59 protein-coding genes (2 of these 59 running past the window's edge) are annotated in these 55,973 nt (G+C 61.5%); 25 read left to right on the forward strand and 34 right to left on the reverse strand.

Translation table 11 applies throughout. The annotated features are described in order from the left end of the window. A protein-coding gene (locus ACR1XV_RS12935) for a zinc-ribbon domain-containing protein (protein ID WP_480531911.1) crosses the window boundary here: on the reverse strand, positions 1-675 show its 5' portion. 21 nt of this gene lie to the left of the window's left edge; only the first 675 of its 696 coding nucleotides appear in the window; its start codon is at positions 673-675; its stop codon lies off the left edge, out of view. Between the two features lie 182 nt (positions 676-857). On the opposite strand from ACR1XV_RS12935, the gene ACR1XV_RS12940 reads away from it, so the two are divergent. From ACR1XV_RS12940 to ACR1XV_RS12955, 4 genes are read left to right on the forward strand one after another with little or no spacing between them, the layout of a single operon-like run. Beyond that, positions 858-1,535, forward strand: a complete 678-nt coding sequence (locus ACR1XV_RS12940; protein WP_480532073.1) for a cell division ATP-binding protein FtsE — start codon at positions 858-860, stop codon at positions 1,533-1,535. Next, entirely contained in the window at positions 1,532-2,431 is a 900-nt protein-coding gene (locus ACR1XV_RS12945; RefSeq protein WP_480531913.1) for a cell division protein FtsX, read from the forward strand. The genes ACR1XV_RS12940 and ACR1XV_RS12945 overlap by 4 nt, the downstream gene beginning before the upstream one ends. Further along, a complete protein-coding gene (locus ACR1XV_RS12950; RefSeq protein ID WP_480531915.1) occupies positions 2,431-3,171 on the forward strand; it encodes a lysophospholipid acyltransferase family protein in 741 nt (246 codons plus the stop codon). The genes ACR1XV_RS12945 and ACR1XV_RS12950 overlap by 1 nt, the downstream gene beginning before the upstream one ends. Continuing rightward, entirely contained in the window at positions 3,158-3,763 is a 606-nt protein-coding gene (locus ACR1XV_RS12955) for a pyridoxamine 5'-phosphate oxidase family protein (RefSeq protein ID WP_480531917.1), read from the forward strand. Before ACR1XV_RS12950 ends, ACR1XV_RS12955 begins: the two co-directional genes overlap by 14 nt. Positions 3,764-3,774: 11 nt before the next feature. On the opposite strand, the gene ACR1XV_RS12960 is transcribed toward ACR1XV_RS12955, so the two are convergent. The 12 genes from ACR1XV_RS12960 to mdh all read right to left on the reverse strand — a co-directional run bounded on the left by ACR1XV_RS12960 (position 3,775) and on the right by mdh (position 17,178). Beyond that, complete coding sequence (locus ACR1XV_RS12960; protein WP_480531919.1) at positions 3,775-4,623, reverse strand: tellurite resistance TerB family protein; 849 nt, start codon at positions 4,621-4,623, stop codon at positions 3,775-3,777. Positions 4,624-4,787: 164 nt separating this feature from the next. Continuing rightward, positions 4,788-6,176 carry a dihydrolipoyl dehydrogenase gene (gene lpdA, locus ACR1XV_RS12965; protein ID WP_480531921.1) on the reverse strand — a complete coding sequence of 463 codons (1,389 nt, stop codon included), beginning with the start codon at positions 6,174-6,176 and terminating at the stop codon, positions 4,788-4,790. Between the two features lie 58 nt (positions 6,177-6,234). Further along, on the reverse strand, positions 6,235-6,627 hold the full coding sequence (locus ACR1XV_RS12970; RefSeq protein WP_480531923.1) for an MAPEG family protein: 393 nt from the start codon (positions 6,625-6,627) through the stop codon (positions 6,235-6,237). A 134-nt stretch (positions 6,628-6,761) separates the two neighbouring features. After that, entirely contained in the window at positions 6,762-7,031 is a 270-nt protein-coding gene (locus tag ACR1XV_RS12975) for a hypothetical protein (protein ID WP_480531925.1), read from the reverse strand. 2 nt (positions 7,032-7,033) lie between these two features. Beyond that, positions 7,034-8,560 carry a 2-oxoglutarate dehydrogenase complex dihydrolipoyllysine-residue succinyltransferase gene (odhB, locus tag ACR1XV_RS12980; protein ID WP_480531927.1) on the reverse strand — a complete coding sequence of 509 codons (1,527 nt, stop codon included), beginning with the start codon at positions 8,558-8,560 and terminating at the stop codon, positions 7,034-7,036. A 3-nt stretch (positions 8,561-8,563) separates the two neighbouring features. Next, positions 8,564-11,521: a 2-oxoglutarate dehydrogenase E1 component gene (locus tag ACR1XV_RS12985; RefSeq protein ID WP_480531929.1), complete on the reverse strand. Its 2,958-nt coding sequence runs from the start codon at positions 11,519-11,521 to the stop codon at positions 8,564-8,566. After that, positions 11,518-12,057 (reverse strand): DUF805 domain-containing protein, encoded by a 540-nt coding sequence (locus ACR1XV_RS12990; RefSeq protein ID WP_480531931.1) that lies wholly within the window; start codon positions 12,055-12,057, stop codon positions 11,518-11,520. The genes ACR1XV_RS12985 and ACR1XV_RS12990 overlap by 4 nt, the downstream gene beginning before the upstream one ends. After that, positions 12,054-12,905 carry a hypothetical protein gene (locus tag ACR1XV_RS12995; protein ID WP_480531933.1) on the reverse strand — a complete coding sequence of 284 codons (852 nt, stop codon included), beginning with the start codon at positions 12,903-12,905 and terminating at the stop codon, positions 12,054-12,056. The genes ACR1XV_RS12990 and ACR1XV_RS12995 overlap by 4 nt, the downstream gene beginning before the upstream one ends. 23 nt (positions 12,906-12,928) lie before the next feature. Next, complete coding sequence (gene sucD / locus ACR1XV_RS13000; RefSeq protein WP_480531935.1) at positions 12,929-13,810, reverse strand: succinate--CoA ligase subunit alpha; 882 nt, start codon at positions 13,808-13,810, stop codon at positions 12,929-12,931. A 73-nt stretch (positions 13,811-13,883) separates the two neighbouring features. Beyond that, positions 13,884-14,312 carry a hypothetical protein gene (locus ACR1XV_RS13005; RefSeq protein WP_480531937.1) on the reverse strand — a complete coding sequence of 143 codons (429 nt, stop codon included), beginning with the start codon at positions 14,310-14,312 and terminating at the stop codon, positions 13,884-13,886. Positions 14,313-14,346: 34 nt separating this feature from the next. Then, the gene (gene sucC, locus ACR1XV_RS13010) at positions 14,347-15,540 is read right to left on the reverse strand and encodes an ADP-forming succinate--CoA ligase subunit beta (RefSeq protein ID WP_480531939.1); all 1,194 of its coding nucleotides are present in this window, start codon (positions 15,538-15,540) and stop codon (positions 14,347-14,349) included. 675 nt (positions 15,541-16,215) lie between these two features. Further along, the gene (mdh, locus tag ACR1XV_RS13015) at positions 16,216-17,178 is read right to left on the reverse strand and encodes a malate dehydrogenase (protein WP_480531941.1); all 963 of its coding nucleotides are present in this window, start codon (positions 17,176-17,178) and stop codon (positions 16,216-16,218) included. Between the two features lie 161 nt (positions 17,179-17,339). On the opposite strand from mdh, the gene ACR1XV_RS13020 reads away from it, so the two are divergent. Continuing rightward, positions 17,340-18,095 carry a sulfite exporter TauE/SafE family protein gene (locus tag ACR1XV_RS13020; protein ID WP_480531943.1) on the forward strand — a complete coding sequence of 252 codons (756 nt, stop codon included), beginning with the start codon at positions 17,340-17,342 and terminating at the stop codon, positions 18,093-18,095. Here the strand turns inward: ACR1XV_RS13020 and ACR1XV_RS13025 are convergent. Further along, positions 18,092-18,388: a hypothetical protein gene (locus tag ACR1XV_RS13025; RefSeq protein WP_480531945.1), complete on the reverse strand. Its 297-nt coding sequence runs from the start codon at positions 18,386-18,388 to the stop codon at positions 18,092-18,094. The two genes, ACR1XV_RS13020 and ACR1XV_RS13025, sit on opposite strands and share 4 nt — an antisense overlap. Positions 18,389-18,558: 170 nt before the next feature. Between ACR1XV_RS13025 and ACR1XV_RS13030 the strand changes: the two genes are divergently transcribed. The 11 genes from ACR1XV_RS13030 (at position 18,559) to ACR1XV_RS13080 (ending at position 27,107) form a co-directional block, all read left to right on the forward strand. Beyond that, on the forward strand, positions 18,559-19,416 hold the full coding sequence (locus ACR1XV_RS13030; RefSeq protein ID WP_480531947.1) for an HpcH/HpaI aldolase/citrate lyase family protein: 858 nt from the start codon (positions 18,559-18,561) through the stop codon (positions 19,414-19,416). Between the two features lie 7 nt (positions 19,417-19,423). Beyond that, positions 19,424-19,978, forward strand: coding sequence for an NnrU family protein (locus ACR1XV_RS13035; protein ID WP_480531949.1), 555 nt, complete (start codon positions 19,424-19,426; stop codon positions 19,976-19,978). Between the two features lie 12 nt (positions 19,979-19,990). Then, positions 19,991-20,197, forward strand: a complete 207-nt coding sequence (locus ACR1XV_RS13040) for a DUF1737 domain-containing protein (RefSeq protein WP_480531951.1) — start codon at positions 19,991-19,993, stop codon at positions 20,195-20,197. Continuing rightward, positions 20,194-21,222 (forward strand): MaoC family dehydratase, encoded by a 1,029-nt coding sequence (locus ACR1XV_RS13045; protein ID WP_480532075.1) that lies wholly within the window; start codon positions 20,194-20,196, stop codon positions 21,220-21,222. The genes ACR1XV_RS13040 and ACR1XV_RS13045 overlap by 4 nt, the downstream gene beginning before the upstream one ends. Positions 21,223-21,287: 65 nt before the next feature. After that, on the forward strand, positions 21,288-21,962 hold the full coding sequence (locus ACR1XV_RS13050) for a DUF1194 domain-containing protein (protein WP_480531953.1): 675 nt from the start codon (positions 21,288-21,290) through the stop codon (positions 21,960-21,962). Between the two features lie 204 nt (positions 21,963-22,166). Continuing rightward, positions 22,167-22,553 (forward strand): succinate dehydrogenase, cytochrome b556 subunit, encoded by a 387-nt coding sequence (gene sdhC / locus ACR1XV_RS13055; protein ID WP_480531955.1) that lies wholly within the window; start codon positions 22,167-22,169, stop codon positions 22,551-22,553. A gap of 12 nt (positions 22,554-22,565) precedes the next feature. After that, a complete protein-coding gene (gene sdhD / locus ACR1XV_RS13060) occupies positions 22,566-22,937 on the forward strand; it encodes a succinate dehydrogenase, hydrophobic membrane anchor protein (RefSeq protein WP_480531957.1) in 372 nt (123 codons plus the stop codon). Between the two features lie 19 nt (positions 22,938-22,956). Further along, positions 22,957-24,762: a succinate dehydrogenase flavoprotein subunit gene (gene sdhA, locus ACR1XV_RS13065; protein WP_480531959.1), complete on the forward strand. Its 1,806-nt coding sequence runs from the start codon at positions 22,957-22,959 to the stop codon at positions 24,760-24,762. A gap of 12 nt (positions 24,763-24,774) precedes the next feature. After that, positions 24,775-25,554: a succinate dehydrogenase iron-sulfur subunit gene (locus tag ACR1XV_RS13070; RefSeq protein WP_480518305.1), complete on the forward strand. Its 780-nt coding sequence runs from the start codon at positions 24,775-24,777 to the stop codon at positions 25,552-25,554. A gap of 88 nt (positions 25,555-25,642) precedes the next feature. Further along, on the forward strand, positions 25,643-25,891 hold the full coding sequence (locus tag ACR1XV_RS13075; protein WP_480531961.1) for a hypothetical protein: 249 nt from the start codon (positions 25,643-25,645) through the stop codon (positions 25,889-25,891). Between the two features lie 352 nt (positions 25,892-26,243). Continuing rightward, on the forward strand, positions 26,244-27,107 hold the full coding sequence (locus ACR1XV_RS13080) for an urea carboxylase-associated family protein (RefSeq protein WP_480531963.1): 864 nt from the start codon (positions 26,244-26,246) through the stop codon (positions 27,105-27,107). Here the strand turns inward: ACR1XV_RS13080 and deoD are convergent, their stop codons facing one another. From deoD to ACR1XV_RS13095, 3 genes are all read right to left on the reverse strand, one after another. After that, complete coding sequence (gene deoD, locus ACR1XV_RS13085) at positions 27,108-27,818, reverse strand: purine-nucleoside phosphorylase (protein WP_480531965.1); 711 nt, start codon at positions 27,816-27,818, stop codon at positions 27,108-27,110. Positions 27,819-27,836: 18 nt separating this feature from the next. Further along, a complete protein-coding gene (locus tag ACR1XV_RS13090) occupies positions 27,837-28,145 on the reverse strand; it encodes an H-NS histone family protein (protein ID WP_480531967.1) in 309 nt (102 codons plus the stop codon). A 116-nt stretch (positions 28,146-28,261) separates the two neighbouring features. After that, entirely contained in the window at positions 28,262-30,229 is a 1,968-nt protein-coding gene (locus ACR1XV_RS13095) for a protein meaA (protein WP_480531969.1), read from the reverse strand. Between the two features lie 147 nt (positions 30,230-30,376). Here ACR1XV_RS13095 and ACR1XV_RS13100 point away from each other — a divergent pair, with 147 nt between their 5' ends. The 7 genes from ACR1XV_RS13100 (at position 30,377) to ACR1XV_RS13130 (ending at position 37,244) form a co-directional block, all read left to right on the forward strand. Continuing rightward, positions 30,377-31,708 carry a 1-acyl-sn-glycerol-3-phosphate acyltransferase gene (locus ACR1XV_RS13100; RefSeq protein ID WP_480531971.1) on the forward strand — a complete coding sequence of 444 codons (1,332 nt, stop codon included), beginning with the start codon at positions 30,377-30,379 and terminating at the stop codon, positions 31,706-31,708. 163 nt (positions 31,709-31,871) lie between these two features. Then, positions 31,872-33,158: a crotonyl-CoA carboxylase/reductase gene (gene ccrA, locus ACR1XV_RS13105; RefSeq protein ID WP_480531973.1), complete on the forward strand. Its 1,287-nt coding sequence runs from the start codon at positions 31,872-31,874 to the stop codon at positions 33,156-33,158. Between the two features lie 181 nt (positions 33,159-33,339). Further along, positions 33,340-33,558: a hypothetical protein gene (locus ACR1XV_RS13110; RefSeq protein ID WP_480532077.1), complete on the forward strand. Its 219-nt coding sequence runs from the start codon at positions 33,340-33,342 to the stop codon at positions 33,556-33,558. Beyond that, on the forward strand, positions 33,497-34,216 hold the full coding sequence (locus tag ACR1XV_RS13115; protein ID WP_480531975.1) for a helix-turn-helix transcriptional regulator: 720 nt from the start codon (positions 33,497-33,499) through the stop codon (positions 34,214-34,216). Before ACR1XV_RS13110 ends, ACR1XV_RS13115 begins: the two co-directional genes overlap by 62 nt. An 81-nt stretch (positions 34,217-34,297) precedes the next feature. Then, on the forward strand, positions 34,298-34,936 hold the full coding sequence (locus ACR1XV_RS13120; protein ID WP_480531977.1) for an acyl-homoserine-lactone synthase: 639 nt from the start codon (positions 34,298-34,300) through the stop codon (positions 34,934-34,936). A 50-nt stretch (positions 34,937-34,986) separates the two neighbouring features. Then, on the forward strand, positions 34,987-36,519 hold the full coding sequence (locus tag ACR1XV_RS13125) for an ATP-dependent DNA helicase (RefSeq protein ID WP_480531979.1): 1,533 nt from the start codon (positions 34,987-34,989) through the stop codon (positions 36,517-36,519). Further along, positions 36,516-37,244, forward strand: a complete 729-nt coding sequence (locus ACR1XV_RS13130; protein WP_480531981.1) for an SDR family oxidoreductase — start codon at positions 36,516-36,518, stop codon at positions 37,242-37,244. The genes ACR1XV_RS13125 and ACR1XV_RS13130 overlap by 4 nt, the downstream gene beginning before the upstream one ends. 3 nt (positions 37,245-37,247) lie before the next feature. Here ACR1XV_RS13130 and ACR1XV_RS13135 read toward each other — a convergent pair whose 3' ends face one another. The 13 genes from ACR1XV_RS13135 to ACR1XV_RS13195 form a co-directional block, all read right to left on the reverse strand. Then, complete coding sequence (locus tag ACR1XV_RS13135) at positions 37,248-38,012, reverse strand: TIGR02186 family protein (protein ID WP_480531983.1); 765 nt, start codon at positions 38,010-38,012, stop codon at positions 37,248-37,250. A gap of 1 nt (position 38,013) precedes the next feature. Further along, positions 38,014-38,934 (reverse strand): sulfite exporter TauE/SafE family protein, encoded by a 921-nt coding sequence (locus ACR1XV_RS13140; protein ID WP_480531985.1) that lies wholly within the window; start codon positions 38,932-38,934, stop codon positions 38,014-38,016. A 227-nt stretch (positions 38,935-39,161) separates the two neighbouring features. Further along, positions 39,162-40,172, reverse strand: a complete 1,011-nt coding sequence (locus ACR1XV_RS13145; RefSeq protein WP_480531987.1) for an ABC transporter permease — start codon at positions 40,170-40,172, stop codon at positions 39,162-39,164. Then, entirely contained in the window at positions 40,172-41,266 is a 1,095-nt protein-coding gene (locus tag ACR1XV_RS13150) for an ABC transporter permease (protein ID WP_480531989.1), read from the reverse strand. The genes ACR1XV_RS13145 and ACR1XV_RS13150 overlap by 1 nt, the downstream gene beginning before the upstream one ends. A gap of 1 nt (position 41,267) precedes the next feature. Next, positions 41,268-42,797: an ABC transporter ATP-binding protein gene (locus ACR1XV_RS13155; RefSeq protein WP_480531991.1), complete on the reverse strand. Its 1,530-nt coding sequence runs from the start codon at positions 42,795-42,797 to the stop codon at positions 41,268-41,270. Positions 42,798-42,878: 81 nt separating this feature from the next. Next, a complete protein-coding gene (locus ACR1XV_RS13160; protein ID WP_480531993.1) occupies positions 42,879-43,877 on the reverse strand; it encodes a BMP family lipoprotein in 999 nt (332 codons plus the stop codon). Between the two features lie 148 nt (positions 43,878-44,025). Beyond that, a complete protein-coding gene (locus ACR1XV_RS13165; RefSeq protein ID WP_480531995.1) occupies positions 44,026-44,445 on the reverse strand; it encodes a GNAT family N-acetyltransferase in 420 nt (139 codons plus the stop codon). Then, complete coding sequence (gene tsaB, locus ACR1XV_RS13170; RefSeq protein WP_480531997.1) at positions 44,442-45,029, reverse strand: tRNA (adenosine(37)-N6)-threonylcarbamoyltransferase complex dimerization subunit type 1 TsaB; 588 nt, start codon at positions 45,027-45,029, stop codon at positions 44,442-44,444. Before tsaB ends, ACR1XV_RS13165 begins: the two co-directional genes overlap by 4 nt. Next, positions 45,019-45,582 carry a NifU family protein gene (locus ACR1XV_RS13175; protein ID WP_480531999.1) on the reverse strand — a complete coding sequence of 188 codons (564 nt, stop codon included), beginning with the start codon at positions 45,580-45,582 and terminating at the stop codon, positions 45,019-45,021. The genes tsaB and ACR1XV_RS13175 overlap by 11 nt, the downstream gene beginning before the upstream one ends. Before the next feature lie 69 nt (positions 45,583-45,651). Then, positions 45,652-46,245 (reverse strand): DsbA family protein, encoded by a 594-nt coding sequence (locus ACR1XV_RS13180; protein ID WP_480532001.1) that lies wholly within the window; start codon positions 46,243-46,245, stop codon positions 45,652-45,654. Positions 46,246-46,254: 9 nt separating this feature from the next. Further along, the gene (locus ACR1XV_RS13185; RefSeq protein ID WP_480532003.1) at positions 46,255-46,710 is read right to left on the reverse strand and encodes a universal stress protein; all 456 of its coding nucleotides are present in this window, start codon (positions 46,708-46,710) and stop codon (positions 46,255-46,257) included. A gap of 53 nt (positions 46,711-46,763) precedes the next feature. Then, positions 46,764-47,621: a branched-chain amino acid aminotransferase gene (locus ACR1XV_RS13190; protein WP_480532005.1), complete on the reverse strand. Its 858-nt coding sequence runs from the start codon at positions 47,619-47,621 to the stop codon at positions 46,764-46,766. A gap of 58 nt (positions 47,622-47,679) precedes the next feature. Next, positions 47,680-48,141 carry an Lrp/AsnC family transcriptional regulator gene (locus ACR1XV_RS13195; RefSeq protein WP_480532007.1) on the reverse strand — a complete coding sequence of 154 codons (462 nt, stop codon included), beginning with the start codon at positions 48,139-48,141 and terminating at the stop codon, positions 47,680-47,682. A 129-nt stretch (positions 48,142-48,270) separates the two neighbouring features. On the opposite strand from ACR1XV_RS13195, the gene ACR1XV_RS13200 reads away from it, so the two are divergent. Further along, positions 48,271-49,320: a Glu/Leu/Phe/Val family dehydrogenase gene (locus ACR1XV_RS13200; protein ID WP_480532009.1), complete on the forward strand. Its 1,050-nt coding sequence runs from the start codon at positions 48,271-48,273 to the stop codon at positions 49,318-49,320. Between the two features lie 51 nt (positions 49,321-49,371). On the opposite strand, the gene trpS is transcribed toward ACR1XV_RS13200, so the two are convergent. Further along, positions 49,372-50,400 (reverse strand): tryptophan--tRNA ligase, encoded by a 1,029-nt coding sequence (trpS, locus tag ACR1XV_RS13205; RefSeq protein WP_480532011.1) that lies wholly within the window; start codon positions 50,398-50,400, stop codon positions 49,372-49,374. Positions 50,401-50,486: 86 nt separating this feature from the next. Between trpS and ACR1XV_RS13210 the strand changes: the two genes are divergently transcribed. After that, positions 50,487-51,173: a rhomboid family intramembrane serine protease gene (locus ACR1XV_RS13210; protein ID WP_480532013.1), complete on the forward strand. Its 687-nt coding sequence runs from the start codon at positions 50,487-50,489 to the stop codon at positions 51,171-51,173. Positions 51,174-51,177: 4 nt separating this feature from the next. On the opposite strand, the gene murJ is transcribed toward ACR1XV_RS13210, so the two are convergent. The 3 genes in view from murJ to ACR1XV_RS13225 are tightly spaced (at most 19 nt apart) and all read right to left on the reverse strand, a layout consistent with a single transcriptional unit that may run on beyond the window. Next, a complete protein-coding gene (murJ, locus tag ACR1XV_RS13215; RefSeq protein WP_480532015.1) occupies positions 51,178-52,719 on the reverse strand; it encodes a murein biosynthesis integral membrane protein MurJ in 1,542 nt (513 codons plus the stop codon). Next, positions 52,716-55,475: a [protein-PII] uridylyltransferase gene (locus tag ACR1XV_RS13220; RefSeq protein WP_480532017.1), complete on the reverse strand. Its 2,760-nt coding sequence runs from the start codon at positions 55,473-55,475 to the stop codon at positions 52,716-52,718. The genes murJ and ACR1XV_RS13220 overlap by 4 nt, the downstream gene beginning before the upstream one ends. 19 nt (positions 55,476-55,494) lie before the next feature. Beyond that, a protein-coding gene (locus ACR1XV_RS13225; RefSeq protein ID WP_480532019.1) for a penicillin-binding protein activator crosses the window boundary here: on the reverse strand, positions 55,495-55,973 show its 3' end. Its footprint extends 694 nt past the window's final position; the window shows 479 of its 1,173 coding nt (coding positions 695-1,173); its start codon lies beyond the right edge, outside the window; it ends in the stop codon at positions 55,495-55,497.

Genomic DNA, 55,973 nt, shown 5'->3' on the forward strand with positions numbered 1-55,973 from the left:
CTGCGCCTCAAGCCAGACCCGCGCCTGATCGATCAGCGAGACATAAGATTGCAGCACCGGATCGGCCTGCGGCACCGCCTCACTGATCTGCGGCGCGTTGCCATAGATCATCAGCAGAATGATCCCGATCACCACAATGATCGTAAAGCCACGCAAAAACCCGCCGGATTTGCGCGTCGGGGCGGCCTCAGCATCGTCCGACGTCAAATCGCTGCGCAGGCCGGAATTGATCGCCTCGACATCCGGCAGCGCATCCTTCTGACCGGCATCCGCTGCGGTCTCGGTCGCGGCGGGGCGCTTTGGTTTGACCTTGGGTTCGTCGGGGGTTTCCAGCGCCAGATCGGGCTGGCTTTCCAGATTGCTGCCTTCCTGCTCGCGCAGCTCGGCCTCGCGCGCGGCCTCCTGCTTGAGGATATTGGCCACCGCCGGGTCGACATTGCCGGTCTCGTCGGCAGCTTCAGGCTCTGCCTCGGCGGCTTCCGCAGGCTCTGTTACGTCATCGACGGCCTCTTCGACTTCGGGCTCTGGGGGCGCCGGAGGGGCTGCGACCTTCTGGGCCTTGGCCTGAAACCACGTCTGCTCGCAGTTGGAACACTGAACGTCGCGCCCGCCATCGGGGATCACCTCGTCCGGAACCTCATACTGGGCGCTGCAATTCGGACACGTTAAACGCATTCTGCCTCCTGACCCGCCAAGCGGGCCTGATTGTCGTTTTTTCAGGGATGATATTCCGTTAAGACCCAACAGCAAAGCGCGTTTTCGTTATCGCGGACCAAGTGTCGCCAATTGGACCCGCCCAAGGCATTGAAACCGCGGCTGCGCTCGGGCAAGAGGTGAGCAGAACAAAGGGGACAGGCGTGATCGAGCTGGAAAATATCAGCTACAGCTATGGCGGCGGCGAATTGCTGAGCGATGTGTCGCTAAAGCTGCAGCCGGGATCGTTCCACTTTCTGACCGGGCCATCGGGCTCGGGCAAGACCACGCTGCTGAAACTGTGCTACGGCGCTTTGCTGCCGACCTCGGGGCGGCTCAGCGCCTTTGGCGAGGATATTGCGCGGCTGGACCGTGACCAGATGGCCCTGCTGCGCCGTCGCATCGGCGTCGTGCATCAGGATTGCCGGTTTCTGGATCACATGACCGTAGCTGAAAACGTAGCCCTGCCGTTGATGGTGTCGGGCCGGGCAGAGGCAGGCGAACAGAACGACCTGACCGAACTGCTGGGCTGGGTCGGGCTGGGCAGCCGCCTCGAGGCGCTGCCGCCGGAACTGTCTGGGGGTGAACGTCAACGCGCCGCACTGGCCCGCGCGGTCATCCTGTCACCGGACGTGGTGCTGGCGGATGAACCCACCGGCAATGTCGATTGGGAGATGTCGCAACGCCTGCTGCGTCTGCTGGTTGAGTTGAACCGGATGGGCAAGACCGTGCTGATCGCCACCCATGACCTGTCCCTGATCCGCGCAGCCAAAAGTCAGGTGCAGGCGCGGGTGCTGCGGATTTCCCAACGCCGCCTGCAGCTTGCGGGGGCCGACTTATGAGCAAAGGTGACATCCGCAACCTGCTGCGCCGCGACAGCCGCGCCGACCGGGTGGTGCCGCCCACCGGGTTTACCGCGCAACTGACCCTGTTCGTATCCGGCGCGATGGCGTTTCTGGCCGTCTTTGCGCTGGCCCTGTCGCTGGCCTCGGGGCGGCTGGCGGATCGCTGGGCCTCGGAACTGGCGGGGGCCGCCACGCTGCGGATCAACGCCCCCGCCGACCAACGCGCCGCCCAGACCGAGGCTGCGCTGACCGTGCTGAGCCAAACCCCCGGCGTCGCCTCGGCCCGCGCGCTGACCAGCGAAGAACAGGCCGCTCTGCTGTCGCCCTGGTTCGGCCCCGACCTGCCGCTGGAGACGCTGCCCATCCCGCAACTGATCGAGATCATCGAAGGCCCGCCCGGTCTGGACGCGGCCGGTCTGCGCCTGCGTCTGGGGGCCGAAGTGCCCGGGGCGGTGCTGGATGATCACACCCGCTGGCGCGAACCGCTGGTTGATGCGGCGATGTCGCTGCGGCGGCTGGGCTGGATCTCGATCCTGCTGATTGGTGGGGCCACGGCTGCGATGATCACGCTGGCCGCCAATGCCTCGCTGGCCGCCAACGCCCAGATCATCGAGGTGCTGCGTCTGGTCGGTGCCCGCGACCGGTTCATTGCCGGAGCCTTCGTGCGGCGGTTTACCTTCCGCGCGCTGTTCGGGGCCGCGGTCGGCACCCTGCTGGGCATGTCCGGCGTTCTGCTGCTGCCCGAAGCCTCGGACGCGGGTGGATTTCTAACCGGGCTCGGGTTTCAGGGGGCAGGCTGGCTGCTGCCCGTGCTGATCCCGCTTTTGGGCGCGGCGGTTGCGTTTCTGGCCACATGGTCGGCGGCGCGGCGCAAGTTAAAGGAGCTTTCGTGATGTTCATGGCCCTTCAATGGATACGGTCGCTGATCTTCATGTTCACGATCTATGCGTGGATGCTGATCCTTGGGATTGTCTTTGCGCCCTACGCGCTGTTTGCCAAACGCGGCGCTGCGCGAGCCTGCATGACCTATGCCCGCACGACCATGTGGCTGGCCCGCTGGATGGTCGGCATCCGCAGCGAAATCCGCGGAAACCCTCCGACCGGAGAGGTGGTGATCGCGGCCAAGCACCAGTCTTTCCTCGATATCATCATGATCTTCAGCGCCATCCCCCATGGCAAGTTCATCATGAAGAAAGAGCTTCTGTGGACCCCGGTCATCGGCATGTATGCCCGCCGGCTGGGCTGTGTCCCAGTCGATCGCGGCAAAAGGGGCGTGGCGGTGGCCAAGATGGTCAAGGATGTGGCCAAAGAGTTCAGCGAACCCGGCCAGCTGGTGATCTACCCGCAAGGCACCCGCGTCGCGCCCGGTGTTCCGAAACCCTACAAGGTGGGGACAGCGGTACTGTATCAGGGGCTGGGTTATCCCTGCGTACCGGTTGCCACAAACGCGGGCGTGTTCTGGCCCAGAACCGGCATCCTGCGCAAACCCGGCACGGCAATCGTCGATTTCCTCGACCCGATCGAGCCCGGCGTTGGCCGGGACGCCTTTCTGGAGCGGCTTGAGGACGTCATCGAAACAGGTTCAAACGCATTGATGCGCGAAGTGGGATTTGACCCGGATGCAGTTCATTGAAGACATGACGACGCTCGAGGGGCTTTACGGTACCCCCGGCGCACCCTCGCTGCGCAAGGTGGCCCGGCAACTGACGCCGCTCTACCGCAAATGGATCATGACCGCGCGGCTCTGCGTGCTGAGCACCGTGGGCCCTGAAGGCGTCGACGGCAGCCCGCGCGGCGATGACGGGCCTGTTGTGCTGGAACTGGACCCGGGTACGCTGGCGCTGCCGGACTGGCGTGGGAACAACCGCCTGGACAGTCTGCGCAACATCGTGCGGGACCCGCGCGTGGCGCTGATGTTCATGGTGCCCGGTTCAAACACCGTGGTGCGGGTCAACGGCTCGGCGCGCCTGACAGCGGACGAAACGCTGCGCGCCGGCTTTGAAAAACAAGGCAAACAACCCTCCACCGTCATCATCATCGAAATCGCCGAGATTTACACCCAATGCGCCCGCGCGCTGATGCGGGCGCAGACATGGGCTGGCGGCGATGACGCCGAGGGCCTGCCAACCGCCGGAGAAATCCTCGCCGAAATGACCGCCGGAGAAGAAGGCGGCGCGCGCTATGACCAGGAATGGGGAGCGCGCGCCGCCAAGACGATGTGGTAAGGGCCTGTTGATCAGGCCGGTTGTGCGTGGATGGACTGGAACAGCGCCCGGACCTCGTCCGCGTTGATTTTCAGCCCCTGCGCCAGCTTCTGAACAAAGGCCGTTTCACGCTTGTCCAGATCGCCATCCGCGCCCACGACCATCAGAACGGCCTGCATGACCAGCCGCTTCTGATCCGGGCTCAGGCCGCTGCCGAACCCAGCGAATTGATGATCGGTGGGCTTTGCCTCGGCCAGATCATACATGCGGCGGATGCGTTGTTCGTCAAACGCTTCACCGGTCATTTGCTGTGCGATATCGGCCATCAGGGCAATCTCGCTATCGTCCAGCCTGCCATCGGCCTTGGCTGCATGGCACATGGCATCCATTGCCTTGATCGCCGCAGGGGCCGCGCCTTTCATCTCGGCCTTGCGCTTGCTGGTGCGCGCGCTGCGTCCGGCCCATTTGACCCCGGCAAAGCCCAGCAGCACGACGATAACGCCCAGACCCCAGAAGCCCGAGATCATGTCACTGAACGACATCTTCGGCTGCTCCGGCAGGTCCTGGGGCAACTCGCCCAGCAGTTTGCCAAGGGCCAGCTTTTCGGCATCGACCGGGTAATACTGATCGGCGTCGCATTTGTTCGTCGCCATCGCATAGCCCAGCGAGCTGCGCCAGATCGGCAGGAACATGACATGCCGCTTTTCGGTCAGGTGACACAGCGACAATTGCTGGTCCTTGTCATTGGTAAGCTGCGTCTCGACGATAAGGCTCAGCTCTTCGGATGTGCCCGAAGTGCCGCCGCTGCGCCGGGCCTCGGCCGGGTCTCCGAAGAAAGTTGAAAACATCAGCGCTGTTGCGCACAAGATCAGAAATCGCATTGTTGCCTCAAGTGTTTATGCGTAAACCAGACGATCTGCGATACAACCACGAAGTCGTCATGAAGCTGAAAATGCAACCGAGAGACGAGCAAAACTAAGGCTCGTTCACGGCAAGAAAAAGGCGGACCTTCCGGCCCGCCTGATGTGTTGCCAATGGTGGCGACTTAGCTGTGGATCGGGCCATCTCCGCAGGCCAGCGCCGCCTCGCGCACGGCTTCCGAATAGGTCGGATGCGCGTGGCAGGTCAGGGCCAGATCTTCGGCGGAGGCACCGAATTCCATCGCAACGCAGACCTCGTGGATCAGATCGCCTGCTGCTGGGCCGATGATATGTGCGCCCAGAATGCGGTCGGTGTCCTTGTCGGCGAGGATTTTGACAAACCCGTCGGCGGCGAAATTCGCCTTGGCGCGGCCGTTGCCCATGAACATGAACTTGCCGACCTTGTAGGCACGGCCCTGTTCTTTCAGCGTCGCCTCGGTTTCGCCGACATTGGCGACCTCGGGCCAGGTGTAGATCACGCCTGGAATGACGCCATAGTTCACATGGCCATGCTTTCCTGCGACCTGTTCGGCGGCGGCCATGCCCTCGTCTTCGGCCTTATGGGCCAGCATCGGGCCTTCGGTGACGTCTCCGATGGCGTAGATGCCCTGCACGTTGGTCTGCCAATCCGCACCCACCTTGATTTGACCGCGCGGCGTCATCTCAACGCCCAGAGCCTCCAGCCCCAGACCATCCGAATAGGGTTTGCGCCCCGTGGCAACCAGAACGGTGTCGGCGTCAATCACATGCTCGCTGTCATCTTTCAGCAGCTTATAGGTCACTTTGGCCTTGGTCTTGGTCGCTTCGGTTTTTTGCACCGCCGCACCCATGACGAATTTCAGACCTTGTTTCTTGAGGATACGCTGGAAGGTCTTCTGAACCTCAGGGTCCATGCCCGGCGTGATTTCCTTGAGGAATTCGATCACCGTCACCTCGGCCCCCAGACGGCTGTAGACCGAGCCCAGCTCCAGCCCGATCACACCGGCCCCGATCACCACCATCTTCTTCGGGATCTTACCCAGCGACAGCGCACCGGTCGAGGTCACGACGACCTTTTCATCCACCTCGACACCCGGCAGCGCCGACGGCTCGGACCCCGAGGCGATGATGATGTTCTTGGCCTCGTGCACCTCATCACCCACCTTGACCTGACCGGCGGCGGGGATCGAGCCCCAGCCTTTCAGCCAGTCGATCTTGTTCTTCTTGAATAGGAATTCGATGCCCTTGGTGTTGCCCTCGATGACCTCGTCCTTATAGGCCTGCATCTGCTTCCAATCGACTGAAGGCGATTTGCCCTTCAGGCCCATCTTGGCAAAGTTATGCTCGGCCTCATGCAGCTGGTGCGAGGCATGCAGCAGCGCCTTGGACGGAATGCACCCCACGTTCAGGCAAGTGCCTCCCAGAGTTTCCCGCCCTTCGACCACGGCGGTTTTCAGCCCCAGTTGGGCGCAGCGGATGGCGCAGACATAGCCGCCGGGGCCGGCTCCGATTACGATGACGTCATAGCTGGACATTGGGGCACTCCTTGATGTGTCTTGACCGCGCCCGGATCAGGGGCGCGGCAGTCAGGCCTTACAGGGCCATAAGGTATAGATAAACGGTTGCAAGAAATCCTGCCAGCCAGACAAGCGTGCGCAGGAACGGGACCGGGATGGCAAAGGCGTAAACCGGGACGAAAGCGATGCGTGCGATCAGGAAAACCTGCGCCGCCAGCAAGGTGCCAGCGGTAAAGCCGTCGCGCGCGGCCAGGATCAGCACCGCAGGCGCAAACAGCGCCATCGCCACGACCGAGTTCGACAGCGTGCGTTCAACCCGCGCGGCCACGCCCGTCAGCGGCGGCATGTCATCGCGCGCGCCGCCCAGCGTCATCAGCCCGACCTGAGACATCGCGGTCAGGATGTTCAGCAGGATGATCCCCACGACCAGCAGGCCATAAAGCGCAAGAATGGAAAGTTCCGAAGACATGATCACATATCCTTTTTTGATGAGTGTCCGGGTTCGGGACTAACATCTCGAAGGCTGATGGGCAGGCGGGTCTCACGCGTAAGTGCGGTGGCGTGTGCAGGAAAATCCCCTGCACACGCGGATTGTCAGGCTGGTTAGACCGGCTCCAGCAGCTTGATCTGGATATGGGCGACGCCGCCGCGTTCATGATGCATGGCCAGTTCCTCCGAGTCGAAGAACTTGCGCGCCCGGTCCAGGTCTGCGACCTCGAACATGGCAATCGCATGGTCGCGCTGGTCGGGGTCTTTCCAGACATGCAGGTCGCGGATACCCGAGGCCTCGCGCACCTTGCGGTCTTCGCGGAACACTTTCAGCCAGGCGCTGAAATCGGCCACATCGGCCTGCCAGAGTACGTGTGTCGCCATGATTACAGATCCATCAGCAGGCGGCGCGGATCTTCCAGCGCCTCTTTCACGCGGACAAGGAAGGTCACCGCGCCCTTGCCGTCCACGATCCGGTGGTCATAGGACAGGGCCAGATACATCATCGGGCGGATCTTGATCTCACCATTGATGACCATCGGGCGGTCCTGGATCTTGTGCATGCCCAGAATGCCCGATTGCGGCGGGTTCAGAATGGGCGAAGACATCAGCGAGCCGTAGACACCGCCGTTCGAGATCGTGAAGGTGCCGCCCTGCATCTCGGCCATCGACAGCTTGCCGTCGCGGGCGCGCTTGCCCTTTTCGGCGATGGCTTTCTCGATCGCAGCGAAAGACATAGAATCCGCGTCGCGAATGACCGGAACCACCAGACCCTGAGGCGTACCGGCAGCCACGCCCATATGGACGAAGTTCTTGTAGACGATGTCGGTGCCATCAATCTCGGCATTGACCTCGGGCACTTCTTTCAGCGCGTGGCAGCAGGCCTTGGTGAAGAAGGACATGAACCCAAGGCGCACACCATGCTTCTTCTCGAACTGGTCCTTGTACTGGTTGCGCAGGGCCATCACCTCGGTCATGTCCACCTCGTTATAGGTGGTCAGGATCGCGGCGGTGTTCTGCGCGTCCTTCAGGCGCTTGGCGATGGTCTGGCGCAGACGGGTCATGCGCACACGTTCTTCGCGCGCAGCATCATCGGCAGCGACAGGCGCGCGCGGGGCTTGGGCAGCGGGGGCGGGCACAGTCGCCGCAGGCCCAGAAGAAACAGGTGCGGCCGACGCCGTTGCAATCGCTTTTGCCACGTCCTCTTTCATGATGCGGCCATCGCGGCCTGTGCCAGTGACCTGATCGGCGGACAAGCCGGCCTCGGCCATGGCTTTCTCGGCCGAGGGCGCGTTGGCCACGTCCTTGCCGCCAACCGAGTCGCTCCCACTCGCCGGTGCAGCCGCCGCCGGAGCCGCAGCAGCACCCGCTGCCGCGCCCGAGATCACCGCCAGCTTGGCGCTTGCATCCACGGTCGCGCCCTCGGGAGCTACGATTTCGGCCAGAACACCTGCAGCTGGGGCCGGAACCTCGACCGAGACCTTGTCGGTCTCCAGCTCACACAGCATCTCATCCTGTGCCACGGCGTCGCCGACCTGCTTGAACCATGTCGAAACTGTCGCCTCGGTCACGGATTCACCCAGCGTGGGCACCATCACGTCGACGCTGCCACTCGACGCTGCGGGGGCTGCTGCAGCCGGGGCCGGGGTCGCCGCCGGGGCAGGCGCTGCGCCTTCACCCGCCGCAATCGTGGCCAGCAGGGCATCAACGCCCACTGTCTCACCTTCGGCGGCAACGATCTCACCCAACACACCCGCGGCGGGCGAGGGGACTTCGACCGTGACCTTGTCGGTCTCAAGCTCACACAGCATTTCATCCACGGCCACGGCGTCACCGGGTTTCTTGAACCACGTTGCAACCGTGGCTTCGGTGACAGATTCGCCAAGCGTGGGAACACGAACTTCAATCGTCATCGTTTACTTTCCTTTGAGGCTCAGCGCTTCGTTCACCAGCGCTTCTTGTTGGAATTTGTGTTGGCTGGCCAGACCCGTCGCGGGCGAGGCCGAGGTGGCGCGGCCAGCATAAACCGGACGCTTGTGCTTTGCGCCGATGCGGGTCAGGACCCATTCGATATTGGGCTCGATAAAGCTCCAGGCCCCCTGGTTCTTGGGTTCTTCCTGACACCAGACCATCTCGGCCCCCTTGAACCGCTCAAGCTCGTTGATCAGCGAATGGGCGGGGAAGGGGTAATACTGCTCGATCCGCAGCAGATAGATGTCGTCGATGCCGCGCGCGTCGCGTTCTTCCAGCAGGTCGAAATAGACCTTGCCCGAACACATGACGACCCGCTTGATCTTGTCATCCGCCACCAGCTTGGTGTCCGAATTGCCATGCTGCGCGTCGTCCCACAGAACCCGGTGAAAGCTGGACCCGGTGGTGAACTGGTCGGCGGTGCTGACCGCAAGCTTGTGGCGCAGCAGCGATTTCGGCGTCACCAGGATCAGCGGCTTGCGGAAGGTCCGGTGCAGCTGACGGCGCAGGATGTGGAAATAGTTCGCAGGCGTCGTGCAGTTGGCTACGATCCAGTTGTCCTGACCGCACATCTGCAGGAACCGCTCCAGCCGCGCCGAGCTGTGTTCGGGGCCCTGCCCTTCAAACCCGTGCGGCAGCAGGCAGACCAGACCGGACATGCGCAGCCATTTGCTTTCACCCGAGCTGATGAACTGGTCGAACATGATCTGCGCGCCGTTGGCGAAATCGCCGAACTGCGCCTCCCACAACACCAGCGAGTTCGGCTCGGCCAGCGAATAGCCGTATTCAAAACCCAGCACCGCATATTCGGACAGCATCGAGTCGATCACCTCGTACTGCGACTGCCCCTTGCGGACGTTATTGAGCGGATAGTACCGCTCTTCGGTTTCCTGATGAACAAAGCCGGAATGGCGCTGGCTGAACGTGCCGCGCGTGGCGTCCTGTCCGGACAGGCGCACCGGATAGCCTTCGGTTAGCAGTGATCCAAAAGCCAGCGCCTCGCCCGTGGCCCAGTCAAAGCCGGTGCCGGTCTCGAACATCTGCTTCTTGTGATCCAGCAGGCGCGCCACCGTCTTGTGCACCGCGATGTCGTCGGGCGCATGGGTCAGCGCCTGACCGACCTCGGCCAGTGTCTCGGGGGTGATGGCGGTGTCGCCCCGCACATATTCTTCCTTGTTCTTGTCCAGATGCGACCAGCGCCCGTCCAGCCAGTCGGCCTTGTTGGGCTTGAAATCCTTGCCCGCGTCGAACTCGGTGTTCAGATGCGCCTGGAACGCGGCCTTCATATCCTCGATCTCGCCCTCGGGGATCAGGCCGTCCTTGACCAGCCGTTCGGTATAAAGACTCAGCGTGGTCTTATGCGTCTTGATCTTCTTATACATGATCGGGTTGGTGAACATGGGCTCGTCGCCCTCGTTATGGCCAAACCGGCGATAGCAGAAGATGTCGATCACCACGTCCTTGTGGAACTTCTGGCGGAACTCGGTCGCCACCTTGGCGGCGTGAACCACCGCCTCGGGGTCATCGCCGTTGACGTGGAAGATCGGCGCCTCGACCATCAGCGCGATATCGGTGGGATACGGGCTGGACCGGCTGAAATGCGGCGCGGTGGTGAACCCGATCTGGTTGTTCACCACGATATGCATGGTGCCGCCGGTCTTGTGCCCGCGCAGACCGCTCAGGCCAAAGCCCTCGGCCACTACACCCTGACCGGCAAAAGCCGCATCCCCGTGCAGCAGTATGCCCATGACGGCGGTGCGGTCCTTGTCCTTCCGCTGATCCTGCTTGGCACGGACCTTGCCCAGAACCACCGGATTCACCGCTTCAAGGTGAGAGGGGTTCGCCGTCAGCGACAGGTGCACCGAATTGCCGTCAAACTCACGGTCACTGGACGCCCCCAGATGGTACTTCACATCGCCCGAGCCATCCACATCCTCGGGCTTGAAGCTGCCGCCCTGGAATTCGTTGAAGATGGCGCGATAGGGCTTGCGCATCACGTTGGCCAGAATGTTCAGACGACCCCGGTGCGGCATCCCGATCACGATGTCGCTGATCCCCAGCGCGCCGCCGCGCTTGATGATCTGCTCCATCGCCGGGATCAGCGCCTCACCGCCGTCCAGACCGAACCGCTTGGTGCCCATGTATTTGACATGCAGGAACTTCTCAAAGCCTTCGGCCTCGACCATCTTGTTCAGGATCGCCTTGCGGCCTTCCTTGGTGAAGGCGATTTCCTTGCCGTACCCCTCGATCCGTTCCTTCAGCCACGCGGCCTCTTCCGGGTTCGAGATATGCATGTATTGCAGCGCAAACGTGCCACAATAGGTCCGCTTCACGATCTCGACGATCTGGCGCATGGAGGCCATCTGCAGGCCCAGCACGTTGTCGATAAAGATCGGGCGATCCATGTCGGCATCGGCGAAGCCATAGGTCTTGGGGTCCAGCTCAGGGTGCGTGCTGGCCGCGCGCATCCCCAGCGGGTCCAGATCGGCGGCCAGATGGCCCCGGATCCGATAGGCCCGGATCAGCATCAGCGCCCGCAGGCTGTCCAGCACCGCGCGCTTGATCTGGTCATCGCTGACCGCAACCCCCTTGGCTTCGGCCTTGTCCTTGATCTTCTTACCGGCGGCCTTGGCATCAATCTCGGCCCATTCGCCCGTCAGCGCCCCGGTCAGATCATCCGTAGGCATCGGAGGCCAGTCGGTCCGCGCCCACGACGGCCCCTCGGCCTCGCGCTGCACATCCGGCTTGGCATCGCCCATGGCGTTGAAGAACTCGACCCAGGCGGCATCCACCGCACCGGGGTCCCGGGCATACTGGGCGTAGAGCTGCTCCAGATACTCGGCATTATGCCCCTGCATGAAGCTTGAGGCATGAAACTGGTCGTTGGGCGAGTGTTCGGTCATGGGATTACCTCTGTTGGGTTGGGACCGTATTGGTTGGTGCCTGGCTGGCCGGGGCGGGCAAGCCACCACAGCACCAGGAGGGGGGACACAAACAGAACGATGAGTGTCGGAATGACGATAAGCAACGTGGCCTCGGTCAGCAGGATGTCCAGCGTGCCGCCATGGAACTGGCTGGCAAGGCCGATGCCAAAGATAAGAACAGCCAAAGCGCCAAGGATCAGCAAGATCGGCAGCAAAGCATAAAGCCCGCTGCGCCCGGTATCATGCATCCGCCGGAACGCCACAGCCAGATGCGGGAAGAACACGATCAGGGTCACGATGGACTGCACCGGCCCCGAGGACGTGGCGGAGACGGATTTCGAGGTCTCGGTCTCAGATACCGCGACCTGAGTGAAGAACTTCAGGTCGATGATCCCGGCGATGATGCTCCAGATCACGATGAAGAGGAAAAAGAACCAGTATTCGGGCCGCGAGGCGCGCCCTGAGAAGGTGAAGAACTTGGCGAAACAGGTGCGAATGGCGTCAGAGAAGGTCATGCGCTTCTATCCTCCGAGACTATTATGGTCCATTCATCGACCTCGCCACCGGGCAGAAAACCCTGTTTGAACTGAAATACTTCGATTTTCGCGTTTGGAAGACTGTGCATTTTTCCGAGACCCGTTAGCATTCTAGCCAAGGTACGCGACATCGGAGCTATTGCATGTTTTGATGCCGAGTACCGTATCACTGGACCACGTGTTTCGACTTCGAAATTCCAATCGCTATCCCGGACAAGCTCTAGGGCCAAGTCTGCAGGTACACCGTATAACTCGCATACAAGGCCGTTCAAAAGGAGGCTCGCTCCGCCTTCCCAGACTACAGCGATGTCTTCCGCGAACCACCAAGCGCTGCCACCAACAATGCCATAATTATTCCATTCTCCAGACCCAGAAGAGGGGCTTTTCCACAAAGAATGGGCGCCGATCTGCCTCAATACTCTTTCGTGATGACGCGAAAGTGCCTGATCGTCTTCCAAAAGTCGTGGGACCGCCTTTAGTGTTTTTTGATGGAGCTCATCTGATGAATTTGGTTGAAAAAGCTCATAAACAAAAAACTTGGCTGCCCTTAGTTTACTGGCTTCTTCGAACTTGTTTGCATCTCCAACGCGAACCTCAGAAAATCTGGAGTTATCTATTTGGATAGGTAACGCTGCGCGGTTTTCTAAGTTCAGGTCAGTTTGCCGAATGCAGGTTTCGACAAGATGTTCGAGGTCTGAAAAAGAAAACGCCTTGTCAGCCAGCGTCAGCGAAGGGATAGCGCTGAATATGCAAATGAGTGCTAAGATTCGATAGTTACGCAAGCTGTTAAAGGCGGGTAGAACTCCCGCCTTTACAACTTTATGCACTTGCGAAACTGCTCGCACCGTTTTTACCCAATCGCTTCCAGCACAGCCTCACCCAGCGTCGCCGGGCTTTCGGCCACGACGATACCGGCGCTGCGCATGGCTTCGATCTTGTCCTCGGCACCGCCCTTGCCACCGGCGACAATCGCGCCCGCGTGGCCCATGCGGCGGCCCGGAGGGGCTGTGCGGCCTGCGATGAAACCAGCGGTGGGTTTCGAGCGGCCCTTCTTGGCCTCATCCGCCAGAAACTGCGCGGCTTCTTCCTCGGCCGAGCCACCGATCTCACCGATCATGATGATCGAGTGGGTCTCGTCATCCGCCAGGAACCACTCCAGCACGTCGATATGCTCGGTCCCTTTGATCGGGTCGCCGCCAATGCCCACACAGGTGGACTGGCCCAGACCCACATCGGTGGTCTGCTTGACAGCCTCATAAGTCAGCGTACCCGAGCGCGACACAACACCGACCGAGCCGCGCTTGTGGATGTGGCCGGGCATGATGCCGATCTTGCAGGCGTCTGGCGTGATGACACCGGGGCAGTTCGGTCCGATCAGGCGCGATTTGGAGCCTTCCAGCGCGCGCTTCACCTTCATCATGTCCAGAACCGGAATGCCTTCGGTGATGCAAACGATCACCTCCATCTCGGCATCAATCGCCTCGAGGATCGAGTCCGCCGCAAAGGGCGGCGGCACATAGATAACCGAGGCGTTGGCTTCGGTCACATGCTTGGCTTCGTGGACCGAGTTGAACACGGGCAGGTCAAGATGTGTCATCCCACCTTTGCCGGGGGTCACGCCGCCGACCATCTTGGTGCCGTAGGCGATGGCCTGTTCGCTGTGGAATGTGCCCTGCGAGCCGGTAAAGCCCTGACAGATCACTTTGGTATTTTCGTCGATGAGGACTGCCATTTGGCGCTCTCCTGTTTGTACCTTTGACGGGTCAACGGACCCTCAAATCTAAAATTGTGGACCGATGCCCCGCTCACACGTCGATTGCCGCACTGTAATAGTGTTCGCCGCCAACAACTCCGGCATCACGAACGCTCGACGGCTTCAAACTCCCTTTCAACGCGTTGAAAGATTTGCTGATGTCCGAAAACCCGTCTTCTGAGACAAATACGATGGAACAGCGGGTGTCAGTCAGTTTGACCGACAGGTCCTTTTGCTGATGATAGTAGGTAGTTGTCGTTGCATTCTGTGCAAAACCATTTGCGGCTGCCGCAGCTTCTAATGCCGAACGTCCAGATGAGGCTTGGCCGCACAGGGTGTGGAAGTACGCCGTCGCTTGATCCGCCGAAACCGGAGAACTTCCGGGTCCAATATTTGCTGAACGTGTGAGCGCCGGCGCGCCCGTGGCCTGAGCGGATTCAGTGGTCGTCTGGCAGGCGGTTAAGCCCGCCAGGACGCTCACGAACAGTAGTGGCCTGACAGTTGAACGCACGAACTTACCCCTTAACCGCCTTCACGATCTTCTCGGCACCGTCTTTCAGGTTGTCCGCCGCGATCACGTCCAGGCCCGAGGTGTTGATGATCTCCTTGCCCTTCTCGACATTTGTACCTTCCAGACGCACGACCAGCGGAACTTGCAAGCCGACCTCTTTCACCGCGGCAACAACGCCCTCGGCAATCACATCACAACGCATGATGCCGCCGAAGATGTTGACCAGAATGCCTTTGACCTGCGGGTCCGAGGTGATGATCTTGAACGCCTCGGTCACTTTCTCTTTGGTCGCACCGCCGCCCACGTCGAGGAAGTTCGCAGGCTCGGCCCCATACAGCTTGATGATATCCATCGTCGCCATCGCCAGACCGGCACCGTTGACCATGCACCCGATCTCACCATCCAGCGCGATGTAGTTCAGGTCGTATTTCGAGGCTTCCAGTTCCTTGGGGTCTTCCTCGGTCGTGTCGCGTAGCTCGGCAATATCGGGGTGGCGGTAGACCGCGTTGCCGTCAAAGCCGACCTTGGCGTCCAGCACCTTGAGGTCGCCCTTGTCCGAAACGATCAGCGGGTTGATCTCCAGCATCTCCATGTCCTTCTCGACGAAGGCGTTATAGAGCTGGTTCATCAGCTTGACGCATTGCTTGACCTGCGCGCCTTCCAGACCCAGCGAGAAAGCGATGCGACGGCCGTGATAGGGCTGATAACCAGTGGCAGGGTCCACCGAGAACGAAAGGATCTTTTCAGGCGTAGCCGCCGCCACTTCCTCGATATCCATGCCGCCTTCGGTCGAGCAGACAAACGAAATCCGGCTGGTCTGGCGGTCCACCAGCAGCGCCAGATAAAGCTCGCGCTCGATGCCCGAACCGGCTTCGATATAGATGCGGTTGACCTGCTTGCCCGCGGGGCCGGTCTGATGCGTGACCAGCGTCCGGCCCAGCATCTTCTTGGCTTCCTCGGCGGCTTCCTCCACCGATTTGGTCAGACGCACGCCGCCCTTTTCACCGGCATCGGCCTCTTTGAACGAGCCCTTGCCGCGCCCGCCCGCATGGATCTGCGCCTTGACGACCCACAAAGGCCCATCCAGTTCACCGGCTGCGGTTTTGGCTTCCTCGGCGCGCAACACGGCGCGACCGTCGGAGACCGGAGCGCCATAGCTCCGCAAAAGAGCCTTGGCCTGATATTCGTGAATGTTCATCGAAATTGTCCCGTCTGACTGCGATTACGCCGTTATAGGCGTGTCTAAGGGGCAGGTATAAAGGTTTTTTTGACCTCTCACGGGAAATTGCCAAAGATTTTCATCATTTGTGATCACAGGTTTTTGGGGTGTGATCACAAACGCGGCGCCGCCGTCGTGCCAGATTCCCCCGTGGGCATTACATCCCGTTTTTCGTATGAATCAGTGTGCGCCTGCGATAAGGCCTGTTCTGACAGGCTAAAGCCCCCGGACGCGCAACCGGGGCGGGTAGTATCGCCCGGCTTCCGGCTGCCCGTGGACGCGGGACAGATCAGGGGATGTATCGCTTCTGTAACAGCAGCAACGCTGCCAAGCTTGCCACAAAGAAGGGGCCCGTTCTTGCAAGTGCCATTATCAGTAGCTCCAGCCATGGTACGTTGTCTTGCAAAGCAGTTAAGATGGCAAGCATAACAACGGGCGTTCCGAGAACTCCTGCAACGAGACAGATGACGCAATAAATGAACAATACTGTATGCGCCGATTTCGCGGCGTTCGCGGATTGTGTGGTTCGGATGAAGGCCGCGCAAGCCACCGGCGCGACCAGTAAGAGCAGCGTAAACTTCACAAAAATAAACATAAACAAAGAATGCGCGCCCGAAGACGCGCATTCAAGTTGTCAGTAAGGAAATCCGGACCTTACGCCAGCGTGCTGTCGATACCCTTGCAGGCCTCGATCAGGCCCTTCACGGCATTGACCGAGTTGTCGAAACCGGCCTGCTCTTCTTCGTTCAGCTTGATGTTGACGATGCGCTCGATGCCGCCAGCGCCGATGACGGTGGGCACGCCCACATACATGCCTTCAACACCCAGCTCACCGTCGCAATATGCGGCACAGGGCAGAACGCGTTTCTGGTCTTTCAGATAGGCTTCGGCCATTTCGATCGCCGATGTGGCAGGCGCATAGAAGGCCGAGCCGGTTTTCAGCAGGCCGACGATCTCGGCACCGCCATCACGGGTGCGCTGCACGATGGCGTCCAGCTTGTCCTGCGTGGTCCAGCCCATCTCAACCAGATCGGGCAGCGGGATACCGGCGACGGTCGAATAACGCACCGACGGCACCATGGTGTCGCCGTGGCCGCCCAGAACAAAGGCGGTGACGTCGCGCATCGAGACGTTGAACTCTTCCGACAGGAAATGTGCGAAACGGCCCGAATCCAGAACGCCCGCCATACCGCAGACCTTGTTATGCGGCAGGCCCGAGAATTCACGCAGGGCCCAGACCATCGCGTCCAGCGGGTTGGTGATGCAGATGACGAACGCGTCGGGAGCATTGGCGGCGATGCCTTCGCCGACCGACTTCATGACCTTCAGGTTGATGCCCAGCAGGTCGTCGCGGCTCATGCCCGGTTTGCGGGGGACGCCGGCGGTCACGATGCAGACGTCCGCGCCTGCGATGTCCGCGTAAGACTGGGTACCCTTCAGTTTGGCGTCAAAGCCTTCCGAGGGGCCGGATTCCGCGATGTCCAGGGCCTTGCCTTCGGGGGTGCCTTCGGCGATGTCGAACAGGACGACGTCGCCCAGTTCTTTCATTGCTGCGAGGTGGGCGAGCGTGCCGCCGATCTGACCTGCGCCGATCAGCGCGATCTTGGGTCTGGCCATTTGGAATATCTCCGATGGGTTTTGAAATCGCGGATGTGCTAGTCGCAAAACCGGCGCTGCGCAAGCCTTGCGCGGCGTGGCATACAACCGCATACCGTTTGCGCTGCCCCTGCCGGTTGCGCTAAACCGCCTGCAACACATGCCTATTCGCGGGACGCCCGATGTTCGAGATGAACCTGATGTTTTTTGCCGTGGCAATCCCGGCGGTGATCTTCGCCGGGATATCCAAAGGCGGGTTCGGCTCGGGCGTGGCCTTTGCATCGTCGTCGATTCTGGCGCTGATCCTGACGCCCGGGCAGGCGCTGGCGCTGATGCTGCCGATCCTGATGGTGATCGATGTGGCCACCCTGAAACCCTATTGGAAGCGCTGGAGCTGGCCGGATTCCCGCCTGCTGATCCTGGGCGCGGTGCCCGGCGTGGCGCTGGGCGCGTGGCTCTATCGCGCGACCGATGACGACCTGCTGCGCCTGCTGATCGGAGGCATTTCAGTGGGCTTCGTGATCTGGCACGTGGCCCAGTCGAAGGGCTGGATCAGGGGTTTTGCCAACCGCCTGCCGCCCCCGGCTGGCCTGTTCGCGGGGCTGGTTGCAGGGTTCACCAGCTTTGTCAGCCACGCAGGCGGGCCGCCCGCCGCCGTCTATCTGCTGTCGCAACGCCTGACCAAGACCGAGTTTCAGGCCTCGACCGTGTTGGTCTTCTGGGTGATCAACGCGGTGAAATTCGTGCCTTTCGCCTATCTGGGTCTGTTCACATGGCATACCGCGCTGGCCGATCTGCTGCTGACCCCGTTTGCCATCCTTGGCGCATGGCTGGGCGTCCGGGCGCATTTCATGCTGTCCGAACGCCTGTTTTTCGGCATCGCTTACGTGCTGCTGACCCTGACCGGCACCAAACTGATCTGGGACGCGCTGACCTAAGCGTTGGGCGGCAGCGCCTCGGCCAGCGCCTCGAAGGACTGGCCGGTGGCGATCAGGCAGGTCACCCCATCCGGCAAGGTCACGGTAATGGTCCAGCTTCCCGTCCGGTCCGAGGCAAACACCTCCATCATCGCGCCCTGCCGCGCGATGCCGATGGCGCGGCGCGTCTCGCCATAGGTCTCGGTCAGCCGCCCGATTACATCCGCCCGCGGCGCGCAACTCTGCGCCCGGACCTGTTGCGCGGCCAGCACCATGATCCCCAGCCCCATCGTCATCTTGATCAGCGTTTTCATCCGCAACCCCTTTCGATTCCCTTTCGCAATCAGGGTGCGGGTCCCAGACCGAAATCCGGTTAACCCAACGTGCGTTGCACCGCGTATGCTGCAATGCGGCGATTTTCCTCTTGAACTTTCCGCAAAAAAATGCCCCATTCCGCGCAACATTATTTCAAAGGGAGAGGCCCGTGGACCCCCGTCACCGCCCCTATCGTTCCGTTCTCTATATCCCCGGCTCGCGCGACCGGGCGCTGGACAAGGCGCGCAACCTGCCGGTGGACGCGATCATCTTCGATCTGGAAGATGCGGTTGCCGCCGATGAAAAGGAAAACGCCCGCGCCACGCTGGCAGCCGCGCTGGCCGCCGGAGGGTACGGCGCCCGCGTCAAGATCGTGCGGATCAACGGGCTGGATACCGAATGGGGCCGCGCCGATGCCGAGGCCGTGCGCGACATGGGCGCGGATGTGGTCCTGTTGCCCAAGGTGGAAACGCCCGCTCATGTGGATGCGCTGGCGGCGATCACCGGCGATCTGCCGATCTGGGCGATGATGGAGACCCCGCGCGGGATGCTGAACGCTGCCCAGATCGCGGCCCATCCGCTGATGGCGGGGTTTGTCATGGGCACCAATGATCTGGCCAAGGACCTGCGGACCCGGTTTCGCCCCGACCGCCTGCCGATGATGACCTCGCTGGGCCTGTGCCTGCTGGCCGCCAAGGCCGAGGGGCTGGTCATCGTCGATGGCGTCTATAACGCCTTCAAGGATACCGACGGGCTGGCTGCCGAATGCGAACAGGGCCGCGATATGGGCTTTGACGGCAAGACGCTGATCCACCCGGCGCAGGTCGATATTGCCAACGCGGCCTTTGCGCCCTCGGACGCCGAGGTCGATCTGGCCCGCCGCCAGATTGCTGCCTTTGACGCGGCGCAGGCGCAGGGGCAGGGGGTCGCCGTGGTCGATGGCAAGATCGTTGAAAATCTGCACATTGTAACTGCCCGTGAAACTCTGGCAAAAGCAGAGGCGATAACAGCTTTGCAAGCGGGGTAGGCCAGCAATGGGCTTTGTTCTTCTGATCCTTGGTGTGGCGCTTTGGTGGGCCGCGCATCTGTTCAAACGCGTGATGCCGGACCGGCGCGCGGCGATGGGCGACGCGGGCAAGGGCGCGGTGGCGCTGGCGCTGGTCGCGGCGGTGCTGCTGATGATCTTCGGCTATCGCATGACCGACACCGTCTTTGTCTGGGCCCCGCCGACCTTCCTGATCCACGTCAACAACCTGCTGGTTCTGTTCGCCTTTTTCCTGATGAGCCCGGCGGGTCAGAAGGGGCGCGTACTGAACAAGCTGCGCCACCCGATGCTGGGTGGGTTCAAGTTGTGGGCCTTTGCGCATCTGCTGGTCAATGGCGATCTGGCCTCGATTGTGCTGTTCGGCGGATTGCTCGCCTGGGCCGTGGTCGAGGTGATCGTGATCAACAAATCCGAACCCGGCTGGACCCCGGGCGAGCCCGGTACCTATGGCAAGGACGCCATGTTCTTTGTGGCCTCAATCGTGCTGCTGGGCGTCGTGGGTTATATTCACGGGCTGGTCGGCCCGTCTCCGTTTGGTGGATAAGGGGCTGACATCATGGCGAAACTTTACCGTTTGCTGACCGAGGAAGACACATCGGCCTTCTGCCACAAGGTCTCGGACGCGCTGGCGAAAGGATGGGAGCTCTATGGCGATCCCTCTTATGCTTTTGACACGGCCAACAATGTGATGCGCTGCGCGCAGGCGGTGACGAAAGAGGTTGCCGCCGACTACACCCCCGACATGAAACTGGGACAGCAATAATGAAAACGAATCCGGGCCGTTTTTTCGAGGATTACACCGTCGGGCAGGTGCTGCATCACGCAGTCCCCCGCACGGTGACGGATGGCGAGCGCGCGCTCTACCATGCGCTCTATCCTGCGCGCCATGCGCTCTATTCCTCGGATGAATTCGCCCGGACCTGCGGTCTGCCGCAAAGCCCGCTGGATGATCTGGCGGCGTTTCACGTGGTCTTTGGCAAGACGGTCCCCGATATCTCGCTGAACGCGGTCGCCAATCTGGGCTATGCCGAGGGGCGCTGGCTGCGACCGGTCTATCCCGGCGATACCCTGCGTGCCGAATCTCAGGTGATCGGGTTGAAACAGAACTCGAACGGCAAGACCGGCGTGGTCTGGGTCCGCACCCGCGGCCTGAACCAGCGCGACGAGGTGGTGATCGAATATGTCCGCTGGGTGATGGTGCGCAAATCGAACCTCGATGCGCCTGCCCCCGAGACGGTTGTGCCCGATTTGAAACCGGCGCTTGCGGTGGATGATCTGGTGGTGCCGCAGGGTCTCGATTTTTCGAAATATGATTTTGTACAATCCGGACAATTCGACCGTTGGGGCGCGTACAAAACGGAAGAAATGATCGATCACGTCGACGGCGTGACGATCGAAGAGGCCGAGCACATGCTGGCCACTCGCCTCTGGCAAAACACCGCCAAAGTCCATTTCGACCTCACCTTCCGCCCCGAGGGTCGGCTGATCTATGGCGGCCACGTGATCTCGCTGGCGCGGGCTTTGTCGTTCAACGGTCTGGCCAATGCGCAGATGATCGTGGGTCTGAACGGCGGCGCTCATGCCAATCCTTGTTTCGCGGGCGACACGATCAAGGCGTGGTCGCAGGTTCTGGACAAGGCCGAAACCGCCGTACCCGGCGTCGGCGCGATCCGGCTGCGACTGGTGGCCACCAAGGGCGGCGCGCCGTTCCAGCTGCGCGACGAGGCCGGGAAATACTTGCCCGACGTGCTTTTGGACCTTGATTACTGGGCGCTGATGCCGATCTGAGCCCGCCGCGATTTTGCTGACACGGAAGTGATCGCCGGCGGCGAATTCCGTGTTAGGTTTGGCCCATGATGGTGCTGCGCTCTCTTCTAACCTGTCTCTGCCTTGCGCCGCAGGCCCATGCCTGCGACCTTGCGCTGGCCCTAGCGGTCGACGTGTCCGGGTCAGTCGATTCCGAAGAATACCGCATTCAGATGGACGGCCTTGCAGCAGGCCTGCGCGACCCGATCGTGTCCGAGGCGCTGGTACGCGGACAGGCCCGTCTGATGCTGGTGCAATGGACCGGCAGTACCCGCCAGCGGGTTACGATCCCCTGGACGCAGATCGACAGCTTTGCCACCCTCGACCGTTTCGCGGGCCAGGTGGCCGAGGACCCGCGGGTCTGGCGCAACTTCTCGACCGCAATCGGCGAGGCGCTTGAGATGACCATCGCCCATTTCGACAGCGTGACCGACTGTACGCGCCATCTGATCGATCTGTCGGGCGACGGGATCTCGAACGAGGGGGTCGAGCCGGGCACTCTGCACGGCAAGTTGCGCGATCGCGGCGTCACCGTGAACGCCATCGCCATCGAGGAAAGCGAACCGGACCTGACGGCCTATTTCTTTGAGAATGTGATCGTGGGCGAGGGGGCCTTTGTCGTCTCGGCTGCGGGGTTTGCCGACTATCCCGAACGTATCCGCAAGAAGCTGCTGCGCGAGGTGACACAGCAAACTGCGGGGCTTGAACAGCCCATACCATAGATTCGTGATCACATTGGTTTTCCATTGAAAACGCTAACATTGGTGGCCGTGAATGCAATTTGTGATCACGAGATTATTTTGTGTGATCACGAATTGGCTTTATCGGATGATTTGCGCCGGATTTAACGTTTTTTGCACCTGCAGCGCGTGACAGTGTCGCAAAAAACAGTAAAAGGTTCGGTAGCCAACCGAAAAGGAGCCGCCATGGCCGATGTAAATCGGGGCAATCGCCCGCTTTCGCCGCATTTGTCGATTTATCGACCTCAGCTGACGTCGGTCACATCTATCCTGACCCGGATCACCGGCAATGCCCTGGTCGTGGCAGGGTTGTTGATCGTCTGGTGGTTTCTGGCCGCTGCAACCTCGCCCGAAGCGTTCGAGCGGGCAAACTGGTGGCTGACCTCGGTGCTGGGCGATCTGGTGATGGCGCTGTCGCTTTGGGGGCTTTGGTATCACACGCTGGCGGGTGTCCGGCACCTGATCTGGGACAACGCGGTTGGTCTGGACCTGCCCACAGCGATGAAGCTGGGCTGGGCGGTTGTCATCGGCTCGGTCGTGCTGACCCTGCTGACCCTGCTGATCGTCGCGTAAAGGAGGCCAGATATGCGTTACCTGACAGATCGCAAACGCGCGACGGGCCTTGGATCGGCCAAGGCGGGCACAGCTCATTTCTGGCGGATGAAGGTCAGCTCGGTGGCTTTGCTGATCCTCGTGCCGCTGTTCATCTTCACATTCGGCCCCGTACTGGGCCAGCCCTATGATGTGGTGCTGGACTATTACTCGCGCCCCTTCCCGGCCATCGTGGCGGCCCTGACGCTGGTGGTTGGCTTCAAACACTTTGCCGAAGGCGCGCAGGTGATGCTTGAGGATTATGTGCATGGCGTTGCCGAGAAGGTGCTGATCATCCTGACCACCTGCCTGTCCTATGGTGCGGCGGCCGCTGGCCTTTTTGCCATCGCGCGCATCGCCCTTTGATTCTCCGGAGCTGAAAGAAATGGCTGCATACGAATACGAAACGCATGAATATGACGTGGTTGTGGTCGGCGCCGGCGGTGCCGGGCTGCGCGCTACGCTGGGCATGGCCGAACAGGGCCTGCGCACCGCTTGTGTGACCAAGGTGTTCCCGACCCGCTCTCATACCGTGGCGGCGCAGGGCGGCATCGCCGCCTCGCTGTCGAATATGGGGCCGGACCATTGGCAATGGCATATGTACGACACCGTCAAGGGTTCGGACTGGCTGGGTGACACGGACGCGATGGAATATCTGGCGCGCGAAGCCCCCAAGGCGGTTTATGAGCTGGAACATTATGGCGTGCCGTTCAGCCGAACCGAAGAGGGCAAGATTTATCAGCGTCCTTTCGGCGGTCACACGACCGAATTCGGTGAGGGCCCTGCTGTGCAACGGACCTGCGCTGCGGCAGACCGGACCGGACACGCAATCCTGCACACGCTTTATGGCCAGTCGCTGAAAAACAACGCCGAATTCTACATCGAATACTTTGCCATCGATCTGATCATGTCCGACGATGGCCAGTGTCAGGGCGTCGTCTGCTGGAAGCTGGACGATGGCACGATGCATGTGTTCAACGCCAAGATGGTGGTGCTGGCAACCGGCGGCTATGGCCGGGCCTATTTCAGCGCGACCTCGGCCCATACCTGCACCGGTGACGGCGGCGGCATGGTGGCCCGCGCGGGTCTGGCTCTGCAGGACATGGAGTTCGTGCAGTTCCACCCCACCGGCATCTACGGCTCGGGCTGTCTGATCACCGAAGGGGCCCGGGGCGAGGGCGGATACCTGACGAACTCGGAAGGTGAGCGGTTCATGGAGCGTTACGCGCCCCAGTATAAGGACCTTGCCCCGCGCGATTATGTCAGCCGTTCGATGACGATGGAAATCCGCGAGGGCCGCGGCCACGGGGATGACGGGGATCACATTCACCTGAACCTAAGCCACCTGCCCGCCGAAGCGCTGGCCGAACGTCTGCCGGGCATTTCGGAATCCGCGCGCGTGTTTGCCGGCGTCGACGTGACCCGGGAACCGATCCCGGTTCTGCCCACCGTGCATTATAACATGGGCGGCATCCCGACGAACTATTGGGGCGAGGTTCTGAACCCGACCGCCGACAACCCGACCGCCGTGGTCCCCGGCCTGATGGCCGTGGGTGAGGCCGGATGTGCCTCGGTCCATGGGGCGAACCGGTTGGGGTCGAACTCGCTGATCGACCTTGTTGTCTTTGGCCGCGCGGCGGCGATCCGGGCGGGCAAGGTTGTGGATGCGGACGCGTCCAACCCGGTGCTGAACCAGGCCTCGGTCGACAAGGCGTTCGACCGGTTCGACGCCGTGCGCAACGCCAGCGGTGCAATCCCCACCGCCGATCTGCGCCTTGAGATGCAAAAGACCATGCAGTCGGATGCGGCGGTGTTCCGGACGTCCAAAACCATGGCCGAAGGGGTCGAGAAGATGACCGCCATTGCAGCCAAGATGGATGACCTGAAAGTCTCGGACCGCTCGCTGGTATGGAACAGTGACCTGATGGAATCGCTGGAACTGACCAATCTGATGCCAAGTGCGCTGGCCACCATCGTCGGGGCCGAGGCGCGCAAGGAATCCCGCGGCGCCCACGCGCATGAGGATTTCACCGAGCGTGATGATGAAAACTGGCGTGTCCACACCGTAAGCCGGGTCGAGGGCAACAAGGTCGAGCTTAGCTATCGCCCGGTCATCGTCGATCCGCTGACCACCGAGGACGAAGGCGGCATCAGCCTGAAGAAAATCGCGCCCAAGGCGCGGACGTTCTAAGGAGAGGAACTTATGGTACAACTGACCCTCCCCAAGAATTCGCGCATCACGACGGGCAAGACATGGCCCAAGCCGGACGGCGCGACCAATGTGCGCAAGTTCCAGATCTATCGCTGGAACCCTGATGACGGCCAGAACCCGCGTGTCGATACCTATTTCGTTGATATGGACACTTGCGGCCCGATGGTTCTGGACGCGCTGATCAAGATCAAGAATGAGATCGACCCGACCCTGACCTTCCGCCGCTCGTGCCGCGAAGGCATCTGTGGGTCCTGCGCGATGAACATCGATGGGATCAACACGCTGGCGTGCATCTATGGCATGGATGAGATCAAGGGCGACGTGAAGATCTACCCGCTGCCGCATATGCCGGTGGTCAAGGACCTGATCCCGGACCTGACCCATTTCTATGCGCAACACGCCAGCATCATGCCGTGGCTGGAAACCAAGACCAACCGCCCGGCGAAGGAGTGGAAACAATCCATCGAGGATCGCCGCAAGCTGGATGGTCTCTATGAATGCGTGATGTGCGCCAGCTGCTCGACCTCGTGCCCGAGCTATTGGTGGAACGGTGATCGCTATCTCGGCCCTGCTGCGTTGCTGCACGCCTATCGCTGGATCATCGACAGCCGCGATGAGGCGACGGGTGAGCGTCTGGATGAGCTTGAGGATCCGTTCAAGCTGTATCGCTGCCACACCATCATGAACTGCGCCAAGACCTGCCCCAAGGGTCTGAACCCGGCCAAGGCGATTGCCGAGATCAAGAAGATGATGGTGGAACGCGCCGTCTGATTACAGCCAAAGAAATTATGCGAACCCGGGGTGGAAACTTCCCGGGTTTTTTCGTGTTATGCGAGCATTGAAATATCGGAGAATATCAATGACTCAAACACTATTGAAGGCTCTGTCCGTTGCTGCAATCACCGTTCTTTCGGCCTGCGGCGGTTCGGGCAGTGATCGGGCGGATCTTGTTTTCAAGCAGGTGGAATGCGCCAGCCAGGCGGGAATTGAAGGTTCATTCACGACCCAATACACCCTTCAGGATGGCAAACAGACCGAGGTCTTTGTTCCGGGCAATGGCGTCACCGAAGCGCAGGCCGCCAAAGCCAACGCGTGTATGGCGGCTTAACCCGCACCGATATTCAAGGTCGGCAGCCATGCCGACCTTATTTCCAAGAACACTAATGCGGCTTGACCAAAGGACTGCGCCCTTGATTTCCCGAAGGTGATCGGCAAAGCAGAGATATGCCTGTTCTTTTGCTTTTGCTGGCCGCCGGCGTGTTTGCTTATTTCTTCTGGCGGTCGCGGACATCATTCCTGACGCGCGAATGCCGTTGGCGGCAGCACCGCAGCGCCGGCCAGTGGCGCTGCAGCTTTTGCGGCGCTGTTGCGCAATCCGAGGCCGAACCGACCCGTTGCCTGAAAGGGCAGGGCTGACGCGGGGCTTCCCCAGCGGCGCGAACTGCGCCAGTCTTGGGGCCATGACCGAATCTCAACCCCTCCCCCAGCCGCCGAAAGACGCCGAGGCCCGCCGCGCCGTCGCGCCTGTGATCTGCTATCCCAATGACGATCTGCCGCCGCCGGATCTGACGCTGTACCAAACCGCGCGCAGCACAGCGCAAAAGACGGGCGAGGTGCTGATTCCGCCGCGTGAGGCGCGCTGTTTCGAAGTGCCCGCCGGGCAGTTCTTTCGCATCACCTCGGTTGAGGGTCCGCAGGTGGGCGATCTGAACCTGTGGAACCTGAATGATCTGTCCGAGCGGTTCTATTCCGGCAAGACCCGCGCGCTGCACGGCACCCATCTGACGACCGGAGAGCGGATGTGGTCCAGCTTTCCGCATATGCGCCCCATGGCGACGATCACCGCGGATACGCTGGGGTGGTACGGCATTGATGACTATGGCGGCTCGGTCCATGACGTGATCGGCACCCGCTGCGATCCCTATACCGGCAACCTGCTGTCGGGAACGCAGTACCACCATTGTTGCCATTCAAACCTGACCCGCGCGCTGGCCGGTCATCAGGGCATCCCTTTGGCGCAGGCGGAACCGGCGGTGCATGATGTGCTGAACGTGTTCATGTGCACCGGGTTCACGCGGGATACCGGGCAGTATTTCATGAAAGCCTCACCGGTGCGCCCCGGCGATTACCTTGAGTTCTTCGCCGAGATCGACCTGCTGGGCAATCTCAGCGCTTGTCCCGGTGGCGATTGCTCGTCCGAGCATTCCTCGGACACCGCCCCCTGCCACCCCCTGCTGGTCGAGGTCTTCGCCCCCACCGAGGGTGCCTTGCAGGGATGGAGCAGCCCTGCGCGCAACGCCTATGATCGCACGCATGGGCTTTGATCAGCTGGCGGGGAAGGCCGCCCCAAGCGCGATCTCGACCATGTCGCCAAAGCTGCGCTCGCGTTCGGATGCGGGCAGCGCCTCGCCGGTCAGCAGGTGGTCTGATACGGTCAGCACCGCCAGCGCCCGGCATTTATGGCGCGCGGCGAGGATGTAAAGCTCGGCCGCTTCCATCTCGACGCCTAAGATTCCGTGGCGCACCATCTGTTCGTTCAGGTCCGGGCGTTCATCATAGAACACGTCCGAGGAATAGATGCCGCCCACATGGGTTGGCGTGCCCTTGGCCTGCGCCGCTTTTGCGGCGGCCTGCAGCAGACCCCAGTCGGCGCAGGGGGCAAAGTTCATCTCTTTCATGATGCCGCGCGACGGGGTGCTGAGCGTGGTCGAGGTCATCGCCAGAATGACATCGCGCACGTTCACACTGTCCTGCATTCCCCCACACGACCCGATGCGGATCAGGGTCTTTGCCCCGTAGTCCCGGATCAGTTCGTTGGCGTAGATCGACAGCGAGGGCATCCCCATGCCGCTGCCCTGAATGGTGACGGGATTTCCATTCCATGTACCGGTGAATCCCAGCATTCCACGAACGTTATTGACCTGTCTGGCGTCTTTCAGAAACGTCTCGGCGGCCCATTTCGCGCGATAGGGATCGCCAGGCATAAGAACGGTTTCTGCTATTTCGCCTTTTTCGGCCCCGATATGAATTGTCATTTTACCACAGACCTCCGCTCAGATTTCCAGATCGGAAATATCGGCCCCGGCTTTCAGGGCATCGTGAATCCATTGAGGTTTGCGCCCCCGACCTGTCCAGGTCTGCGACTTGTCGTTCGGATTGCGGTATTTGGCCGCCGCCTTGGCGGGTTTCGCGCTGTCAGATGACAATTCGGCCAGTGAAAAGCCAAACTCGGCTGCTGCTTTCTCGGCTGCTTTCAGCGCTTCCTTGCGTTCGCGCGCCTCGGCACCTTTCAGTGCCTTTTCGACCTGAGTGCGCAATTCCAGCAATTCCTTGCGCGGCATTTTTTCAAGATCGATTGCCATTCTTTTTCTCCACATCCTGAATTCCCACGCCATCGGCATTGGGAAATTGCAATTTCCGGCCCTGTTTATTCGTTTTTGGCCGGAAATAGAAATGGAGATTTATCGGCGTGGCGGTGCTATTCCGCCGCGATATTTTTCGGATCCGCCAAAGTGATGATATCGCCCATGATTGCGTTCAGCTCAAAGTTCTTGGGCGTATAGATTTCGGAAACCCCCATGGCGCGTAGGGCTTCGGCGTCTTCGTCGGGAATGATGCCGCCGACGACGACGGGGATATCGCCCAGCCCCTCTTGCTTGAGGCGGGTCATCACGTCCTGCACCAACGGCAGATGACTGCCCGACAGGATCGACAGACCGATCACATGCGCGTCGTCTTCGCGTGCGGCGGTCACGATTTCTTCGGGCGTCAGGCGGATACCGTCATAGCTGATATCCATGCCGCAATCGCGGGCGCGAAAGGCGATCTGTTCGGCCCCGTTGGAATGCCCGTCCAGCCCCGGCTTGCCGACCAGAAACTTCAATCGACGGCCCAGCTTGTCGCTGACCGCGTCAACGGCGGCGCGCAGATCCTCCAGCCCCTCGGTCTTGTTCGAGACCGAGCCGGACACGCCGGTTGGCCCGCGATAGGTGCCATAGGCCTTGCGCATTTCCTCGGCCCATTCGCCGGTGGTGACGCCCGCCTTGGCCGCTGCGATGGACGGGGCCATCACATTGGCACCCGATTGCGCGGCCTCGCGCAGGTCTTTCAGCGCTGCCGCAACGGCGGCGTCATCACGACCAGCGCGCCAGTCGTTCAGACGCCCGATCTGCTCCTGCTCGACCGCCGGGTCGACCACCATGATACCGCCATCCTCGGTCTGCAGGGGCGACGGTTCGCCTTCGGTCCATTTGTTCACGCCAACCACGACAGTCTCGTTGCGTTCGATCCGATTCAGCCGCTCGGCATTCGAATCCACCAGCCGGGATTTCATGTATTCGATCGAGGCGACCGCCCCGCCCATCGAGTCCAGATTGGCCAGTTCCGCCCGCGCGCCGTCCTTGAGGTCTTCGACCTTGGCGTCGACCACAGGATTGCCGTCGAACAGATCGCCATATTCCAGCAGGTCGGTTTCAAAGGCCAGAATCTGTTGCATCCGCATCGACCATTGCTGATCCCATGGGCGCGGCAGGCCGAGCGCCTCGTTCCACGCGGGCAGTTGCACGGCGCGGGCGCGGGCTTTCTTGGACAGGGTCACGGCCAGCATCTCGATCAGGATGCGATAGACGTTGTTCTCTGGCTGCTGTTCAGTCAGCCCCAGCGAGTTCACCTGAACGCCATAGCGGAATCGGCGGAACTTGGGGTCCTCGACACCATAGCGTTGTTGCAGGATTTCATCCCAAAGGTCGACAAAAGCGCGCATTTTGCACATTTCGGTGACAAACCGGATACCCGCGTTCACAAAGAATGAAATCCGCCCGCACAGAGCCGGGAAATCCTCGGCTGGGACACGGGGGCGTAATTCGTCCAGCACCGCGATGGCGGTGGCCAGCGCATAGGCCAGCTCCTGTTCGGGCGTCGCGCCGGCCTCTTGCAGGTGGTAGGAACACACGTTCATCGGGTTCCATTTCGGCACGTTGGTATAGCAATACTCGGCCACATCCGCGATCATCTTCAGCGACGGTTTCGGTGGGCAGACATAAGTGCCACGGCTCAGGTATTCCTTGATCAGATCGTTCTGAACCGTGCCCTGCAGCTTGGACACATCCGCGCCCTGTTCCTCGGCCACCGCGATGTAGAGCGCCAGCAGCCACGGCGCTGTCGCGTTGATCGTCATCGAGGTGTTCATCTGCTCCAGCGGTATCTGATCGAACAGCATCCGCATGTCGCCCAGATGACAGACCGGCACGCCCACCTTGCCGACCTCACCGCGCGCCAGCACGTGATCGCTGTCATAGCCCGTTTGCGTCGGCAGATCGAAAGCCACGGATAGCCCGGTCTGCCCCTTCGCCAGATTGGCACGATACAGCGCGTTCGACGCCTGCGCCGTCGAATGGCCGGCATAGGTTCGGATCAGCCAGGGGCGGTCTTTCTGCGTCTGCGTCATCGGGCGGGCCTCGTGGGTCTGTGAGCAACAAAATTACGTCCATAGCCGGTAAATCGTAATTTTTGGCCCGTGTCAATTCGCTGCGTCGCGGCATCGGGTGCTTTCTGCAGATTGTGAGTGCCGGTGATTGATGGCACTGTGCGCGCCATGACTCGGACCGTGGAACTTCCGCTGTGGCTGTTTGTGCTGATCGTGCTGTTTGCTGCGGTCACCTTTGCCTCGCATTTTCTGTTCCCGTCGGTGCGGTGGTTTTTCCGCCGCAGGCTGGAACGCGCGGTGGCGCGGCTGAACAAGCGCCTGCAGCGCCCGATCCAGCCGTTCAAGCTGGCCGGTCGGCACGACATGATCCAGCGGCTGATCTATGACCCGCAGGTCAGCAAGGCCGTGCAGCAACATGCCAAGCAGGAAGGCGTGCCCGAGGCCGTTGCCTCGGAACTGGCCCGCCGCTATGCGCGCGAGATTGCGCCGTCCTTTTCGACCGTGGCTTATTTCAGCGTCGCGATCCGCTTTGCGCGGATGCTGAGCAACGCCTTCTACAACGTCCGGCTGAGCTACGAGGACAAAGCGGCGCTGGATAATATCGACCCGGATGCGACGGTCATCTATGTGATGAACCACCGCAGCAACATGGATTACGTGCTGGTCACCTATCTGGCGGCGGATCATTCCACCCTGTCCTATGCGGTGGGCGAGTGGGCCCGTGTCTGGCCGCTCAGCCGTCTGATCCGCGCCATGGGGGCCTATTTCATCCGGCGCAGGTCGGGCAGCGATCTGTATCGTCAGGTGCTGGCCAGCTATGTCCGCCACGCGACCGAGGCGGGAGTGACACAGGCGATGTTCCCCGAAGGCGGGCTGAGCCTGACCGGTCGGCCGGGTCGCCCCAAGCTGGGCTTGTTGAAATACATGGTTGATGGGGCCGACCCGCAAGGGCGCGATGTTGTGTTTGTGCCTGTTGCCTTGAACTACGACCGGGTGCTTGAGGATACGGTTCTGACCGCGGCGGCGAAGGATAGCGAGCGCCGGTTTCGCGCCCGGATCGGCGTCATCACGCGCTGGACGCTGAAACAGATCTGGCGGCGCGTGATCGGGCGCTACACGCGGTTCGGTATCGCGTCGGTCCGCTATGCGGAGCCGATTTCGCTGCACAGCTTCCGTACTCAATATAAGAGAGACCTGACAACCGATCTTGCGCGGGAATTGATGCAGAGGATCGAAACCGCGATCCCCTTCGCGCCGGTTCCGGCCATCTGTCATCTCATTCAACAGCAGGGCGCAACCCCCGAGGCCGAGGTAAAGGCCGTGCTGCAGGGCCCGGCCGCCGAAGCCTTGGCGCAGGATAGCGGGCAGGCCATCGACGACGCCATCGCGCAACTGGTCGAGCGTCGGATATTGGTGCGCCGGGACGGGCTGTTGTGCCCGTCCGGTCAGCGGGCCGAATTGCTGGATTATTACGCGGTCTCTGCGGCTCCGACCTGCTGACGCGGTTTATGCCGCAACTGCACAGGGTGTTTCTGCGCCTGCTGGGTTATAAAGTTTCAAAATATTGCCGATAATGGTTGCAATATTTCTTTTTGGCCAATATTCCATCTAAGGAAGGCCGCGATTCTGCGGCGCGGCAATGGATGAGTTAAGGGAGGCCAGCATGGCTTTGGACGTCGACAGTGGCATCGCGTCGTATGAGGCGCCGGAAAAAGACCTCTATGAGATGGGAGAGATCCCTCCGATGGGATATGTCCCCAAGCAGATGTATGCCTGGGCCATCCGCAGGGAACGTCATGGCGAACCGGACACCGCGATGCAGCTTGAGGTGGTCGATGTGCCCAAGCTGGACAGCCATGAGGTGCTGGTGCTGGTGATGGCCGCGGGCGTTAACTATAACGGAGTCTGGGCTTCGCTGGGCAAGCCGATCAGCCCGTTTGACGGCCATGGTCAGCCCTTCCACATCGCCGGGTCTGATGCCTCGGGCATCGTCTGGGCCGTGGGTGAGAAGGTCACGCGCTGGAAGGTCGGCGATGAGGTCGTGATCCACTGCAATCAGGACGATGGCGACGATGAACACTGCAACGGCGGCGATCCGATGTATTCGGACAGCCAGCGCATCTGGGGCTATGAGACGCCGGATGGCTCTTTCGCCCAGTTCACCAACGTGCAGGCCCAACAGCTGATGCCGCGACCCAAGCACCTGACCTGGGAAGAAAGCGCTTGCTACACGCTGACGCTGGCCACCGCCTATCGGATGCTGTTCGGGCACGAGCCGCATGATCTGAAACCCGGTCAGAACGTGCTGGTCTGGGGCGCGTCGGGGGGCTTGGGCTCTTACGCGATCCAGTTGATCAACACGGCGGGAGCCAATGCGATCGGTGTGATCTCGGACGAAAGCAAGCGTGACTTTGTGATGGGTCTGGGGGCCAAGGGCGTTCTGAACCGCAAGGATTTCAATTGCTGGGGGCAGCTGCCGACGGTCAACACCCCGGAATATGCCGAGTGGTTCAAAGAGGCCCGCAAATTCGGCAAGGCGATCTGGGACATTACCGGCAAAGGTGTGAATGTCGATATGGTGTTCGAACACCCCGGCGAAAGCACCTTCCCCGTCTCGACATTCGTGGTGAAAAAGGGCGGCATGGTCGTGATCTGCGCCGGCACCACCGGCTATAACCTGACCTTCGACGTGCGGTATATGTGGATGCACCAGAAACGCCTGCAGGGCTCGCATTTTGCGCATCTCAAACAGGCGGCCTCGGCCAACAAGCTGATGGTCGAACGGCGGCTGGACCCGTGCATGTCCGAAGTGTTCACCTGGAAGGAACTGCCCGAGGCGCATATGAAGATGATGCGGAACGAACATAAGCCCGGCAATATGTCGGTTCTTGTTCAGGCCCCGCATACCGGAATGCGGACATTGGAAGAGGTGCTGGCCGCGCGCGGCTGACGCCAATCCGCGTCAAAGACACCCGCATTACGCCGCGGCGTTTTGCGGGTGTTTTGCATTCAAGGGCCTACGCGCGGCGCCCCCGCTATTTCTGGGGGGTAGAAAGCAGCGAGTAGGCCAAAATACCGCGCTCGTGCTATGGTTGTGTTAACCCTTCGTTAACTATTTCGGGGACACCCTGATGGCGCAAAATGAGTGGATACTGGACGTATTGTCGGACCTCAACGCCTTTGCGGTGGCGAACGGGTTGACCGCCCTTGCCGAGCAGCTTGACGATACCAGGCTGATCGCCGCGGCCGAGATTGCGTCCTTGAAGGATGAGGCTTGCGCGCCGGCGAATGGCAACACAATTCGATTTGAGTCAGATCCTCGGGGATTTGGAAAACACCAGCACGCTTGAAGAACTGACAAGCGTCTCGGTCCAATTGCGGGACCGGCTGCAGGTTGATCACATCACCTATCACTGGGTTGACGGGGCGGGGGACCAATATGGGTTCACCACCTATCCCGATGCCTGGGACGAAAGATACCGGGACCGGAATTATCACCGGATCGACCCGGTCATTCTGGGCTGTTTTCAGCGGTTCCATGCGGTGGACTGGAAGCAACTGAACTGGTCCGGCAAGGCGGCGCGCGCTTTTCTCGAGGATGCGCTGGCCCATGGGGTTGGCAATCAGGGGTATTCGATCCCTCTGCGCGGTCCCAGCGGGCAGTTTGCGCTGTTTACGGTAAACCACAGCTGCGATGACGCGGCATGGCAGAAGTTCATCGCGACCTATGGCCGAGACCTGATCCTGGTGGCGCATTTTCTGAACCGTAAGGCGCTGGAATTCGCCAAGGATCGGCAGCCGGAAACCACGCGCAGCCTGTCACCGCGCGAGATCGATGCCATGACGCTGCTGGCGCTGGGCTACAGCCGGGCGCAGGTGGCGCATTCGCTTTCGATCTCGGAACACACGTTGCGGGCCTATATCGAAAGCGCGCGGGCTAAGCTGGGCGCGCAGAATACGACCCATGCCATCGCCACCGCTCTTAGCCGAGGTTTAATAGTCGTTTAACGACCGTACGTTGCTCTCACGGTAAATTAACCACGTGTTCGTACCCCCTTTGTTCCAAGTGGACGACAAGGGGAATACGTCATGTTGCGTTATCTGTATGCGGACGAGCTGCATAAATATCCGGATCTGGCACGGGGGATGTTTCGGGACCGGGCCGATCAGTTCAAGACCCGGCTGGGATGGGATGTCAAGGTTAACGAAGCGGGCGAGGAACGGGATCAATATGACGACCTCAACCCGCTTTATGTGATCTGGGAAGAGGCGGATGGCAGCCATGGCGGCTCAATGCGAATCCTGCCCACCACGGGCCCGGTGATGGTGAACGAGGTGTTCGGCCATCTGACGAGCGGCAGCCCGATCTGCAGTCCGATGATCTGGGAGGTGACGCGCTTTTGCCTGTCGCGCACCGCCAGCGCCCATACGGCGGGGGCCATCATGCTCAGCGGCGGCGAGGTGATGGAGGGGTTTGGCCTCACCCATATCGCTGGCGTCTTTGATGCACGCATGATCCGGATTTATCGCATGATCGGCTCATCCCCGGTGGTGTTGGGCTCGGAAGGGTCTGGAAGGGATCAGATATCGGTGGGTCTGTGGCCTTATTCGGCGGACGATTGCAACCGCGTCGCGGCCCGTGCGGGCATCCCGCGCGAGCTGTCGCGCCTGTGGTTCAAGACCGCGTTTGGCAGCGGCGCGCAGCATCGGTTTGCATTGTCCGCCTAAATCGCATTCGGTGTCTGGTGGCGGGCGGCGCGTCCCTGTAGGGTCGCGCCATGTCCTTGCCCCAAGTCACCTTTTCCGAAGATCAGGCCGCCGCTTTCGACAACATTGCCGAGATGCTGCGCAGCGCTGGTGTGGACCTCCACGACGATGCCTTGCTGAAGCTGCCGGGCGGGGGGCAATCGGGCGTCATGGCCGTGATCGGCAAGGCGGGGTCGGGCAAAACCCTGCTGCTGGCCGAGCTTTACAAGGCGTTGGCTGAATCCGGGGTCAACCTGATCTCGGGCGATTTCGAAAGCCGCAAATCGCGCGACAAACGCAGCCTTGCGATCCTTGCGCCGACCAACAAGGCGGCCAGCGTGTTGCGCCTGCGCGGGGTGCCCGCAACGACCATTCACCGCATTCTTTATACCCCGGTCTACGACCCGGAATATGAGCGCATCGCCGAGTGGCTGGCGGGCAATGATGAACGCCCCGAGATCGAGGGCCTGACCGACGAGGCGCTGGATCGGGCGGCTGCCTTCTATGCCAACAACAAATCCATTCCCGGCGCGTTGGCCGCTGCCGGATTGCGCGGGTCTGATTTCATCACCGGCTGGAAACGGCGCGAGGAGCCTCTGGATATTGGCTTTGTCGATGAGGCCTCGATGCTGGATGACCGGCAGTTCGAGGATTTGAAAGAGATATTCCCGACGCTGCTGCTGTTCGGCGACCCGGCGCAGTTGGCGCCTGTGAATCAATCCGGGTCGATGGTGTTTGATACCCTGCCCGAGCCGCGCAAGCAGATCTTGCATCGGGTCCATCGGCAGACGGCGGACAACCCGATTCTGGACCTTGCCCATGCGCTGTCTGATCCGGCGATGGGGTTCGAGGATTTCGAACGTCTGATCGAGGACACCGCCCGCAAGGATGACCGCGTGGTCTGGGGCCAGCGGGTCGAGGTTGATCTGATGGCCCGCAGCCCGGTTCTGGTCTGGCGCAACGCCACGCGGATTCGCCTGATTCAGGCCTTCCGCAATGTCCACGGCGCGCCCGAGACCGAGTTGCTGGAGGGCGAGCCGCTGATTTGCGATGGCATCGAACTGCCTTTGAAACATCGCAAGAAACGTCTGGATCTTGAGGCGCGTGGCCTGATCAAGGGCGCGCAGGTCATCTATCTGGGCCCCGGTCGCAAGCCGGGGTTTTCGCGCCTGCATGTGATGGGGGCCGAAGACCCGCAGGTCAGTGCGGCCTCGATTGTGCAGATTGAAAAGCCGGACGAAGAGGAACCCTTCATCCCTTATGCCGCCCGCATGGGGGCGACCTTCCTGCATGGCGCGGCGGTCACGATCCACAAGGCGCAGGGGTCGCAATGGGACACGGTTCAGGTGTTTGCCCCCGATATCTATGCAGCCGCCCGGATGGGCCGGACCGAGGCGGGGCAGCCCCTGTGGAAACGTCTGGCCTATGTCGCCATCACCCGCGCGCAAGAGCGGCTGGTCTGGGTGGTGCGCAATCGACTGTCGAAGCCGACCCACCCGCTGCGCGTTGACGACCTGCGGGCCGTGGCCGCACCATCGCTGACATTGGAGGCGGAAGAGACATGAAAACGATCATCGTCACCGGGGCCAGCTCGGGCATTGGCCGGGCGACGGCCGAGTTGTTTCTGGCCGGAGGCTGGTGCGTCGGCCTGCTGGCGCGCAGCGCGGACACGCTGCACGCGATGGCCGAGGGGTGGGACAATGCGATCCCGCTGGTTGCGGATGTGACCGACCCTGATGCGGTCAGCCGAGCCTTCGCCGCGTTCACCGACAAATCCGGGCGACTGGATGTCCTGTTCAACAACGCAGGTATCTTTGCGCCCGGTGGCACCATTGACGAGATCGCGCTGGAGGACTGGTTCCGCTCGGTCAATGTGAACCTGAACGGGATGTTCCTGTGTGCCCGTGCGGCCTTTGGCGCGATGCGGGCGCAGCAACCGCAGGGTGGGCGGATCATCAACAACGGCTCGATTGCCGCCCATGTGCCGCGCCCTAACTCGGTGCATTATTCGGCAACCAAACACGCCATTACGGGGCTGACGCGCAGCCTGTCGCTGGATGGGCGCGCGTTTGGTATCGCTTGTGGTCAGATCGACATTGGCAATGCTCGCACGCCGATGGTGCAGGCCCTGGTCGACGGCACCATCGCAGCGGGGCGCACACCTGACCCGACCATGGATGTTGCTGACGCGGCGCGGTCGGTGTTGCACATGGCGCAGTTGCCGCCCGAGGCGAATGTGCAGTTCATGACGGTGATGGCCACGACAATGCCCTATATCGGGCGTGGATAGCGCCTAGTTTTCCCGCAACAGCCTGAACGCTGTCGACGCCCCCCAGCCGGCGGCTATGGCGATGGCCAGCGACATCAGCCCGTACCAGATCGGCTGCTCGCGGGACATATTATACAGGAACCGCTCCAGCCCGACCTTGCGGACGTCGATCGCGGTCTCAAAGCTCGACACTACGTTGCCGCCGCGGGTCAGGAAGATACGAGCGGTATAGTCGCCCTCGGTCAGGTCCGAAGGCATATCGATCGAGGTGCGGAACAGGGTTTGTTCGTCCACCGCCACGGTGTTTTCGCGGATCGAATACAGCCCTTCATGTTCGCGGATGCGAATGACCGCAGCCGAGAAATCCTGTGCGCTCTCAATGCTCATGTCTGCGCCGACTGATCGGATGGCGCGTTCGACGGACACTTTGTACCGCAGGTCCTCGGTATTGGTCAGCACCTCATCAAACGGTGCGCTGGTGGCGACCGCGTAGAAGCTGGGGGCCAGATCGACGACCAGACTGTCGGTGTTGACCCAGATGCCGAACTTCTTCTCCTTCCGGCGCACCGTGACAGGTTCCGAGGGGCCCACGACCGAGACGATCACCTCAAGCGGCGGGCCTTCGGGGATCGGTGCCTCGCGTTTGACTGCGCCAAACACCAGAATCTCTGAGCCGTCAAAATTGGCGGTGATCGAAACCCGGTCCTGAGACAGCCCCAGAACAACCTGTTCCTCGGCGGCGTAAACCGGCAGGCAGATCAGGCAGAGGGCGGCGATCAGGCGCAACATCTCAGTGTCCCCCCGCGTCGCCCAACGAATACAGTTCCGCCGGTTGCAGCAGCAGGTCCAGCGCCAGCTTGCCGCAGACCACCAGCACCAGCGCGGCGAGCAGAACCCGCAGCTGTTCGGCTGGCATCCGCGCGCCGATCACGGTTCCGATCTGCGCGCCGACCACGCCGCCGACCAGCAGCAGAACGGCCAGCACCACGTCGACCGTGTAGTTCGTGGTGGCGTGCAGCATGGTGGTAAACGCGGTGACAAAGATGATCTGAAACAGCGAGGTCCCGACCACGACCTTGGTGGGCATCCCCAGCAGATAGATCATCGCGGGCACCATGATGAACCCGCCGCCGACGCCCATGATCGCCGACAGGATGCCGACGAGAAGCCCCACCATGACCGGGGGAATGACCGAGATATAAAGCCCCGAGGTGCGAAACCGCATTTTGAACGGCATCGCGTGGACCCATCCGCGCTGACGACGCTTCGGCGGGGTGCCACCGTCTTTGCGGGATTTGCGCAGCGCATTCAGGCTTTCGACAAACATCAGGCTGCCGATCACGCCCAGAAAGACCACATAGCAAAGCTTGACCAGCAGATCGACCTGCCCAAGGCTTTTGAGATAATTGAAAAGGACCACACCCAGCGCGGCCCCGATCAACCCTCCGATCAGCAGCACCGTTCCCATCTTCAGATCGACCGTTCGCCGCCTGAAATGGGCCAGAACACCCGAGAAGGACGAGGCGACAATCTGATTGGCTTCAGTCGCAACGGCGACTGCAGGCGGAATGCCGATGAAGAACAAAAGCGGCGTCATCAGGAAGCCGCCGCCGACCCCGAACATGCCCGATAGGATCCCCACCATGCCGCCCAGCCCAAACAGCAGAAACGCGTTCACGGAGACTTCGGCAATCGGGAGGTATATCTGCATGACTTCTTCTAAACGGGACAGGCCGCGCCGCGCAACGCGGCAGAACCGGTGATAACGTAAAACTCAACAGACGCAGCACACGCAACAGCTTGGGCCTTGGATGCCGGGGCTGCGAAGCTGTGGCGGGGCATGTCCATACCCCCTTAGAGCGGTTGCAGCATACAAAATCAACTCTGTATGCCGCTTTGCAGCAAACAGGACTGCAGGGCAGTCCTGAACTGGCCTTATCAGCGCTCTTTCACGTAAGGTTCACCCCCGGCGCGCGGTGGAACGGCCTTGCCCACGAACCCGGCCAGAATCACCACGGTCAGGATATAGGGCAGGGCGTCCATCACCTGCACCGGGATCACGACGCCGCCCAGATCGATGTTCTGGAAACGCAGGGCAACGGCTTGCAGCAGACCGAACAGCAGGCAGGCCCACATGGCGTGCCAGGGCCGCCATTTCGCAAAGATCAGCGCGGCCAGTGCGATAAACCCGCGCCCGGCTGTCATCTCTTTCACGAACCCGGCTTGGAGGGCCGTGGCCAGATAGGCCCCGGCGATGCCGCACAGAATACCGCAGATCGCCACAGCCGCGTAACGCAGACCGACGACCGAGACACCGGCAGTATCGACGGCGGCCGGGTTCTCACCCACCGCGCGCAAGCGCAGACCGAAGCGGGTGCGGAACAGAACCCACCATGTCAACGGCACCATCAGGAAGGCCACATAGACCAGAATGGAATGGCCCGACAGAAGCTCGGAATAGACCAAGTGCGGGACGTTGGCCTCAGACATCAGTTCGGACACCGGCTTCCCGGTCAGTTCTGCGTCCTCGGGACCGATGGCATAGGGGAATTCGGCGGATTCGAACCGCCCGCCTCCGAACAATGACGGCGTGCGCCCGCCTTGCTGGAACCAGCTTTGGGCGACCAACACGGTCATCCCTGAGGCGAGGAAGTTGATCGCCACGCCTGAAATCAGCTGATTGCCCCGAAACGTGATCGAGGCGAACCCGTGCAGTGCTGACAGGACCAGCGAGGCGGCGATGCCCGCCAACAGGCCCAGCCAGACCGAGCCGGTAACAGCTGCCACAGCCGCCGAGAAGAAGGCCGACATCAGCATCTTGCCCTCAAGCCCGATATCGAAGATGCCCGCACGTTCTGAATACAGCCCGGCCAGACAGGCCAGTAACAGCGGTGTCGCCAGACGAATGGTCGAATCCAGAACCTGGATGAGAGTCAGGAAGATATCCATCAGGCCGACCCCTTCCGCAGAGCGAGGAACAGCTTTTCAAGAGGCATCCGCACCATGTTATCCAGTGCTCCGGTAAACAGGATCACCAGTGCCTGAATGACGACGATCAACTCGCGCGGGATTGAGGTCCAGAGCGCCAGTTCCGCACCCCCTTGGTACAGGAACCCGAACAGGATCGCGGCGAGGAACACACCGAACGGATGTGACCGCCCCATCAGCGCGACCGCGATGCCGATGAACCCCGCCCCCTCGGTCGAGTTCAGGACCAGCCGTTCCGCCTCACCCATCACGTTGTTGATGGCCATCAGACCGGCCAGCGCGCCCGAGATCAGCATGGCGATGATGGTGATCCGGACCGGAGAAATACCGGCATAGACCGCGCCGGTTTCCGAGTGCCCATAGGCGCGGATTTCATAGCCCAGTCGGGTGCGCCAGATCAGCACCCAGACCACGAAACAGGCAAGGATCGCCACGAAGAATGAGATATTCGCAGGCGCGCCGCGGAACATCACGTTTTCAGCGGTTGAAAACATCGACTGGAAGGTGGATAGATGCACGGCTTCGGGAAAGCGCGCGGTGGCCGGGTCTTGCGAGCCTTGCGGGCGCATGACGTTGACCAGCATGTAGTTGAGGAAGGCGGCGGCGATGAAGTTGAACATGATCGTGGTGATCACGATATGGCTGCCGCGCTTGGCCTGCAGATAGGCCGGGATCGCGGCCCATGCCGCCCCAAAGATCATCGAGGCGGCACAAGCAGCCAGCAGGGCGATGGTCCAGTGCGGCCATGGCACCGACAGGCAGACGATGGCAACGCCCAAGCCGCCCAGCATGGCCTGGCCTTCGCCGCCGATGTTGAACAGGCGCGCGTGGAAGGCGACCGCCACGGCCAGACCGGTAAAGATGAAGTTGGTGGCGTAATACAGGGTATAGCCCCAACCATAGGTCGAGCCCAACGCGCCCGTGACCATCAGATTGACGGCCTCGATCGGGTCTTCTCCGATGGCGAGGATGACGATTGCCGAAAGGATTGTGGCCAACAGCAGGCTGATCAGCGGGATCAGCACCACATCGGCCCATTTGGGCATTTTTTCCATCTTACGCGGCCTCTCCCGCAACACCGGCCATCAGCAGGCCCAGTTCCTTTTCATCCGTCTCGGCGGGCAGACGTTCGCCCATGATATGTCCGTCGAACATCACCGCGATCCGGTCGGACAGCGAGAAGATCTCCTCCAGCTCGACCGAAACCAGCAGGATCGCCTTGCCCTGATCGCGCAGGGCGACGATTTGTTTATGAATGAACTCGATGGCTCCGATATCTACGCCGCGCGTGGGTTGACCCACCAATAGCAGATCGGGATTGCGCTCGATCTCACGCGCCACAACGATCTTTTGCTGGTTGCCGCCGGAAAAGCTTTTGGCGGTCAGCCAGCCATTCGGGGGGCGCACGTCGAACTTTTCGATCTTGGCCTCAGTGTCGGCACGCAGGGCGGCGTTATCCATGAAGATGCCGCGCTGATAGGCCGGGTCGCGGTGATAGCCGAAGGCCACATTCTCCCACGCGTGAAAATCCATGATCAGACCTTCGCGCTGGCGGTCCTCGGGCACATGCGCAATGCCCTGCGCCCGCCGCGCCTGACCGTCAGATCCTGCGCCATGCAGGGCCAGCGGCGCACCGTTCAGCCGGATCGTCCCATGCCCCGGGCGCATCCCGCCCAGAACCTCAAGCAGTTCGGACTGCCCGTTCCCGGCGACCCCGGCAATGCCCACAATCTCGCCCGCGCGGACGGTCAGGTTGATACCTTTGACGCGCTCGACTCCGGCTGAATCGGTGACGCTGAGGTTTTCGATCTCCAGCACCGGTTTGCCGGGCTGCGCGGGCACCTTGTCGACCTGCAGCAGCACCTTGCGACCCACCATCAGCTCGGCCAGTTCCTGCGGGTTGGTGTCGGCGGTTTTCACGGTCGCGGTCATCTCACCGCGTCGCATCACCGAGACCGTATCGGTGTTTTCCATGATCTCGCGCAGCTTGTGGGTGATCACGATGATGGTCTTGCCCTCGGACCGCAGACGGTCGAGGATGCGGAACAGCTGATCCGCCTCGGCAGGGGTAAGAACCCCGGTGGGCTCGTCAAGGATCAGAATCTCGGCCTTGCGGTACAGCGCCTTCAGGATTTCGACCCGCTGCTGCATGCCCACGCCAATCTCGTCGATGCGCTTGTCGGGGTCGACGAACAGCTCGTATTCTTCTTCCAGCGCTTTCAGTTCCTTGCGCGCCTTGGCCAGCGAGGGGGCCAGCAGCCCGCCATCTTCGGCACCCAGAACGATGTTTTCCAGAACGGTGAAGTTTTCGACCAGTTTGAAATGCTGAAATACCATCCCGATGCCCGAGGCGATGGCCGCCTGACTGTCCGGGATGTCGGTCTTTGATCCGTTGATCCAGATCTCACCTTTGTCGGCCTTGTAGAAACCGTAGAGGATGCTCATCAGTGTGGATTTGCCCGCACCGTTTTCACCGATGATCCCGTGGATCGTTCCGGGGGCGACGCTGATGGAGATGTCTTTGTTGGCCTGAACCGGCCCAAAGGCTTTGGAAATCCCTTTGAGCTCAATGGCGGGGACGGTCATGTCTTGTCCTTGAGTTGCCGAAAGGGCCGCACGCGGCAGAGTGGAGGCGAGGCGGAGGGTCAGCCCCCGCCCCGCGTGACATCAGAACTGCAGCGCCGGGCAGCTGTCGTTCTCATAGTAGCTGACAACCGAGACGTTGCCGTCGATGATGTCCTGACGGGCCTTGTCGACTGCGGCTTTCATGTCGTCCGACACCAGCGAGGCATTGTTGTCATCCATCGCAAAGCCCACGCCATCCTCGGCCAGACCCATGACGAACACGCCGGTTTCAACGTTCTCGCCGGCCTTCATCGCTTCGTAAACGGCGACGTCCACACGTTTCAGCATCGAGGTCAGAACCTTGCCGGGATGCAGGTGGTTTTGGTTGCTGTCCACACCGATCGACAGGATGCCTTCGTCAGCCGCAGTTTGCAGCACGCCAACGCCGGTGCCGCCCGCCGCAGCATAAACAACGTCAGCACCCTGGCTGATCTGCGCCTTGGTCAGTTCCGAACCCTTCACCGGGTCGTTCCAGGCGGCGGGGGTGGTGCCGGTCATGTTGGCCACCACGTTAATGTCGGGGTTCACCGCCTTGGCTCCCTGTGCATAGCCGCAGCCAAAGTGACGGATCAGCGGAACGTCCATGCCGCCGATAAAGCCGACGGTGCCGGATTCCGAAGCCATCGCGGCCATCATACCGACCAGGTACGAGCCCTCATGTTCGGCGAAGCCCACCTGACGCACGTTCGGAGCGTCCAGCCATGTCACGTCGACCACAACAAAAGTGGTGTCAGGATAGTCGGGCGCAACGGCGCTGAGCGGGTCGGCCATGCCAAAGCCCATGGTGATGATCGGGTTCGATCCTGCCTCGGCAAAGCGGCGCAGGGCCTGCTCGCGCTGGGCTTCGGACTGCATTTCGATCTCGCGGTAGCTGCCGCCAGTTTCTTCGGCCCAGCGCGACGCGCCGTTATGCGCGGCTTCGTTGAACGACTTGTCGAACTTGCCGCCCAGATCGAAGATCAGGGCCGGTTCGGCCAAGGCCGCGCCAGCTGTCAGTGCGACCGCTGCTGCGGCGCCCATCAAGGATTTCATAAGGGTCATCTGATACTCCCGTTGGCTATTATCGGTCCGGGGCGGAAACGCCCCATCACCCACTCAGAGCGAGCATACCTGTTGTGATGGCGGGAATTAAGTCTGTTTGCAACAGCTTCGGTCAACTGAATATTGATCGTACGGTCAAAAAAGCGGGCTATTTCCCGTTCAGGTGGCATTCCATGACGATAGCATCCATGTTGGGGCCGTTTTCGCGCCGGTAATAGGCGCGGCGCGTTGCGCAGGGCGCATATCCGCTTGCACGATACAGCGCGAGGGCTGGGTCGTTATCGGCGGCGACTTCAAGAAAGCCGCGCGCCGCACCAAGGGTTCGTGCCATTTCGTGCCAGTCGGTCATGATCTGCCGGGCCAGCCCCTGTCGTTGACAGGTGGGGTGAGTCGCAATGGTCAGCAGTTCGGCCTCATCCGCGATCACTTGAAACAGCGCAAAACATCGGGGGTCGCCGACCAGATGGGTGAATGGCCCGGCCAGAAGGTCCGAGAATTCCGCAGCGCTCCACGGGCGCGACTGGGTGAAGGCGGCCGCATGGGTATGGGCCAGGTCCTCGGGCGTCATTCGTCCAGGAGAACCGGCGGCACATCGCGCGAAGGCGCGGCATCCGCAGGCCGAACGTAAAGCGGGGCAGGTGGGGTCTGTGTCGTTGCGTAGCGGTGCGCGGTCAGCCAGGCAATCGCGCCTGCCTGTCTGGCAGGATCATCGTTCAGGAACAGGGGGCCGAGCAATTCAGCCTCGGCCCGTGTGATCAGGCGTGGGGTGTCGTCTGGCTGCACGTAGACCTGATCGCGCGGTGCGGGGATTGCGGGGATCTGGCCGGGCTCTGCCAGCTCGGTCAACGCGTCGAACCCCGAGACACCAACCGCCGGAACCCCGAGCCCCAACGCCAGCCCGCGCGCGGCGGAGACCGAGATTCGGATGCCGGTGAAATTGCCCGGGCCGATGCCCACACCGATTGCGTCAAGGTCTTGCCAGTGTTGTCCGTTCCGGGTCAGAACCTCATCGAGCAGGGGCATGAGGCGCTCGGCCTGCCCGCGGGTCATCGGTTCGGCCACGGATTCGACGATCTTATCGCCGCATAGCAAAGCGGCCGCGCAATGCGCGGCCGATGTGTCAAATGCCAGAATCGTCGGGTCAGACCGCAACGGGGCGTACCTCGGTCACTTCGGGGATATAGTGGCGCAGCAGGTTTTCGATGCCCATTTTCAGCGTGAGCGTCGAGGACGGGCAGCCCGCGCAGGCACCCTGCATGTGCAGATAGACCACGCCACGATCAAAGCCATGGAAGGTGATGTCGCCACCGTCCTGAGCCACCGCGGGGCGGACCCGGCTGTCCAGCAGGTCTTTGATCTGGTTGACGATTTCGGCGTCCTCGCCGGTATGTTCGGCATGGCCCGAGGCGGTCTGCGCATCGGCCGCCATGACCGGCTGGCCGGACTGGTAATGCTCCATCACCGCGCCGAGGATGGCGGGTTTGATGTGATCCCACTGAACGTCATCCGATTTCGTGACGGTGACGAAATCATTGCCGAAGAATACCCCGGTGACACCGTTCACCCCGAAAATCCGCTGGGCCAGCGGCGATTTCTCGGCCGTTTCGGCGCTTGGGAAATCAGCGGTGCCCGCTTCCAGAACCGTCTGGCCGGGCAGGAATTTCAGCGTGGCCGGGTTGGGTGTGGATTCGGTTTGGATGAACATGACGCGGCTCCGTTTGAGGTGCCTCTGATATGCGCGCCCGCGGCGGCGAAGTCAAGATTTGGAACCGTTCTAAATTGATGCGGCGTGAGAAATCGCGGCATCCAGACGATCATCGCCCCAGAACAACTCGTCCCCGGCGACAAAGCTGGGCGCGCCGAAGATGTCCAGCGCCTGGGCGCGGTTGACCTGTTCGAACAGGGCCGCCTTGATCTGCGGCTCGCCCATCCGGTCGATCAGGGTAGGTTCTGCGCCGGCGGTCGCAAGGCATGCCGTCAGAACCTGCGGGTCCGAGATATTCTGGCCCGCGCCGAATTGCGCCGCATAAATGGCCTTGGAAAAGGCCGGGCGCTGGTCGGGCGCATCCATGGTCAACGCCAGACGCGCCGCTTTCAGGCTGTTTTGCGGAAAGCTATCGGGTCGGTGCAGGGGCAGGCCGCGCGCGGCGCAAAGGCGCTCCATATCCCGCCACATATAGCGCCCCTTTGCGGGGTAGATGTTGAACGGAGAATTATCCCAGCCCTGTGCCGCAAAAATCGGACCCAGCAGAAAGGGCTGCCACTCGACCTCGACGCGCTGCTTGGCGGCCAACGCCTCGATCCGCATCGCGCTGAGATAGGAATAGGTCGAGGCGAAATCGAACCAGAATTGCAGTTTCGCGCCCATGGGTCGGCCTCAGGTAATGGCTTCCAGCTTTTCCTTGCTCAGATCGCCGGGCACGATGGTGACCGGGATCGGCAGGCTGCCCGAGTTGCGCGTCAGCTGAGTCACCAGCGGTCCCGGCCCTTTCTTATCGGTGCCCGCGCCAAGCACCAGAACGCCGATTTCCGGGTCGGACTGGACATGGGCGATGATCTCGGCCACCGGGTCGCCTTCGCGGATTGCCAGCTCGGGCTCGACCTTCTGCTTGTCCCGCATCCATTTGGCGAACACTTCGAAATGGGCGTGGATACGTTCACGCGCCTCTTCGCGCATCACTTCGGCGACGCCGATCCAGTGGTTGAACTCGTCCGGAGGGATGACCGACAGGATCGTGACCCCTCCGCCCGTATGGGCGGCACGCATGGCCGCAAAGCGCATCGCGTTCAGGCATTCGCGGCTGTCATCCAGAACCACAAGGAATTTGCGCATATCTGTCCCCGGTTTGTTTCCGCGATCATGCCTCAGCGCGGGGGCACTGGCAACTAGCTGGCGGCCCAGTCCCAATACATCTCGCGCGCACGGCGGGCGATGGGGCCGACCTGATACTGCGTGTCGTCCAGCGCGGTGACCGGGGTGACCTTGCTCATGTTGCCGGACATGAAGACCTCATCCGCGTTGTGGAAGTCATCAAAACTCAGGACGGTTTCATGCACGGTCACGCCGTCGGCGCGCAGGTTTTTGATGTGGCGGGCACGGGTGATTCCCGCAAGGAAGGTGCCGTTGGGAATGGGAGTGAAAACCTCGCCATCGCGCACCATGAAGATATTGGCGGTCGCAGTTTCGGCCACATGACCCATCGCATCGGCGACCAGAGCGTTCGAGAACCCTTTCGACCGCGCCTCGGCCAGCATCCTGGCGTTGTTGGGATAAAGGCATCCGGCCTTGGCATTGACGACCGCCGATTCCAGCACCGGTCGACGGAATCGCGTGGTTGTCAGCGTGGCCGAGGCCGTCTCAGACGCCATCGGGATTACTTCGAGGCAGATCGCGAAACCGGTGCTGTCTTGCTGTGGGATAATGGCAGTGGGATCCCCGTCGATGCCCCAATACATCGGGCGGATGTATACGGCTGTACCGGGTGCATAGGCTTCCAGCCCTTCGTGCACCAGCTCGACCATGTGTTCGGTCGTCATGCTGGGCGTCAGCATCAGCGCCTCGGCAGAGCGGTTCACCCGGTCGCAATGGGCATCCAGATCGGGCGTCAGCCCGTCGAAGAACCGGGCGCCGTCGAAAACCGACGATCCCAGCCATGCGCCGTGATCTGCGGCGCGCATGATCGGAGCGTCTCCGTCATGCCATTGACCATCGAAATAGGTGCGGATCTGTGTGCCGACTGCCATCGTGCCCTCCCTCAGTTCGGTGGAAACCTAGGTTGGGGCCGGGGCGAGGTCCAGCAGATTATCCGTGATGCAGGGGCAGGGTGCCGCGTTTGACCATCGTGCGCAGGGCGAAGTTCGATCTGAGGTTGCGAATCCCCGGTATCTGCATCAGCCGATGTTCCAGAAAAGCGTCGAAGGCCGTGAGGTCCTGTGCCACCACCCGTAGCAGAATGTCCCGCGACCCGGTCATGAGATAGCATTCCATCACCTCGTCACAGCGCCGGATCGCCTTTTCGAAGGCATCAATGGCGTTGCGGTCCTGTTTTTCCAGCTCGACCGAGACAAAGATGGTGACGCCAAAGCCCAGCTGTTCGGGATCGACCTGCGCGGCATAGCCGGTGATGATGCCATCGCGCTGCAACCGTTCAAGTCGCCGCGCGCAGGGGGTCGGGGACAGGCCCACATGCTCGGCCAGGTCGATGACCGTCATGCGGCCATCCTTCTGCAGGGCGCGGATGATTTTGGTGTCGATAGCGTCCATGGGGGAATAGTCTACTTTGTGGCTGATTTGTAGGGAATATCACCAATTCAGAGTGACCGCCAGCCAGATAATGGCGAGAACCCCTCAGCCAAAGGTGGCAAACTCTCCGGGATATTCCGGAGGAGACGTATGGACATTACCATCGTGGACGCGCCCGAGCACGAGCGCGTGGTTGAATTCAAAGACAGCAAACTTGGCCTTTTGGGCTATGTCGCCATCCACTCGACCCAACGCGGCCCGGCTGCGGGCGGTGTGCGGATGCGGCCCTATGGCCATCCCGCCGAGGCGCTGCAGGATGCGCTGCGGTTGGCGCGAGGCATGACGTTCAAGAACGCTGCCGCTGACCTGCCGTTGGGTGGAGGCAAGGCGGTGATCATTGGTGATCCGAGCGCCGACAAGACGCCGGAGCTGCTGAAAGCCTTCGGGCGCGTGGTACAGAGCCTCGACGGGCTTTACTGGACCGCCGAGGATATGGGCATGACCCCGGCCGACATGGCGCATATCGGGTCCGAGGCCGATTTTGTCGCCGGGCTGGCGGATGGTGCCTTTGCCAGCGGCGATCCCTCTCCGATCACGGCGCGCGGGATTTTCAACGCGATCCGTATTACCGCGCAGCACCGGTTCGGGCTGGCTGATCTGGACGGGCTGACCGTTTCGGTTCAGGGCTTGGGCCATGTGGGCGAGCATCTGTGCCAGTTCCTGCATGACGCGGGCGCGCGCCTGATCGTCACCGATATCAACGCCGAGCAAACCGCGCGCGTGGCCGAACGGTTCGGTGCGCAGGCCGTCGCACCGGATGCGATCTATGGTGTCGAGGCCGACATCTTCGCCCCCTGCGCCATCGGTGGTATTCTGAACGAAACCAGCATCCCGCTGCTGAAGGTCGGTGCTGTGGCCGGCGGTGCGAACAACCAGCTGGCCAAGGACAGCGATGCGCTGTTGCTGCACGACCGGGGTATCCTCTATGCGCCGGATTTCGTGGCCAATGGCGGTGGGATCATCAATGTCGCCACCGAGATTCTGCGCGTGGCCGATCGTGAGGATTGGGTGAACCACCGGCTGCTGGCGCTGGAGCAGACCATGGATCGCATCCTGACCCGCGCCAGGGCCGAGGCGATCAGCCCGCATGACATTGCCGAAGCCATCGTGCACGAAACCCTGCGTGCACAAGCGGCCTGAGCCAAAAGAAAACGCCGCCCTGATCAGGGCGGCGTTCCGTTTACCAAAGGGTCAGGACTTGCCTGCGCCCACCATCCCGACAATCTCATAAGTCTGCTGCAGGATCGGAGCCGCAATCGCACGGGCACGTTCCGCGCCGCGGGCGAGGATTTGGTCGATCTCGGCCTCCTCACCCATCAGACGCGCCATCTCGGACGAGATCGGGGCCAGTTTCGAAACCGCTAGTTCCGCCAGCATCGGCTTGAACTCACCAAATTGCTTGCCACCGACCTCGGCCAGAACCTGTTCCGCTGTCTGATCGCTGAGCGCGGCATAGATGCTCACCAGATTGCGCGCCTCGGGGCGTTCGGACAGACCGTCGATTTCCGAGGGCAAAGCATCCGGGTCGGTCTTCGCCTTGCGGATTTTCTTGGCGATGGTGTCGGCATCATCTGTCATGTTGATCCGCGTCATATCCGACGGGTCCGAAGACGACATCTTGCGCGACCCGTCCCGCAGGTTCATCACCCGCGGCGCGGGGCCGCCGATGACGGGTTCGGTCACCGGGAAGAACTCGACGCCATAATCGTGGTTGAACTTGATCGCGATGTCGCGGGTCAGTTCCAGATGCTGTTTCTGATCCTCACCCACCGGCACATGGGTCGCGTGATAGACCAGAATATCGGCCGCCATCAGCGCCGGATAGGCAAACAGGCCCAGCGAGGCGTTCTGCGCATTCTTGCCCGCCTTGTCCTTGAACTGCGTCATCCGCTGCATCCAGCCCATGCGGGCGATGCAGTTGAAAATCCACGCCAGTTGCGTGTGTTCGGGCACCTGGCTCTGGTTGAACAGGATCGACTTTTTGGGGTCCAGACCGGCGGCGATAAAGCCTGCGCAGACCTCGCGCGTCTTTTCGCGCAGGCGGGCGGGGTCTTGCCAGACGGTGATTGCGTGCAGGTCGACCATGCAATAGATGGTCTGAAAATCCGCACCCTGCATGTCCACAAAACGCTTGAGCGCACCCAGATAGTTACCAAGGTGCAGGTTTCCCGAAGGCTGGATGCCGGAAAACACGCGCGGCGTGAATTGGGTCTCGGTCATCGAAGGGAACTCCCGTCTGGAAAAATTAGTCCCCGTCGCTTACCCATGAGGCCAAGGGACGTCAACAGCCGCAAAGGTAAAGCCCAATGAGCAGTGAGCATTATACCCCGCCCGTGAACCCTCTGCCGCCGGTCGTGGTGGCGCTGACGCTGTTCATCATCGGGATCGAGGTGGTCCTGCAACTGGGCGCGCGCGGCATCGTTGGCGGGCCATCGGCGGTGGGTTGGCGGCTGGACGCGCTGCAGCAATACACGTTTTCGCCCGACATCTTCGACTGGATGGTGGAAAACGGGCGCTGGCCGTTCGAGCATGTGATCCGCTTTGTCACCTATCCCTTTGTTTCGGCCAATTTCACGCAGGCGATCTTTGTCTGCGTCTTCGTGCTGGCGATGGGCAAGATGGTGGCCGAGGTGTTCGGCAGCGTCGCCATGCTGATCATCTTTGTGTTGTCCGGCGTGGGCGGCGCGCTGGCCTATGCCATGCTGCTGGACCCGGCCTATCCGCTGGTCGGAGGGTTCCCGCCCGTTTACGGGCTGATCGGGGCGTTTACATGGCTGCTCTGGCGCAAGCTGTCGCTGGTTGGTGAGAACCAGTCTCGTGCCTTTAGCCTGATTGCGATGCTGATGGGGATTCAGCTGGTGTTTGGTCTGATCTTCGGGGGCACTTTGGACTGGGTTGCCGACTTGGGTGGGTTTGCCACCGGGTTTGGTCTGTCGTTCTTTCTGGCTCCGGGCGGATGGGCGCGGCTTGTGGGCCGGATACGCCGCGACTGAGGGATCACCCGCGCCGCAACGCTGAGCGGAATTCCGACAGTTTGAAGGCCCCGAACACGTGGCCGAGGGCAAAGTAGGCCGCACCCGCCGCTGCGATCAGCAGAAGCAGGGCGAGGTAGCGCAGGCCAGACAGGTCAAACGCCCAGCCGAACAGCTGGATCGCGGCAAACAGGACGACGCCCATCCCGGCTGAGGCCGCAACGATCCGCCAAGCCCGGTGTTTGAAGCGTTCATCAAAACGGGCCTCGTCCCCGAACCGTCGCGCGCCGATGGCCAGCAGCAGAACCATGGCCCAACCGGCAGTCGAGGCAGCGATGGCGGGCGCGATCCAACCGACCAGAGGATAAAGGCCAAAGGCGAGAGCGGCATTCACAACCATCGCAACAACGGCATAGCGGAACGGAGATTTCGTGTCTTCGCGGGCAAAGAACAGCGGTTGCAGCAGCTTTTGCAGCATGAAGGCTGGCAGGCCGATGCCGTAGATGGCGACCGCCAGCGCGGTGGCTGCGGTATCCTCGGCGGTGAACTGGCCGCGCTGGAACAGGACCGAGACCAGTTGGACGGGGATGATCACGAAGGCGACGGTCGAGGGGATGGTCAGCAGCAGCGTGAATTCTCCGGCCCGGGAAAACGCGTTACGCGCGCCGTCTTTGTCGTCAGCCCGCAGGCGGCGGGACAGATCGGGCAGCAGGACGATGCCGACCGCAATGCCGACCACGCCCAGCGGCAGTTGATACAGGCGATCTGCAGCAAACAGCCAGCTCACGGCTTTCTCGGTTTTCGAGGCCACCAACTGCCCGACCACCAGATTGACCTGCGTCACCCCCATGGCGAGCGCCGCAGGCACCGCGATGCGCACCATGCGCCGCATTTCAGGGCTGAGCTTCGGCAGGCCGGGGCGGATGCGGATACCTGCGCGCTCGGTTGCGATCCAGACAAGGGCCAACTGCGCGATGCCCGCGGCAGGGATGACGGCGATCAGCCAGCGGATCACCTCACCACCTGAAAGCGCCCCGAAGATCAGGGCGGAGCAGGCGAAGATGTTCAGCAGAACCGGCGCGGCGGCGGCGGCGGCGAAGCGGCCCGTGGCGTTCAACACGCCGGAAAACAGTGCCGCCAGCGACATGAACAGGATGTAGGGAAAGACGACATAGCCATAGTCCACGGCCAGATCGAAGCGTTCATCGCCATAGAACCCCTCGGCGGTGATCCAGACCAGCGCGGGCATGAAGACCATGGCCAGACCGACAAGGGCCAATACCGCCACGGCCAGCAGGTTGAAGGCGTCTTGTGCGAAGCCTTGGGCGTTCTCGTCGCCCTCCAGCCGCTTGGAAAACATCGGCACGAAGGCTGCGTTGAAGGCACCCTCGGCAAAGAAACGACGGAACATATTGGGCATGCGGAAGGCGGCTACAAAGGCGTCCATCACCGGGCCAGGCCCGATATGGGCGGTCAGCAAGATTTCCCGCAGAAAGCCAAGGATGCGGCTGGCAAGGGTCCAGAATCCGACCGTGAAAAACCCCGAGAACAGGCGGATCTGCTTCATGAGGCGGCGCGCTCGGCGCCCTCGGTGATCGCGGTGCGCAACTTGGCCTCAAGCCCCCGCTGCTTGCTGTCCGAGTGGTATTTCAGGCCGAACATATCCTTGACGTAGAAGGTATCGACCACCTGCTCGCCATAGGTCGCGATGACGGCGTTGGCGATATACACATTGGCTGCAGCCAGCGTGCGGGCGAGGTCATAGAGCAAGCCGGGACGGTCGCGGGTGTCGACCTCGATGATCGTGTAAATCTCGGACCCGTCATTGTCGAAGGTGATATGGGTCGGGACGTTAAAGGCGCGTTCGCGTTTCTTGATCTTGTCGCGCGATTTGAGGGCGTCGCGTGCCACAACTTCGCCCTTCATCGTCTTGTGGATCATCTGTGTTAGTCGCGGCAGACGCGAGGCCTCGAACGGGTGGCCTTCGGCGTCCTGAATCCAGAAGGCATCCGTTACGTAACCATCCTTGGTGGTATAGCTGCGCGCGTCGACCACATTGGCACCGACCAGCGCCAGAGCCCCTGCGATGCGGGCAAAGATACCCGGGTGGTCACCCATGGCGAAACAGGCGCGCGTCGCGTCGCGGTCTTCGTCGGGATGCAGGCGGATTTCCATCTCACCGGGATCGCCACTGTCCTCCAGTGCCTTCAACATCTCGGCGAACTCGACATGGGTCGACAGGTTGAGGCCCTGCCAATAGGGATCGTAATGCCGCCCGGTCTCGGTTTTTAGGTCCCCCTTGGACCAGCCTGCCAACTCAGCCCGCAGCAGCTTTTTCGCGCCCGCCCCGCGGTTGGCGCGGTTGAGGTCTTCCATCCCGGTCTCAAGCGCGCGCTTGGTTTCGGCATGTAGCGCGCGCAGCAGCGTGGCTTTCCAGTTGTTCCACGTGTTCGGCCCGACGCCGCGAATATCGCAGACCGTCACAACGGTCAGCAGGTCCAGCCGTTTGACCGTCTCGACCGCCTTGGCGAAATCCCGGATGGTGCGCGGGTCGGAGATATCGCGTTTCTGCGCCATATCCGACATCAGCAGGTGATAGCGCACCAGCCATTCCACCGTTTCGGAATCCGATTTATTCAGCCCCAGACGCGGGGCCACCTTGCGTGCGATCTGCGCGCCGAGGATCGAGTGATCTTCGGGCCGTCCCTTCGCGATGTCGTGCAGCAGCAGCGCCACATACAGCACCTTGCGGTTGACCCCTTCCTTCAGGATGGACGAGGCCAGCGGCAGCGACTCGATCAGTTCCCCCCGCTCGATCTGGGCGAGGTTGACGATGCATTGGATCGTATGCTCGTCCACCGTATAGCTGTGATACATATTGAACTGCATCATCGCCACGATGTGCTCGAACTCGGGCAGGAAGGCTGACAGAACGCCCAGTTCATTCATCCGTCGCAGGGCGCGTTCTGGGTTGCCGTGTTTCAGCATCAGATCCAGGAAGATGCGCCGCGCTTCCTTGTTGTTGCGCATGTCATCATCGATGAGGCTCAGGTTCGCCGCGACCAGACGCATGGCGTCGGGGTGGATCAGCATCCCGGTGCGCAGGCCTTCCTCAAACAGCCGCAGCAGGTTCAGCTTGTCGGTCAGGAAGGTGTCGGGGTCGGCCACGTCCAGCCGGCCATGTACCACCCGGTATCCGGCCTTGACCCGAGGGCGGCGGCGGAAAATGCGCTCCAGCAGCGGCGCGCTTTTCATGTGGGACGCTTCCAGCTTGGTCAGGAAGATGCGAGTCAGCTCACCCACCCGGGTCGCCTCGCGGAAATAGCGCTGCATGAACACCTCGACCGCGCGTCGTCCGGCGCGGTCTTCATAGCCCATGCGTTCGGCCACTTCGACCTGCAGGTCAAATGTCAGCTGTTCGGTGGCGCGGCCCGTGACCAGATGCAGATGAGAGCGGACTGCCCACAGAAACTCTTCGGCCTGAACGAAGCCCTGAAATTCCTCGGGCGTGAACAGGCCCAGCGGCACCAGCTCGGCCACATCCTGAACTCCATAGATATACTTGGCGATCCAATAGAGCGATTGTAGATCGCGCAGGCCGCCCTTGCCCTCTTTCACATTGGGCTCGACCATGTACCGCTCGCCTTGTTTGAGGTGGCGTTCGTCGCGTTCTTTCAGCTTGGCTTCGATAAACTCGCGTTCGGTGCCTTTGAACAGGTCGGTCTTCAGTTGTGTCTCAAGGTCCTGCGCAAGTGCGAGATCTCCGGCCAGATAGCGCTGTTCCAGCATGGCGGTGCGAATGGTAAAATCCTCGCCCCCCAGCCGCAGACAGTCCCTGATGGTGCGCGAGGAATGACCGACCTTCAGCCGCAGGTCCCACAGGATATACAGCATGGATTCGATCACGCTCTCGGCCCAGGCGGTGATCTTGTAGGGCGTCAGGAACAGCAGATCCACGTCCGAGGACGGGGCCATTTCGCCGCGCCCATAACCGCCGACGGCCAGAACGGCGATCTTTTCCCCCTGCGTTGGCGTCGCCAGAGGGTGCAGATGCTTGCTGGCAACGCGCATCGCGGTGCAGACCAGTTGGTCGGTCAGATAGGTGTAGGATCGCGTCAGCGGACGCGCATCGAACGGGGCCTGCACAAAGGCCTCGGCAATGGCTGCGCGTCCGGTCTTCTGGGCCTCGCGCAGGATGCGGACGGTTTCTGCGCGCAGGGCAGCGTTATCCGCGCCGCGTTCGACGGCGGCGGACAGGTTGGCATCAACCTCGGCATTGTCAAAAATCCGGTCGGCGGGGCAGATCAGTTTGCTGTCAGGCATGCCTGCCTGCGCCGGTGGCTCAGAATCCGGCGCCAGAGAAGCTTTGTGGGGCAGGGTCAATCACAACCACCTGTTTGTTCTGGATCGTGGCAACCGCCAGACCGCGTTCGTTTGTACCGTTGGGACGCAGGCGGAAGATGCCGCCGACGCCCTGAAACCCTGCATTCTGGGTCAGCGCCGCGCCTGTCAGCGCGTTCGACTTACCCTGGCTGACCAAGGCCCCAATCGCTGCGATGCCATCATAAGCCAGCCCGCTGATCGGATGCGGAGCCTCGCCATAGGTGTTGTTATAGCGTTGACGGTAAGCCTGCGCCTTGGCCGGGTCCGGCAGCGCGAACCATCCGCCTTGCACACCCGGCAGTTCCAGCGTCTGTGCCGGGATGTCCCAGCGTGTCAGGCCGATATATTGCACCGTCGCCGGAGACACTCCGGCCTCGGGCAGCAATTGGCTGTAGAGCGGCAATGCACCTGCAGTTGTCGCGGTCAGGAAAATCGAAT

The organism is Ruegeria sp. AD2(2025) (assembly GCF_056542385.1).

Coding starts and splice junctions, on each gene's coding strand:
- ACR1XV_RS13220 (WP_480532017.1), bottom strand. CDS start 55,475: ATGCCTGACAGCAAACTGATCTGCCCCGCCGACCGGATTTTTGACAAT.
- ACR1XV_RS13090 (WP_480531967.1), bottom strand. CDS start 28,145: ATGGCAATCGATCTTGAAAAAATGCCGCGCAAGGAATTGCTGGAATTG.
- sdhA (WP_480531959.1), top strand. CDS start 22,957: ATGGCTGCATACGAATACGAAACGCATGAATATGACGTGGTTGTGGTC.
- ACR1XV_RS13115 (WP_480531975.1), top strand. CDS start 33,497: ATGGCAACACAATTCGATTTGAGTCAGATCCTCGGGGATTTGGAAAAC.
- ACR1XV_RS12970 (WP_480531923.1), bottom strand. CDS start 6,627: ATGTCTTCGGAACTTTCCATTCTTGCGCTTTATGGCCTGCTGGTCGTG.
- ACR1XV_RS13080 (WP_480531963.1), top strand. CDS start 26,244: ATGACCGAATCTCAACCCCTCCCCCAGCCGCCGAAAGACGCCGAGGCC.
- ACR1XV_RS13025 (WP_480531945.1), bottom strand. CDS start 18,388: ATGAAAACGCTGATCAAGATGACGATGGGGCTGGGGATCATGGTGCTG.
- ACR1XV_RS13190 (WP_480532005.1), bottom strand. CDS start 47,621: ATGGCAGTCGGCACACAGATCCGCACCTATTTCGATGGTCAATGGCAT.
- odhB (WP_480531927.1), bottom strand. CDS start 8,560: ATGACGATTGAAGTTCGTGTTCCCACGCTTGGCGAATCTGTCACCGAA.
- ACR1XV_RS13100 (WP_480531971.1), top strand. CDS start 30,377: ATGACTCGGACCGTGGAACTTCCGCTGTGGCTGTTTGTGCTGATCGTG.
- ACR1XV_RS13155 (WP_480531991.1), bottom strand. CDS start 42,797: ATGACCGTCCCCGCCATTGAGCTCAAAGGGATTTCCAAAGCCTTTGGG.
- ACR1XV_RS13180 (WP_480532001.1), bottom strand. CDS start 46,245: ATGGGCGCGAAACTGCAATTCTGGTTCGATTTCGCCTCGACCTATTCC.
- ACR1XV_RS13145 (WP_480531987.1), bottom strand. CDS start 40,172: ATGGATATCTTCCTGACTCTCATCCAGGTTCTGGATTCGACCATTCGT.
- ACR1XV_RS13210 (WP_480532013.1), top strand. CDS start 50,487: ATGAGCAGTGAGCATTATACCCCGCCCGTGAACCCTCTGCCGCCGGTC.
- trpS (WP_480532011.1), bottom strand. CDS start 50,400: ATGACCGAGACCCAATTCACGCCGCGCGTGTTTTCCGGCATCCAGCCT.
- lpdA (WP_480531921.1), bottom strand. CDS start 6,176: ATGTCCAGCTATGACGTCATCGTAATCGGAGCCGGCCCCGGCGGCTAT.
- ACR1XV_RS13095 (WP_480531969.1), bottom strand. CDS start 30,229: ATGACGCAGACGCAGAAAGACCGCCCCTGGCTGATCCGAACCTATGCC.
- deoD (WP_480531965.1), bottom strand. CDS start 27,818: ATGACAATTCATATCGGGGCCGAAAAAGGCGAAATAGCAGAAACCGTT.
- mdh (WP_480531941.1), bottom strand. CDS start 17,178: ATGGCCAGACCCAAGATCGCGCTGATCGGCGCAGGTCAGATCGGCGGC.
- sucC (WP_480531939.1), bottom strand. CDS start 15,540: ATGAACATTCACGAATATCAGGCCAAGGCTCTTTTGCGGAGCTATGGC.
- ACR1XV_RS13020 (WP_480531943.1), top strand. CDS start 17,340: ATGTTCGAGATGAACCTGATGTTTTTTGCCGTGGCAATCCCGGCGGTG.
- ACR1XV_RS13135 (WP_480531983.1), bottom strand. CDS start 38,012: ATGTTGCGCCTGATCGCCGCCCTCTGCCTGATCTGCCTGCCGGTTTAC.
- ACR1XV_RS13040 (WP_480531951.1), top strand. CDS start 19,991: ATGGCGAAACTTTACCGTTTGCTGACCGAGGAAGACACATCGGCCTTC.
- ACR1XV_RS12960 (WP_480531919.1), bottom strand. CDS start 4,623: ATGCGATTTCTGATCTTGTGCGCAACAGCGCTGATGTTTTCAACTTTC.
- ACR1XV_RS13165 (WP_480531995.1), bottom strand. CDS start 44,445: ATGACGCCCGAGGACCTGGCCCATACCCATGCGGCCGCCTTCACCCAG.
- ACR1XV_RS13110 (WP_480532077.1), top strand. CDS start 33,340: ATGGCGCAAAATGAGTGGATACTGGACGTATTGTCGGACCTCAACGCC.
- ACR1XV_RS13200 (WP_480532009.1), top strand. CDS start 48,271: ATGGACATTACCATCGTGGACGCGCCCGAGCACGAGCGCGTGGTTGAA.
- ACR1XV_RS13120 (WP_480531977.1), top strand. CDS start 34,298: ATGTTGCGTTATCTGTATGCGGACGAGCTGCATAAATATCCGGATCTG.
- ACR1XV_RS13160 (WP_480531993.1), bottom strand. CDS start 43,877: ATGACCCTTATGAAATCCTTGATGGGCGCCGCAGCAGCGGTCGCACTG.
- ACR1XV_RS13175 (WP_480531999.1), bottom strand. CDS start 45,582: ATGTTCATCCAAACCGAATCCACACCCAACCCGGCCACGCTGAAATTC.
- ACR1XV_RS13150 (WP_480531989.1), bottom strand. CDS start 41,266: ATGGAAAAAATGCCCAAATGGGCCGATGTGGTGCTGATCCCGCTGATC.
- ACR1XV_RS12950 (WP_480531915.1), top strand. CDS start 2,431: ATGTTCATGGCCCTTCAATGGATACGGTCGCTGATCTTCATGTTCACG.
- sucD (WP_480531935.1), bottom strand. CDS start 13,810: ATGGCAGTCCTCATCGACGAAAATACCAAAGTGATCTGTCAGGGCTTT.
- ACR1XV_RS12975 (WP_480531925.1), bottom strand. CDS start 7,031: ATGGCGACACACGTACTCTGGCAGGCCGATGTGGCCGATTTCAGCGCC.
- ACR1XV_RS13035 (WP_480531949.1), top strand. CDS start 19,424: ATGGGCTTTGTTCTTCTGATCCTTGGTGTGGCGCTTTGGTGGGCCGCG.
- sdhD (WP_480531957.1), top strand. CDS start 22,566: ATGCGTTACCTGACAGATCGCAAACGCGCGACGGGCCTTGGATCGGCC.
- ACR1XV_RS12990 (WP_480531931.1), bottom strand. CDS start 12,057: ATGACCTTCTCTGACGCCATTCGCACCTGTTTCGCCAAGTTCTTCACC.
- ACR1XV_RS13185 (WP_480532003.1), bottom strand. CDS start 46,710: ATGCGCAAATTCCTTGTGGTTCTGGATGACAGCCGCGAATGCCTGAAC.
- ACR1XV_RS12955 (WP_480531917.1), top strand. CDS start 3,158: ATGCAGTTCATTGAAGACATGACGACGCTCGAGGGGCTTTACGGTACC.
- ACR1XV_RS13130 (WP_480531981.1), top strand. CDS start 36,516: ATGAAAACGATCATCGTCACCGGGGCCAGCTCGGGCATTGGCCGGGCG.
- sdhC (WP_480531955.1), top strand. CDS start 22,167: ATGGCCGATGTAAATCGGGGCAATCGCCCGCTTTCGCCGCATTTGTCG.
- ccrA (WP_480531973.1), top strand. CDS start 31,872: ATGGCTTTGGACGTCGACAGTGGCATCGCGTCGTATGAGGCGCCGGAA.
- ACR1XV_RS13075 (WP_480531961.1), top strand. CDS start 25,643: ATGACTCAAACACTATTGAAGGCTCTGTCCGTTGCTGCAATCACCGTT.
- ACR1XV_RS13125 (WP_480531979.1), top strand. CDS start 34,987: ATGTCCTTGCCCCAAGTCACCTTTTCCGAAGATCAGGCCGCCGCTTTC.
- ACR1XV_RS13070 (WP_480518305.1), top strand. CDS start 24,775: ATGGTACAACTGACCCTCCCCAAGAATTCGCGCATCACGACGGGCAAG.
- ACR1XV_RS13140 (WP_480531985.1), bottom strand. CDS start 38,934: ATGCAGATATACCTCCCGATTGCCGAAGTCTCCGTGAACGCGTTTCTG.
- murJ (WP_480532015.1), bottom strand. CDS start 52,719: ATGAAGCAGATCCGCCTGTTCTCGGGGTTTTTCACGGTCGGATTCTGG.
- ACR1XV_RS12985 (WP_480531929.1), bottom strand. CDS start 11,521: ATGACCGAACACTCGCCCAACGACCAGTTTCATGCCTCAAGCTTCATG.
- ACR1XV_RS12945 (WP_480531913.1), top strand. CDS start 1,532: ATGAGCAAAGGTGACATCCGCAACCTGCTGCGCCGCGACAGCCGCGCC.
- ACR1XV_RS13050 (WP_480531953.1), top strand. CDS start 21,288: ATGATGGTGCTGCGCTCTCTTCTAACCTGTCTCTGCCTTGCGCCGCAG.
- ACR1XV_RS13195 (WP_480532007.1), bottom strand. CDS start 48,141: ATGGACGCTATCGACACCAAAATCATCCGCGCCCTGCAGAAGGATGGC.